Below are 45,567 nucleotides of genomic sequence, written 5' to 3'. Positions count from 1 at the left end.
TAGCTAAGAAAAATGCTAGTGCGATTGTACTTTTATCTCCTTCGCTAAGGCAGTATTTTGTATTAAGTGATGCATCAGGTTTAGAAGAAATCTCATGATTATCAAAGTATAGAGAGTAATCTACTTTAGCTACTACAGACCTTCCGGTGGGTGCTTGACGAGCTATTTTTTCGAGTGTATAAGGAGTTTTAAAGATTGATTTAAGGTACTCATTCACTGAAGTACCATACTGAACAATAAAGTCTTCTGCCTCTTTCTCTTGATCTACCATCAACTTTTTATAATCTTCCTCTAAATCAGTCAATTCCTTTTTCAAATTGAACAAATCTTGTAAACATTCAATAACGTCTGTATCATAACGACGCTTAATAAGTTTCAGTTTGAGCAAATTAGATTTGGCCTCTTGAGGAGACTTTAAAGACGCCTTAAATGATATGATCTTACTATTATACGTATCTACCTTGCTACTATAGATATCAATATCTCTATTAAATGTATTTAAATAATTAGTAAAATTATCTACACATTCTTTTGAAATAATATTAGCTGGTGAAGCAATTTTAGACTCTAGTGAAACTTTTATTGCGCTCACATAAGTAACACATAAATCACCATTGATATTAGGATAAATGATCTGTTCATTACTTTGTAAATAAGTTTCCCAGTATTTTAAATCTTCTTGAAATTTATCTTCTCTAACTTTTCGTTTTGTATACTCCAAGTCAATATTGATTTCATCAAATTCATGTAAAAAATTTTGCAGTTTTTTTACATGAATTTGATAATGAGAGTTGAATTTTTGCGTATATGCCGTTATTATATCTTGTTCATTACTTATAGGCTTTCTGCAAAAAGGACAATTTGTTTCCTTATGACTCTCCTTATGAGCTTCATGATAAAATACATATGAAAGTCCATTCTTTGCCCAGCTTTCAGCATTATCAATACCTGAATTTGTTAGCTCAGCAATATGCTCTTTAAACAATTCTTCTAAAGTAAGATTTTGAATCGAAGATAAAGAAACCTGTAATTCATCAACTAAACTATTAAAGTCTATATTTAAAGACCACTTTTCGTCCTTTAATAAATTACCTTTTTTAGTTATTTTTTCTCCTTCTAAAGATTGTGCTAAATCCTCAATAGCTTTGTTTATTTTATCGTCAATATGATCAAGTTCTGTCTCTTTTATTTTAGAAAACCATAATGAATTATAAGGAGTTTCGAATTGATGATTATCACAAAGTTCAATAATGGTGCTCTTTGCTCTTTCCTGATGTTGTCTCTTTTTAGATTTTTCGTCCTTATTTTTTATAATCAATTCACCTATCTTGACTCCCTCTGAGCCAAGTATAAACTTATATAGCCCTGTCTTGTGGTCGTTGTTAAAGTCAAATCCTGAGTATATATTTTCATCGATGAAGAAGCAATCGAAAATCTCTATACTGCTGAGTTGTGTATTCCAGCCTTTACGACCGAAAGCTGCTAGTTTCTTGACTGCATCGTGATCCCAGAACGTGAGTTCTACATTAGTTTCCTCTGTGCTGTTTGTCGATTTTCTACTGTGAATTAGATTACCGTCGCTGTTTGATAGCGATCTAAGTATGTTTGTTAAAGTAGTTTTTCCCCTGCCGTTCTCTGCATAGATAAGAGTTAAGTCTCTGAAAGTCAGATCACCTTTTTTATCGAATGCCCTAAACTTCCCTACTGATTTAATCTTGGTAAACTCGTGAATCATTGTGGTTAATGGAATAGAAACGTATTAAGCTGATTTAAGTAAATCAAATATACGCAAAGCACAATTTTACTAGGTGTTCGTACCGATGTATATTATCTCTCAAGGATAGGAAACTTTTACGCTAGTTGGGTACATATTGTTAGGGAAGTACAATATAAGTCACATTTATATAAACAAGCTAAGAATTGTACTTTTTTAAGATTAATCAATTAAATTACGTCATTTAATGTGAACATATCAATATCGATATTTGAGACTTTCCATAGATCATATTTAAAAAGTTTAATTGCTGTACGTTGCTTCGAAAAGAGAAAGCCTGTTGAATGATTCCGTTCAGCATTGATTGGACACGGGTTACCGCTTGTAAAAAACGCTCGAATGTGTAGCAATAAATGATCCATTACTTATAAATCAAACACCTTCAGGTCGCCCGGGTATGACTCCTGGCTATTGGAATTCTGATAAGCCATCCATTTCTACATCTAAGAATAATGGGTCGCTTTGCCGCTTTGTACGGAGAACAAATCCTTGATTGGATATTTGTAAGAGCTGGTGACTATTAGTTATAGCATAATAATGTAACATAATTATTCTGAGTATTATTTGTAATTTGGGGCTTCAACTATTCCTGATCCTCACTACAATGATTTATTCTAATTTACCTGATGATCCCACCTTTATAAACACATTTGGCATCTATCATCCTTGGCGCGACGGCCAAAATCCAAATTGGGATAGTTTCTGTGATAGAATTATGGACATCAAGAAACAAAGGCCAGCAGGGCCCGCCTATTTCGCCAACGAATTAAATCAGATATTTTCAAATAATGATTTCACCATTGTGACTGTTCCTTCTCACAACCCAGCAAATACAACATCTGGCATGAAAACTTTGGTCAAGATATTGTGTGATGGCACTAATCGTGTAGACGGAACGGAATGTTTGATTAGACACACTTTTGTGCCAAAAGCTGCAACTGGAGGTGCAAGAAGTATACCGATCCATTTAAATTCAATTCGGGTCGAGAATCTGAACTTGATTACTGGCAGAGAGGTTTTATTGCTAGATGACGTTACGACAACACATTCATCGCTGCTCGCCTGCCAGCAGCTTCTACAGCAGCATAACCCAAAGCTGGTTATTGCATACGCACTCGGACAAACAGCTCAAAACGAATAACTTATGAACCCAAGCGCAAGCATTATTCTGAAAGTGCTAACCTTGCCAGGCATAGGAAGAAAAACAGCGTTTAAGATTTTAACTAATCTTAAGCATAAAATAAGCACTGACGATGATTTAATTGACGCTCTAAGCGATCATCCGATAATTCTGCGAAATAACACCTCAAAGACTGGTTTTATAGCGGCTTTTGAGGCAGCTGAAAAAATTCTTGATCGGTCGGAAATGGGTGGCATTAAAGTAATTGGTTATTTCGATAAGGAATACCCAAAGCTATTAAGAGATGTTGAAGATGTCCCCCTGTTGATCCATGCCAAGGGTGACTATACAAGGCTAAATGAATTGCCATCGGTTGCGGTCATTGGCACCAGAGCGCCATCGGATCACGGCCAAAAAGTTGGTGTTCGACTTGGCGAAGTGTTTGGCGGAGCTGGCTTCAACGTTGTTAGCGGTTTGGCAATTGGTTGTGATACGGCTGGCCACACCGGTTGCTTGAACGCTGGTGGATATACTACAGCTGTTTTAGCGCATGGATTAGATACGATTTACCCAGCTGCGAACAAGCCTTTAGCTGCACGTATATTGGATAATGGTGGTGTATTGCTGTCTGAATACATGATTGGTCAAAAGGGTCAACCTAGCTTTTTCGTCGAGCGTGATCGCATCCAAGCCGGATTGTCTCAAGCTGTGATCGTCGTTGAAACCGATATTAAAGGCGGCACTATGCACACAGTTAAATTCGCTGGCAATGCGAAGAGAATTGTTGCAGCTTTCGATCATGATCCCAAATACTTGTATCACCCAAAAACACAGGGTAATCAGTATTTGATCAAGAATAAAACAGCTATTCCCCTATCAAATGGTGCCTGTATTGAGGATTTAAAAAACCAACTCATTGAGCAATCTGGATATGTGGTCGAAAAGCCGGTTTCGCCATTGATACAAGAGCCTAAAATTGAAACACCTGATCGAAAAATTGAGGTGAATGGAAATGTATTTACTGTTGTGAAAAATCCCGAAACAAAAGCGAAAAAGCCAACGAAACCCAGAGGCAAAAAAATAGAAGAAAAAGTCGATCAAGTACCTGTCGTAATTACGAACTCAAAAAAGTTGTCAACCGGAAGAAAGAAACCACAATTTACATCCGTGCAATCAACAACTAAAGAGAAATCATCTAAAGTGCATGGGGCTAAAAAAGGTCCATCCACACAGAAAGAAAAAAATAATCAGTTAGAAATGTTCTCCACCAACCCTTAACGAATGCCAAGCTTAATCCTAGACCTTGACCAAACCTTAATTGATACCAGTAGTGCACAAAACCATAGAAAGCCAGGCGGATGGCAAACTGCATATGGTCTAATACCCAGTTTTATTATCTATGACGGAATAGCTGAGATTTTCCAATACATTAAGGATAAGAAAATAAAAGTCTGTATTGTCACGACCAGTCCATCGATCTATTGCGGGAAGGTCCTCACACATTGGTCAATACCACATGACCACATGATCTGTTACCATGATGTGAAGCGGATAAAACCCGATCCAGAGGGATTTTTAAAAGCCATCCAACTGTTAGGAGACAATCCGGCAAATATTCTCTCATTGGGTGATCGAGCGATTGACATAAAGGCGTCGAAAGCCGCTAATGTTGAAACCATTGGTTGTTTATGGGGTTCAGCGGAAAGGCAGTTAGTGATCGATGCCAAACCAGAATATTTAGCTGAGACAGCACACGAAGCATTGGCTATTGTAAAATCAAAAATGTAAAGCCCCTTACTGGGGCCTTTTTATTATTCAGCAAGTTAAACAAATGCACTTGTAAGCGTTTTTTTCGATAATGCCGTTCTGATCGGTACTGATACACTTGCATCAAAATCATATGTAGAAGGCGATGCAGATTTGACTTATTCTTCAAATATTACAGGTTTATTCGGTTACGCTTTTGAGTAGATTTATTAATCAGACATTAGCCCTGCAAAAGACTGTTTTAATTTTTCGAATTAGTGCAATACGAAATCTATACTGATTAGATTGTATTAGTCGCAAGCTTTTAGAGTAGTCTTACACCGCTTCATAAAGCAAATGAACTTTGTTGCCATTGACTTTGAAACCGCCAACGATAAGCGAATGAGCGCTTGTTCGCTGGGTCTTGCCGTTGTTAGAAACGGTCAAATCACCGATACCAAGTATTGGATTATTCGCCCTGAACCATTTGAGGTGGGTCCTATCCAACAAGCTATTCACGGCTTTTCGCTCAAGGACCTAGCCGACAAACCTACCTTTAAAGAAATTTGGCCCGAAGTCAACCCCTACCTTCAAAATCAAATTGTTGTTGCTCACAATGCCAGTTTTGACTTAAGTGTATTAAAGCACATTCTCACACATTACGAAACAGGCCTTCCGGATCTACAGCTTCATTGCACCGTCCGGCTGGCCAAAGCGATTTGGAAAGAAGAACTCTTGTACAGTTTAAGCTGGCTGGCTCTCAAACATAACCTCATCCTAAAACATCACCATGCATTAGATGATGCCAAGGTATGTGCCCAGCTGTTGCTATTGATGCTGGCTCATGGCCAAGTAAATAGTGTTGAATCGCTCTGTGAACAACTGCAATTACCCCTAAGAACCTATGATCAATTTGGACGCCATGCCAAGGGTAATTGGCACAAAGTCAAAGCGTCATCACTCACGGCACAAACGACCGATATTGATCCTGAACATATCCTGTTCGAAAAGTATGTTGCTTTCACAGGAACACTAGAAAGCTATACCCGTCAGGCTGCTCAACAGTTAGTAACTAATATTGGCGGCATTCCTTTGGATGGCGTAACGGGCAAAACGAACTACCTGGTTATTGGCAATCAAGATTTCGAGAAGTTTGGGGCTGGCTTCAAATCCAGCAAACTTCAAAAAGCAGAAAAGATGATCAAAGCCGGGCAGGATCTAGAGATCATTAATGAACAGTATTTTATGTCTTTAATCAGGTAGAGATTTTGTCTGACAGACCCGCGTTCCTAATCAATCAGAAGTGGTAGTTTTTTTATCAAAAAAGAAATTCATTAACTAACACTCTAGTAAACAGGCATCGACTCTGGAAATTGTAAAACAGCGATTTCGGATTATGAGTCAGTTTTAATACATAAATTCAATTGATGGTCTTTAAAGTATCGCCAATCAAAAAAATTATATAAGATTCCACAGGGAAATAAAAGCATCCGCTTCTGACCGTATAAGAAGATTCAAGTTACTACGTCTTGAGTCTTTCCGGCACAACAAGCCTTTAGCTACATCTAGCACCCCAAATATTACATCATCTGGTAGATGGGGCGTCAACTCCTCCTCCATCAGGTTTACAATAGCACAGACTTTATCTTTGGTTAGCCGCTCATCTTTACGGAAGTGAAGTTTAATGACATGCGGCATTCGATCAATTAATAAATACAACTCAGGATTTAGTCTGACGGCCAATTCACGGTAATACCAGTTTTTACGAATTGGGTCTTGCCATTCTACTTGCTTCGTCCCCCAGAACTTTTTATATCCCTCAACCATCAGACTATACATTGCTGCCTTATTCTCGTTAGATGGCATTGATAACAGGTCTAGGCTCATCTTACTGTACCCACCTTGGTGAATATCTTGAATCCCCTTTCGTAAACCACGGTAAAAGTCACCCTGTGGTTCGTATTCCCCACGCGCTTTAATTTCTTTGACTTTAGTCAGACGTTTTCCTCCAGAACAAATAACGAAATCAACAAAATCGGTAAGAGAAACATTAATCAATGATGTGGTCGTTGGCTGCATGATAAATAGCTTATGTGACATAGCATGTTAAACAAGCAAAGTTATTGTGCAAGAGGAATTTACCAAATAATATTATGACTTAGCAAAAAGTATTATGTCACTAAGGTCTATTGCATAAACAGCCCGGAAAGGAAATTCTAAACTTCCTTTCCGGGCTGTTTATGGTAAATGCTGACTAGAATAAATTTTATTCTTAATCAAATAAGCCAAGTTGGGCTGGTTTGTCAGGAATCTTAGGAAGTGTAGGGTGAAACGTTCCAATAATAATAAAAGGGTTCTTTGAACGAAGATGGTGAGCTTTTGTGGTTCCTAAGAAAAAGTGAATGTCTTTTGTCATGGCCAAATCATCATAATATTTCTGCTTGACCTTTTGGCAAGCTTCAGCCTCATCTTCATATTTCCAGAATAATGCTCCGATCTCCCAATCTTCAATCATAAGTGTGCTTTCCCGGCCTTCATCATCTTCAAATACGTAGCTGAATTTATATGGTAATTTTCTCACATATTCTTTCCGAGACTTACGTTCAACAAACAGGTTAAGTTGCTGCATTTCCTCTAGCTTAGTCCGATCCCATTCCCTTCCTACAGCTTCTATTTTAAAATCTTTGACTCTGGTAGGCTTGAAGACAGCTAATGAGACGTACTTTTCTTTGTCTTTTGCGTCAGCAATTAGCTTACCTAAATTCGTATACACATTCTTTAAGGTGATTTCCTTCCTTTCGCGCCAGTTGTCTTTAGTATCTACATGTCCTACATTCGTTGCATTAACATCAATGTTGACAGGTCGGTAACTTTCTGGCCGAAAGTCAGAGGTATTTTTTATAAGGTCAATTTCTATCCAATCATACTTTTTGTATTGCTGGGAATAATCTAGACTCCGAAATTGAATAGGATAGATCCGTATCCAACTTCCATCTTCTAAGAATCCTGCTGTACAAACTAGCTCATCATACTTTGTTGAAATCGTGGGATAGGTTTTTACTGTGATTAGAACTTTGGTGAGGGCCATTTTCAAAATTTTAGATATGGATCAGCTCGTAATCCCAATCAGGTAACTTAGTAACAGCATTGGCAATGCGACCACGGTGACACTGGAGATACGAAGCTTCGAAGCAAGTTAATGCAACTCTTTCTCTTTTTTGTAATATATTTAGTATTTGCCCCAAATGTTCACCTTGGTGTATTAATTGATTTTTTTCATAGTCTTCGAACAGTAGGTTGTAGTCCTTCTGTGTTTCCAGATTTTGCCTTTTCTCACTAGCTATACCCAGTTGTGGAATATGAACATAAGTAATGCCGACAGCATCGCATATATATTTTAGCTCCGACTTAGAAAAGCCAACCTTCTGGCTTAATGGATTTCGTCTTACATCACATAAAACTTTTATATTATTAGTAATCAGCTTGTTAAAGTAAGTTTCTATAGATATTCCCTCATAGCCAATAGTGAATAAGCGAGTGCCAGATTTATTAGGAATGTATCTCTTTACTCGCTCAAGTTCGACTGAGCTGAGTACCGTTTCTGCAATCTCACTCCTAATTGCGTAATAAGGCTCTTGGATGTATGTAGCTTTTATCAGATCACTTGTGTTATATGAAGCATACTTCCTATACAAAAACTTAAGGTGATCTTGGTCATCCTTTTTTAAAAGAGGAGCATAAGCGTCCTTTTTAATGAGACTCCACTTTTTATCGTGCTCTTTTATGTATCCGTATGTCTTTAAAGCCCGCAAGTCAAAGCCTGCTTGGAAAGAGTAGCATCCATAGAGATGAGGTAAAAAGTCAAATGATGGCTTTGCTTGGTAGCGTGTATATATTAACAGGAGTTTTTGTAAATCAATTTTACCTAACTCACCACCGAATGCTTCAAAAATTGACAGCAGAACTTTTCTTCTATAATACATCATATAAAAAGTTCGATTGTTGAGAAATAGAGACAACTCAAACTCATCACAAAATTACAAACACAAATTCCCGATAAAGGTATAATATAATTAAAATATACATTTTATACTAGTTACAATCAACTAATAAATAAATTGCTGACAATCAATATTTTAGCTTTATAGTGACAATGGATAATTCTTTAATAGAGATAGAGCGAGTGTAATATGCGAAGATTTTCGTCGGTTTTGTTACTATACAAACCAACATTTGTCTGGTGACAAAGCGTGTTTGCAAAAGTAATCAACAGATTAGCTTGTTACGTATATTGCTGGCTATGAACCATTACTATACGGCTCTTTTCCAATACGTTGGTCAGATCTTAGACTTGCCACCAGCCGATAAAAGGCTGATCCAACAATTGTTCGAGCCCGTTTTTGTGCCTAAAAATACCATTCTTGAGGCTGCTGGTCAGGTCCCTCACTATCATAACTTCATTGTTTCTGGCTATATGAGAAATTACTACCTTGACCAAAACAACCAGGAGGTAACAACTGACCTGAATGATGGGCCCCGCTTCTTTACGTCCTATTTTCACTTCATGAACCAGACGATCTCTAATGAGAATTTACAATGCTTGACCGACTGTGAACTATTGCGCACCAGCCGCCGCAATGTAGAGATTGGGGGGCAAACCAGTACTACCCAGAAGGATTACACGATCCAAATTCTGCAACAACACCTTCAGCAGGACAAAAGACGAATTGATCAGCTCAGTAATCTTACCGCTGAAGAGCGCTATCAGAACTTTATTCAAGAAAAGCCAACCCTCCTTCAGCATGTGCCTTTACGGCATATTGCCTCCTATTTAGGGATTACCCAGCGGCATCTGAGTCGGCTCCGCCACCAGTTCGGATCCTGACACTTATATTGCTATTGGACCGCTGATCCCAATTGGACATTTGTCTAGCCTAGCCCGTCGAAAGCTCCATTAAGTTTGGCTCAAACTTAATCAACGCCAAGTATGACAAGGGCTATTCAACCACTTCAGCCAATAAAGTCCACCTTTTCCCACCGAATGCTGAGAATTGCCGCGAGCTGCTGGCTGATCGTGGCGAGCGTTGGTCAGTGGCTCTTTGGTTTTTACATTCTGCTGTTCTATGGCAAAACAACACTCACCAGTGACTTTGAGCGCTGGAATCGGGTCCTACCCCACGGCTATGTGGCCGGTGACTGGGTGGGGAACCTGATTGTGGGCATTCATGTGTTATTGGCCTCCATCCTGGTCATTGGTGGCCCGATCCAGCTTTTACCCTGGGTGCGCCATCAGGCCCCTGTTTTTCATCGCCGTTTAGGGCAACTGTACCTCGTTACGGCGATTGTCGTCAGTATAGCAGGCTTGGTGATGGTCTGGACTCGGGGAAGCGTTGGGGATACGATCCAGCACTACAGCATTAGCCTTCAGGCGGTTTATATTATGGGGTTTGCCTACCAATCCATCCGTTACGCCAAGGCCCGGCAATTCAATCAACATCGAATCTGGGCGTTGCGGCTGTTCATGGTGACTAATGGGGGTTGGTTTTTTCGAGTAGGTCTGATGAGTTGGCTGGTCATCAACGGGGGACCCGTCGGTTTTGATCCACAGAGCTTCACGGGACCTTTTCTGACTTTTTTGGCTGTATTCACCTATGCGATACCACTTTCTGTGGTCCTGCTCGAATTATACTTATACGCCTGCCAAACGTTAAACAAGACACTCAATTACCTTGTATCGGCGACCATTTTTCTGGTTACTCTGCTGACGACTATCGGTATTTTTGGGGCCACCTTAGGGTTATGGTTTCCGCAAATCAAGTAACTTATGCCGATTGGTATTCCTACACCGAGTCAATGACGGAGTAGTTTTCTATATTACTGCCACGAATCACGAACGAGCGTTCATGATTCGTGGCAGTTACAATTGAAGACAAAAACCACTGTCTGGGGAACAAACGATTCGTTAGAGAGTTCTAAAAGCTCAATCTAAAACAAGCCTCGTATGCCCGATACAGAACAAACCAAGTCGATCGATCAGGATTCGACTACTCAAGAAACCAAGACAACCGTAACCCAAACGAATGACACTCCGGACGGGGAGGAGAAAACCACCAAGACGGTTACCACGGAAGAAAAACCAACCGAGTGAGGCGTCCATTGGGTGGCTAAAAATTGATCAGCATGCTGCTCTTGCGAAAGGCCTAATGATTTCAGTTAGGCCTTTCTGCTTTCAAAAAGGAAGATTTTTCCTAAAAATAGATGGTCGCTTTTTGGGAGCTCAGTAACCGATCCGATGTTATCGAGTAATAGATAGAGAGGCAGCCTAATCTAGTTGGTCAACTTAGATCCTGCTTCTGCTATCGGGAGATAGCCTGATAGTATCCAAATGGAATTGGTCCTCCCCAAAGCGCGCTTGGCGGCCCAAGCATAGACGGGTTTGGCCATGCTTGAGTATCGTTACAAATGACAAACGTTCGTTCAAGGCCATCTAACAGAAGCTCCTACCGGAATTCATTATAGCTTGATCCAAGTCGACGCTGATTAAAGAACAGCTTATTATTTTGAGCTTACAAACGCTGAGCCAGCCATCCATTGGCTTTTACTAATTCAGATTTATGCCGAATGTCACGCCTAACCAGGGTTTATGTTGGTAGATCCACAGATTCCGGTTCCGGTCCGCTAGTTGTTCAAGACCCAGTGCCAAGCCGGCCGAGAAGTTGCCTATACTTAGGGTCGTGGCCACCCCGTAATTGAGACCCAACCCATAGTACTCGTCTTGTAGTCGGCCTAAGGTACTGAAGGGGTCCACTTTAGCCGGACCCACGCAGAAAAAACCGCCCAGTCCCAGGCTGAAGGTCGATATCTCAGAGCGATGGTTGCGGCGAAAATAGACGGTGCGATACCGCCCTAAATCGTAGCGTCCCCCGATGTGAATACCCACGTTTAGTTTATCCTCTAATTGACCGGGTTGATCGGCCGTTTTAAAGCGGTACTTGAAGGGCAGAGTGAATAGATCCACGTCGAGCCCTGTCGTTTGATACCGAAACCAAGGGCTTTTCTCTTCAATTTTCTTCAGGGTCGGGTTATAATGCAAAAAGAAAATGGCCAGTGAATCGGACTGATCAAGCGAGGTGGGATCCGCGTCGGTGGGTCGTAGTGTCTCGGCGAGAAACTCTACGTAAAGGGTGTCATGCTTTTGGTAGAGGGCCGCTTTCGCCGGATGCAGGAGCGTTTTGGTTTTGACCCCTCCTTTTTTCGCATAGGCATAGAGTTGCTGATGGCGGGGAATCTGAAAGACTTGATTGAGCTGGGTCGTATCATCTCGCTGGCGCAGACTAGCGCAAGAGGTGGTCAACAGCCAGACAGCCAGTAAGTAGCGCATCTTGTTCATACACATGGGGATGGGGGTAGCCGTTTAACCACTTGTTGGGGCTATTCGCTTAGTTTTCTCTAAAGCCGATTGGCTCGTAGACGCTTTTGACGATTCAACAAGAGCCAGGACTAAAGGGGTGGGGAGAGGGGGTGGCTGAGCTCGGAGGGCAAGCGCTCTAAATCCAGGCGCTTAATTGGGCTCAACACCAGGGGTACCGCCTCCGTCACGACGTTGCTCGTGTCTAAGCCGTACGATTCCTTGGTCGATAGGGCAATCCGCTTCAACAACAAATAGCCCCGCATGATTACCTGTTGATAGGTGCTCAACTCATTGTCATACGATAAGAAGCGTTTGAAAAGCACAAACCGGAAATCACCCGCAATCCGGTGAACATTCAAGGAGCGATACGGGGTGTCAATCGTCACTTCTTTATCGGCCACCATGTCCAGAACCACTTGCCGGAACAGAAAATTCAGGCGTGGCTCCACCCGGAAGCCTAAGTAAAACGTAACAAAATACACATCTTCGGCCGCTAGCGTATCTACCTTGTAGCGCATACCATAGGGCTCATCCTGTACACACAGATGAATGAACCAATAAATGTCGGCTCGCTTGGGCGCCCGGTTCAGAATCGAGAACAGGGTTTCGGCTTCAATCTGATGATAGTCATCAGCTGAAGTCAGGTAGACCAGGTGCGTGGCAAACTTAGGTTGACTCAAGTCATTGCTCAGGGTTTTGAGCACGGGTAGGTTACCCGGAAGGGAATCATAATGAATAAACTCATGCGTAATTGTTTCGCCTTGATACCAGAACACCATCATGCCCATCAGCAATAGTCCCAGGGTAATCGAAATCCAGCCTCCTTCTTCGACCTTGACCATATTGGCGATTAGGAAGGTGGTCTCCACGATCAGAAACAAGGCGGTTACCAGCGTGGTCAGCAGGGCATTGGTTTGTTTCATACGTAAATAGGCGTTGATCAGCACGGTGGACATGAGCATCGTCAGGGTGACGGCTAGCCCATAGGCGGCCTCCATGTTTTTGGATTCCTTAAAATGCAACACGATCAGAATGCAGCCGATCATCAACCCCCAGTTGACGAAGGGCACGTAGAGCTGTCCCCGCTCGTCGGAGGGATAGGCCACGCGCTGACGGGGCCAGAAATTGAGCCGCATAGCTTCGCCCACTAGGGTAAAGGCCCCACTGATAAGGGCTTGAGAAGCAATGATGGTGGCCAGGGTAGCCAGGATAATACTGAATATCGTCAGTGGAGCGGGCACGATGCTGTAAAACGGACTGGTCTCCCCCACCTGTTTACCTAGGTGATTCATCAGATAAGCGGTCTGCCCCGCGTAGGAGAGCAGCAGGGTTAGTTTGACATAGACCCAGCTCACCCGGATATTACCTCGGCCACAGTGGCCCATGTCTGAGTAGAGGGCTTCGGCCCCGGTGGTACATAGGAACACGCCGCCCAAAAGCCAGAATCCACCGGGATACTGCGTCAGGAGCCGAAATGCGTAGAGGGGATTGAAGGCCAAAAGCACAGAGGGGTGGGCCAGCAGGGCTAAAAAACCGATGCCGCCAATAAAGGTAAACCAGATAAGCATGACTGGTCCGAAGAGTCGTCCCAGGAATTGGGTACCGAACTGTTGGATGACAAATAGACCAATCAAAATACCAATGACAATGGGCTCGGTTGCCAGGGTAGGATCGAAGATCAGCAGGCCTTCAATAGCCGAGGAAACCGAGATAGGGGGCGTAATGAGGCCATCGGCCAGCAGAAAGGCTCCGCCTACAATGGCGGGAATGATCAGCCATCGGCCCGAGAATCGGTGGACCAGGGCGTAGAGGGAAAAGATGCCTCCTTCGCCTTTGTTATCGGCCTGGAGAGTGATCAGGACGTATTTGATGGTGGTCTGAATGGTCAGGGTCCAGATGATGCAAGAAAGTGTACCCAGGACGAGTGTTTCGGTGAGTTGGTGCCCGCGTGTTACGGCCGCCAGGACGTATAAGGGAGACGTGCCAATATCGCCGAAGACAATGCCAATGGCAATTAATAGGCCCTGGGGGCTCACTTTATTGATTGAAAGGGAAGACATAGTATCAGGCGAAGTGAGCAACAAACGAAGTAGGAAATCTGTGGACTATAACCTGAGCCAGTGGGCATTGTTTGGGCGGGCAACTAATCTATAGTATGCCCTTGAAACAAGTTACAGAAAGTGCTTTCTAAGGAGCTTCTGGAAGATAGACTGATCAATGAGAATTGCCCTAAACTAACTACCTTAACAAGTTCATGTGGTCTTTACAGATCTAGTATGAACATCCTAGATTTGTAAAACCACCCCACAATACTACCTTGCGCCATGCAAACCTTTGTCGCTTACTACCGAGTCTCGACCAAAAAGCAAGGACAGTCAGGTCTGGGCCTCGACGCCCAACGCCGTAGCGTACTCAGCTTCGTCAAAAATCAACCCCTGCTGGTGGCCGAATTCTGTGACATCGAATCAGGCAAAAACGATCAGCGACCTGAATTGTTGAAAGCGGTTCAGTACGCTAAAGAGCACAACGCTCGCTTGGTCATTGCCAAGCTCGATCGGCTCAGCCGGAATATGACCTTTGTCTCTTCCCTGATGGATTCCAAGGTCAGCTTCGTGTGTGCTGATATGCCCGATGCCAATGAATTCACCATTCACATCTTCGCGGCTCTAGCCCAACAGGAACGCAAGATGATCGGTGAGCGAACCAAGAAAGCCTTGGATGAAAAACTGCTTCGGGTGGGTCAATGGCGAAAAGGAGTCAACTCATTTCTCAAACCGGAGGTATCGGCCAAAGCCGCTGAATCGAATCGAGCACGCGCGGCCAACAATGAACATAATCGAAAGGCTTCGGAGTTGATTCGTGCCTTGCTGGAAGCAAACCTGAGCTATGTCGAGATGGCCAGACGGTTAAACCGAGCTGGCTTTAAGACCGCACGAGGGGGTAGTTTCCAGGCCACTCAGGTGAGGCGATTAGCCCAAAAACAAACGCTGAGCTGACTTAGTCGGGCCACTTTTCCAACCCTGAGGCAATGCGCAAAGCCCGCTGTACATCCTCCCAATAATAGCCGCTGTCATAACCTGTTGATAAGCGATCACAAATGGTTAAAAAATCGTTGGCGGCTTCAACCTGCTGTTGCTCAAGCGAGGGTTGATTGGGTTGCGGGGGTAGTTGATCCGATACATCTTCCATAATGGCAACGTTTACTGTAAAGGGCCATGAAAAAGCCCCATTGGTTGAACCAGTGGGGCTGAAGAAGCATGACAGACTAAAAACGTCGTTAGGCCTATTTTATTGTGCGTGCTGAAACAGGAAGAACACTATTTAGCACTTTTTTCGAACGATTTATCAAGAGGATATGGGCAGGCCTTTTATAAACGGATGTTTGTAAAAGGCCATAAGGCTTTATCAAACTGCGAACGTCTATCGAAGGACGTTCAATAAATGTAAAATCCGCCTACGGCATTATTTAAACGACCGTTTGTAAAACGCCATAGCCTCACATTCACTATCTAATGAGTGTCGCACAAACTCATACTTATCGTGAAAATTAGACGTTGATTCTTGAGATGACAATTTGAGAACGCGCCTGGCTAGAATTGGCGCAATCAGCGGAAGTTGGCGGCCGTGGCTTGAAATGGGCATTTGGAGAGACTATAGTCAATGGAACAGCTACCTACGTATCTGCGTTATTCCGGCGTAAATTACCCGAGCCGATATGTTCGAGACCCAAGGATTGCTTAGTGAGATCAAGCACCATGACCGCTTACCCATCACGATCAATCAAAACTGCGTCATACCACTTCCTGATACGATCTGGCCAAAGCTGCTACAACCCCACCAACTTGCCTACTACTATCTGGTCTTTGTCGATCAAGGGCAGGAAACATTCCAGCTAGATGGCCACGAACTGACTATTACTGATAGTCAAGCAATCTTCGGCAGGCCCAACCAAATTTTCGCCCATCTAGCTCCCAAAAAAAGCACTCAGCAGTATAAGATTGGCTTTGATGATCGGACCTTAGCGCTACTTCCTCAAACGTATCCATTCCTAATCAATCCCTTAAATACAAGCACCATTCGCTTCGATCCCGAGCCTAAAGTGCGGGTAAAGGCGTTGCTGTCGATGTTGTTTAGGCTCCTCCATTCGCCGGGTGAGTCAAGAAAAGTTGACATTATTTTAGCGCATCTAAATGGGTTGTTAACCGAATTAAACAGCGCTTATTTTGAGTCTCATCAACAGGTAACCGCCGTTAACCCCAGGTTGAGCAAGTATGTAGCCTTTACCTTGGCGGTCGAAGCGCATCTCACTGAGCAGCATGATGTGCACAGCATTGCCCGGCAACTGGCCATGACCCCGAGCAATCTGTATGAAGTAGTCAAAGCGGTTTCCGGGGTTTCGCCCAAAGAATGGATCACGAACCGGCTGATCCAGGAAGCTCAACGCAAACTCCGTTACTCAGCCTCTTCGGTCAAGGAACTGGCCTATCAACTGGGCTTCAACGATCCGGCTTATTTTTCCCGACTCTTCAAGAAAAAGACGGGCAAAAACGTCAGTGAGTTTTTAGCTGAAGAGCCTGGTTTGTCCAACAACTGAGGTGATTTGTCCAAGTGAGTAGGTTGGGAACAAGCGACTTTTGTGCGGTACTAGAACCAACTGCATAAGATGAAATCAGCCTTAGTCACCGGCGCCAACAAGGGCATCGGTTTTGAAGTCGCCAAGCAACTGGCTCAACAGGGTTTCTTTGTTTATCTGGGTAGCCGTAGCCTGGCCAACGGTTTATCCGCCGTCGAACAGCTTCATGGGGAAGGAGTCCGCACCGTTGAAGCTGTTCAATTGGATGTCACCGATAATGAATCGGTTCAGGCCGCCCGGGCCTTAATCGGCGAAAAAACGCCATTTCTGGATGTGCTGATCAATAACGCCGGTATCTCAGGGGGCTTGCCCCAATCGGCCTTGGACACGCCCGTTGATCGGTTTAAAGCGGTCTACGAGACTAATCTGTACGGGGTGGTGCGCGTTACTCAAGCCTTCATTGACTTGCTCAAGGTGTCCTCAGAACCCCGCATCGTCAACGTGACCACGGCGATGGCCTCGCTAAGCCTGGCGGCTGACGCTAGGGGCAGCAGTTATCACAACAAATTGGCGGTTTACCAGTCCAGTAAAGCCGCTCTGAACATGTATACGATCAATCTGGCTTACGAACTGCGTGACACCGCTTTTAAAGTGAACGCCGTTTGCCCCGGGTGGACGCAGACCGATTTTACGGGTCATCAAGGCACCAGTACGGCTCAGCAAGCTGGCCAACGAATCACTAAATATGCGTTGATCAAGCAAGATGGTCCTAGCGGCCACTATTTCAGTGAGGAGTACTTTCCCGCGCCGGCTACTTGTCCTTGGTAAGATCAAGCATAGGGGCGTCTATTGCCTGATGGCACCACTTTCTTCAGACCCTCATTTTGGCCACCCGGCACGAATGGGGGTTTTTCGTTTGTGACATCCTAACTAACGGTTTGCCTTGTCGCACGAAAACGCTCTGATGTGAGACAACTCAATCTTCATATATCTGCTTCATAAAATGGGGGGTATTGATGACCTCATCAAAATGTCCGATTTATCCAATTTGCAAGGATGTCCAAAGCCCAACTTTGTGCCTTCATTTACTGCCAAATCACATGAAACTCAATCATATCAACATCGTCGTAAAGGATATTCCTGCGGCAATCAACTTGTTTGAAAAGCAATTAGGGTTTAACTGCATCCAGAATCGAAAAGATGCTATTGCAGTCTTAACCAATACCGATGAATTTGCTTTGGTGCTTTGGTCCTCAAAGCTTAACAAGGAGCCTACCGTGCACTATCCTGAAAATTTTCATATTGGCTTTTATCAGCCCGATAAAGAAACGGTTATGGCTATTTATGAGAGGCTAAAGACCGAAAATGTCATTTTTGAAAGCGAGCCCAAAACTATACGAAAGACGTTTGGTTTTTATTTCCATTTCGACAGTTTACTCATCGAAATTAGTGTCATGCCTGCCTCATTTGAGTAGTCAACCCAATTAGTCCTCGATGTACTGGCCTACTTGAACAAATCGAACAGCTCGCTGCTGGTAGAGTTGTTTGGGCGTACTACCCGTATGCTTTTTGGTTTGTCGGATAAAATGGGACTGATCATAGTAATACGCCTGGGGATAAAACTCACCCTGACCGATTTGCGATAAGGACGAAAAAAACTGGAGTTGTTCTAAATATCTCTTTAATGGTAAGCCAACCGTAGCCCTGAAATACCGATTGATTTGACGAGTGGACCAACCGGTTTCAAGCGCTAAGACATGGACCGAAACGGCTCCTTTAGAATTATATACAAACTCTGAAAGCTTCCGTTTTCTTGGGTCTATGATTGACACCTTGAGCTGTTGCTCTAGCAGCTCACTCATTAAGTCGACAAACCTATCCAACGGCGTTTCAGCCTGCAACTCTACCCCCCCCAAATTCGTCGGCGGTTTTTGAATGGAATTGGTTGGTAAAGTAGTTTTTAGCAAGTATTCAACCGCCAAGAGTTTAAAGCGAACTCCGAATAAGACACCCCCCTTTGGGATGGTGATGTCAAGACTATGAGTGGATAGACCAAAGAGGTCCATTTGGTTAGGTGGCTCGGGCTGAAGTGAGATAATTAGTTCGATACCCGCATCGGGCAGTATTGTGTAATGGCAATCTGAGTCCGTGTTGTTGTTGGTCTTCCAAAAAGTAAAGACGAAATCGTTCAGGGGTTGACCGGGTAGTTGATCGGAATAATTGATGGTCATCGATGATGGTCATGAGGATTCAGGCGGATAGGCATAAAGAACGGAGTTAACACGACAAATATCAACGGTCGTTCCTAGTTTTTAATCTTCGTTTGGCCTCGTTTCTATAAACCCTCCCCAAAATGATATGAAGATGTTTTTAGGAAGCTACTTTTGGAATGAGACGTTAAAAAACGAGGGAAATTTATCTGTCAATAGAACCAAGGGTAAATAGCCCCTTCACTGGAATGAGCGTCTGAATTCCAACGGCGATAGCTTCGTTTTCGCTTTAAAGAACTTACTAAACGATTGAGAATGTTCGAAGCCCAACCCATACGACACTTCACTGACCGATAACGTGGTGGTCGACAGCTTTTCTTTGGCCAGCTCAATCAACTTCTCATGGATATACTGTTGGGTGCTTTGTCCGATCAATACGTTCAGTAGGTTGCTGAGATATTTTGGCGACACGTTTAACTGGTCGGCAATATAGTGAACGGTCGGCAAGCCTTTGGAAACTAAATCACCCGTAGTCAGGTAGCTAGTCAATAGGTTGTCCAACCGGGCTAAAAGTTGATGATTCGATGGTTCCCGGGTGATGAATTGACGATGGTAAAACCGCTTCGAGTAACTAAGCAGACTCTCAATTTGGGAGATAATAATCTGCTTGCTGAAGGCATCAATCGTGGTGTTATACTCCTGTTTAATATTGTCAATAATGCGGTTGATGGTTGCTTCTTCTTTAGTTGACAGCCATAAGGCTTCGTTCACCGAGTAAGCAAAAAAATCGTATTGTTTAATCGTCTTTGCCAGTGGTGTATGCCAAAAGAAATCGGGGTGAATCAGTACGATCCAGCCTGAACGATCGGCTGTTGAAAGGCTGTTGGGCTGGATGTTGAAGACTTGATTAGGAGCCGCGAAAAACATAACGCCATCCTCAAAATCGTAGGCCTGCTGGCCGTACTTGAGTGTAGCGTTCATGCCTCGTTTCACCGAAATCTGGTAGAAATCAACCATCAGATTCACCTCGCCAATATCAACTGGTCGTTTCACTAATGCATAATCCACCACGCTGAGGAGCGGATGCTCGGGTGGGGCTAGCCCTCTCAGCCGATGAAATTCGCTGATCGTTTTGAAGTGTTGTATGGGCCGTTGTTCCATAGAATAAATTCAAGACCTATCTTTTCGTGTTGTTCTCCGATTGACAGGTCATCTCGTCGGTACACTAGTTAAGCGTTCCCAATTGGCGAAAGAAAATTTATCCTTGTCTTCGGGGTTCAAGTTGGTTGCTTCGACAAAGGTACGGGCCTGCCGGCCTGGTCGGTATTGGTAGGGATAATCCGTCGAAAAAAGGATACGATCAGTTCCGATAATGTCAACTGATCGTTGCAAATAAGACTGGCTAAACATGCCGCTGGCCGTTACAGACAAATTCTGGCGAATGTAATCCATAAAGGGTTTGTCAAGCTTGGTGACTCGGCTCAAAGCCGCCAACCGTTCGGTGTAGAACAAAATCACTTCCCCCCAGTGGCCGAGGATGATTTGCAGATTGGGAAACCGGTCAAAGACCCCGGCTAATACCAACCGAACAAATTGGATACCCGCTTCGTAGTGCCAGCCAAGCCCAAACGTTGAAAAGGCTAGGTCAGTCAGCTCGTCAAATCCTGAGTAGTAAACATCCCTGACGGCTTTCTGGGGAATTTGGGGGTGGATGAACAAGGGAACGCCAAGCGTTTGAGCGCAGTCAAAGAGTTCCCAATAATCGGGATGATCCAGATTTTTCTCCCGAGTTCGTCCGCATACCATCGCTCCTTTTAAGCCAAGCTGGTTCACGGAACGGGTTAATTCGTTGGCAGCTTGGTTGGGCACCGCCATGGGCAAGGCTGCCAACCCTTGAAATCGTTCGGGTGTCTTTCTAACAATTTCCGCCACATAATCATTGGTTACTCTGGCGAGGGCTACACTTTCAGGGCCTAGATTGTGTAAACTCGGACTGGTGAGCGAAAGTACCTGCACATCAACGCCGGTTTCGTTCATCAATTGAAGCCGAGTGTCGCCGATTTCGTTTAATCGATTGCCGATCTCGCCGACATGTAATTTGTGGGTTGGGTCGTTGGGATCGGCGAAGTTTTTCCACTCATCCTCGACGGCTTTAATCAGAAAATGTTCTTCGATGGCGATTAGCTTCATATTACCTGGTCTTTTTGGGAACACAAAATTCACATCCATTTACAAAACAACTGTAGCCAAACGTCAGATTATTGTAGTCGAAAAGGAAATGTGTGCTCCGAATCGAGCCACAGTATTCGGTACAATACGACTTGCCGAGTTGTACCACTGCACAGCGAACAGACTAGTAGGCAGCCATCTTAAAAGGAAGATTCTCAAATAAGGCTCTTTTTCTTGAGGTGAAATAAGTTAGTAGTACAAACTAAAACCCTAGTTTGAAACCGATAATTTTCGCCCGTTTGTAAGAAATACCCCGAATCTGGCGAACTGGTTAAAGAGAAATAAGCTGCAACCGAGCCGGTCAAGAAAAGCTAGTTGATAGCTGGCCCGCCTTGATAGTTGCAACCTAAGCAGAGTTGCGCAACAGCCACGCTCTTTATGTGAGAAGCCTTCATCATGGCAAACGGTCCGTCGTGGCGGTCGGAAATTTGGCGAAGCGTCGGCCCGGCGGCCGTCCGCCTTTCTATTTTATTATGCCCACTAGTTAAGCTGGTGACGGTTTCTAAATCCAAATTGATCGGACGAACCTAAAGGCTTACGTTATAAGTAAAGCATTTGCAGTGTCCCGATTTAGCACACCATCTCGAAAGTTTACGGCTTTCTCAACCGATGATTAGCGGGTGGTGCCACGCTTATCGGAGGTTAATTTTAATAGTATCCTACCGTTTAAAAATTATTTTTAAAAATAATTTTAAATTTAGGTTGCGTTAAATTTTGACCCCTTAAGTTTGTAGCGCATTTGGTTGTGAGGCAAACGTACATAAATAAACTCGCTAACCGAACGTGACTGCTTTATACCGATTTCATGAAGAACGCACCCAACAAGGCGCTTGACAGCACAACTGAGGAAAAAATTAAGGACGTAGCCCGCAGCATGTTCACGCGGAAAGGCTTTGCGGCTACCCGTGTAAAGGATATTGCCGAAGAGTCGGGGATAAATATGGCCCTACTCAACTATTATTTCCGCAGCAAAGAGAACCTGTTTGACCTGATCATGGTGGAGAATATTCAACAGGTAGCCGGTTCGGTACACCTGATCATGACGGACGAAAGCACAAGCCTTCGCGAGAAAATAGAGAAAATTGTCACCTTTTATATTGACCTGTTCACGGCCCAGCCAGAATTACCCTTATTCATCTTTAGTGAGCTCAATGCCAATCCCAAAAAACTGGGGGAGATTATCGGGAAAAAGCAACTACTGAGATCCCATTTTGCCAGACAAGTGCAGGAAGAAATGGCTAAAAATCAGCTTCATATGCATCCCCTGCAGGTACTGATGAGTATAATGAGCCTGATCGTTTTCCCGTTTGTTGGACGCCCCGTGGTGCAGCTTATCGGTCGAATAGAATCGACGGAGTTCTACGCCTTAATGCAGGAACGTAAGCAATTGATTCCCAGATGGATTGATGGAATACTGAAAGGCGGATAAAAATTTTTACCCATCAGTTAAAAATATTTTTAAAAATTAATTTTAAATCAAAATGACTCGACTATGAAACGAGTAGTTATCCTGATCGGCGTATGGATCGGAGCGACCAGCACCTGGGCGCAGTCGGCCCGATCCTTAACTCTGGAAGAATGTTACGTGCTGGCTCAGGAAAATTATCCGCTCAGTAAACAGCGGGCATTGATCCAGAAAACCCGGGATTATTCCGTTGCGAATGCCGCCAAAGGCTACTTGCCTCAACTCGCGTTTTCGGGCCAGGCAACGTATCAGAGCCAGACAATAGACTTTTCTGAGTCGCCACTGGGTTCGTTGCCGCTAGGCGCTTCGTTGCCTAAAATCAGCAAAGATCAGTACAAAGTTACCGGACAGATCGACCAGGTAATTTATGACGGCGGGGTTATCCAATACACCCAGCAAACGCGTCAGAGCGATGCGGTTATTCAGGAGCAGAATCTGAACGTGAACCTATACGCCCTCCGGGACCGGGTCAATAATCTGTTTTTCGGCCTTGCCCTGATTGAAGAGCAACGTAAACTGGCCGATCTGCGCAAATCCGATATTCAGCAGGGTGTTGACCGCACGCAGGGTGCTCTGGCCAACGGTACGTCGTTCCGCAGTAACCTGAACGAACTGAAAGCGGAACTCATCCGGGTCGATCAAAACACGACCGAGTTGAACGCCATGCGCCGGGCTTACGTAACGATGTTGGGCGCGCTCATCAACCAAACGCTGGATGAGAACACGACGCTGATCAGACCGCAATCCGTTACGTTGTCAACCCAGATTAACCGACCTGAGTTGATATTGTTCGAAAGCCAGAAGCGAATTTACGACGTACAGGAAAATCAACTACGCGCGGCCAGTCGGCCAAAAGTCAGTGCCTTTTTTCAGGAAAACTACGGTCGGCCTACCTTCAACATCATCAACAATACGGTTGATTTCTTCTGGATGGGAGGCATTCGGATAAACTGGGCGTTGAGCAGCTTCTATACAACCCGACGGAACGATCGCCAGCTACTCAACGTGAACCGCCAGCAGGTGGATGTACAGCGCGAGACGTTTCTGTTCAATACCAATCTGTCGATGGTGCAGCAGCGTTCGGATGTGCAGAAGTATCAGGAGTTGATTGAGCAGGATAACCAGATTGTGGAACTCCGGTCCTCCGTCAAAACGTCAGCGAATGCCCAATTGCAAAACGGGGTCATTACCACCCACGATTACATTGCCCAGGTAAATGCCGAAAATGAAGCGCGCCAATCGCTGGCACTTCACCAGATACAATTGCTGCAAGTGCAGTACAACCATAAAACAACCTCCGGAAATTAATCCATTCACAACCGATGAAATCCCTGATTATACACCTAACCATTGCCGCTATTTTCGCCTTGGCGTCATGCCAGACAAACCAACTCGACTACGATGCATCGGGTAATTTTGAAGCGGACGAAATCATTGTTTCATCGCAGCAAAACGGCCAGATCCTGACGTTTTCACCGAAGGAGGGCGACCTACTGAAAGCCGGTGTGAATCTGGGCCAGATCGACGTAACGACGACCAAACTCCAGAAAGAACAGGTGCAGGCGTCGATGCAGGCGCTCCGGCAACGAACCTCCAATGTCGGCCCGCAAGTCGAACTCACCCGCCGACAGCTTGTCGTTCAGGAAGCTCAGATGAGCCAGTTGCTTCGGGAGCGAACCCGTACGGAGAACCTGATTAAGGCCGATGCCGCGACACAAAAGCAGTTAGATGACCTGAATGCCCAGCTTGACCAGATGACAAAGCAGCTGGACGTGACCCGTCAGCAGATTCGGTTGCAGGAGTCGAATACGGCCACCCAGAACCGGAGCGTATTGAGCGAAACGGGTTCGCTGGCCAAAGCCGTTGAGCAATACACGGTGCAGGTCCAGAAAGGCCAGATAATCAATCCGGTAACGGGTACGGTGCTGACTAAATATGCATTTGCGGGCGAGATGGCCACCATCGGTAAACCGTTGTATCGACTTGCGAACACGGACACGCTGACCTTACGGGCTTACATCACCGGTTCGCAACTGCCCCAGGTGGAAGTCGATCAGCCCGTAACGGTACGTATCGATAAGGGTGAAAAAGGGTTTAAACTGTATCCCGGTACGATTTCCTGGATTTCGTCCAAATCGGAGTTCACCCCCAAAACCATCCAGACAAAAGACGAACGGGCGAATCTGGTTTACGCGACCAAAATCCGGGTGAAGAACGACGGTTACCTCAAAATCGGCATGTACGGGGAAGTGATCCTGAATGCCGGAAAGGCAAAACAAACGAACTGATGGGTGCCGTAACGGTAACGAATATCACCAAAACCTACGGGGATGCGACGACCAACGAACAGGTCATTGCGCTGGATAACGTATCGTTTTCGGTGGAGCCGGGCGAGCTGTTCGGGCTGATTGGTCCCGACGGGGCCGGAAAAACCAGCATGTTCCGCATCCTAACGACGGTGCTGCTAGCCGACAAAGGGCAGGCCAGGGTCGATGGTTTCGACGTAGTGAACGACTTTCAGGCAATTCGGAATACTGTAGGTTACATGCCGGGCCGGTTTTCGCTTTACCAGGATCTGACGATCGAAGAAAATCTGAACTTCTTTGCTACGTTGTTCGGCACAACGATGCAGCAGAATTATGCGTTGATCAAAGACATCTACGAACAGATCGAGCCGTTCAAAAAGCGCCGGGCGGGCAAGCTCTCCGGAGGGATGAAACAAAAGCTGGCGCTGTGCTGCGCGCTGATTCATAAGCCAACGGTACTGTTTCTGGACGAACCAACAACGGGCGTCGATGTGGTGTCGCGCCGGGAGTTCTGGGAGATGCTGAAGCGCCTGAAACAGCAGGGCATTACGATTCTGGTGTCGACGCCCTACATGGACGAAGCCACTCTCTGCGAACGTATTGCCCTGATGCAGAACGGTAAAATTCTCTCGATTGATACCCCGGATAACATCATCAACACTTATCCGGGTAAACTGTTCGCGGTGAAAGCCGACTCCATTCCGCATCTACTAAGTGATATGCGGGCGTACGTACCCGTTCGAAGTAGCTATGCCTTTGGCGAATACATTCATGTTACCTTCAAGCAGGACACCGATACCAACGTAGCGGATTTAACGGATTATCTAGCGCAAAAAGGGCATGGCGGCATTGCCATAAAATCCATCACGCCTACCATCGAAGATCGGTTTATTAATCTTATGACGAACCAGGCTGACTAAGGAATAACGTATGGAATCAACAACCACTAAAGCCATTTCCTGTACTGAATTGTCGAAGCAATTCGGGGATTTTGTGGCCGTCGATAAGATCTCCTTTGACGTCGAGCGGGGTGAAATTTTTGGCTTCCTGGGAGCCAATGGGGCGGGTAAAACCACGGCCATGCGGATGCTCTGCGGCCTGTCGTACCCAACGTCCGGCAAGGCCCGTGTGGCTGGATTCGACGTCTACACGCAACAGGAATCCATCAAGAAAAATATTGGCTACATGAGTCAGAAGTTTTCGCTCTACGAAAATCTGAGCATTCTGGAGAATATTGAATTCTTCGGTGGAGTCTACGGACTGTCTGACAACGAGCTGAAATCCAGAAGCAACCAACTGGTCGATACGTTGGGTTTGCAGCAGGAAGCCAAAAAAATGGTGGGGAGTTTGCCGCTGGGCTGGAAACAGAAACTGGCTTTTTCGGTCGCCATTATCCACAACCCAACGATCGTATTTCTGGATGAACCGACCGGGGGCGTTGACCCCGTGACCCGGCGGCAGTTCTGGGATTTGATTTACACAGCCGCCGGTCGAGGCATTACCATTTTCGTAACAACTCACTACATGGACGAGGCTGAGTATTGCAACCGGGTCTCGATTATGGTCGACGGTCGAGTAGAAGCCCTGGATTCGCCGACGAATCTGAAAGCCAGGTTTTCGACTGATTCCATGGACGATGTATTTTACCAACTGGCTCGGGGTGCTAAACGCGCTGCTGACTAAGCTTAACCAGCTACCCAAATGAAACAACTTCTGGTATTCATACGAAAAGAATTTTACCACGTCTTCCGTGATCAGCGCACGCTGCTGATTCTGTTTGGCTTGCCCACGGCCCAGATTCTGCTGTTTGGGTTTACCTTGAGCAGTGAGGTGAAAAACGTCAATCTTGCCGTCGTCGATTTTGCCCGGGACGTAGTGTCGCAGCAGATTATTACCAAAATTCAGTCCAGCTCGTATTTCAACTTACAGCAGTCGGTGATGCGGTACGATGACATGCAGCGCGCCTTTCGGGAAGGCAAGATCAAAGCCGCCGTTATCTTTCCCACCAATTTTAACGACGATTTGCGCCATCTGGGTACCGCGCAGGTTCAACTCATTACCGATGCATCGGACCCTAATACGGCCAAAATTATAACGAATTACATCACCGCCATCCTTGGGGGTTATCAACAGCAACTCAATGCGGTCGCTGCGGTACCGCATCAAATTCAGACCGAAACCCGGATGCTCTACAATCCGGATATGAACGGATCGCTGAATTTTATTCCCGGCGTATTGGCCCTGATTCTGATGATTGTCTGCACGACGTTGACGTCGGTTTCGATTGTTCGCGAAAAAGAACTGGGTACCATGGAAGTTCTGCTGGTGTCACCCTTCAAACCAATTCTGGTGCTGATTGCCAAAGCGGTGCCGTATCTGGTTCTTTCCCTGCTGGACTTTATCCTGATTTTACTGCTGTCGGTATACGTATTGAATGTGCGCGTTCAGGGGAGCATTTTCCTGCTTTTTGGGGAGAGTGCGCTGTTCATTATCTGTTGTTTATCGCTGGGATTACTGATTTCCAATGTAACGGCTTCCCAGCAGGTGGCCATGCTGATTTCCATGATGGGCATGATGCTACCAACGATGCTGTTTACGGGCTTCATGTTTCCGATTGAGAATATGCCGGTGCCGTTGCAGGTGATTTCCAATCTGGTGCCCTCCCGGTGGTATTACCTGATTGTCAAAGCCATTATGTTGAAAGGGCTTGGCTTTGGCGCCGTTTGGAAGGAAACGGTCGTGCTGGTCAGCATGACGCTGGTGTTGCTGGGAATTAGCCTAAAAAACTTTAACATACGATTGGCATGAGAGTTTTAAGCTTCCTGTTACGGAAAGAGTTTCGGCAGATTTTTCGGGATAAAAGCATCCTGGCGCTGATTTTTATGCTCCCGACAATCCAACTCATTATCATGCCGTTGGCGGCCAATTTCGATGTCAAAAATGTGAATCTGGTGCTAGTCGATCACGATCACAGCCCCTATTCGCAACGGCTGATTTCCAAAATCGGGTCGTCGGGTTATTTCCGGATCATCGAAAATAGTCGTTCGTTTAACGAAGCACTACGTCTGGTGGAAGCCAATCAGGCTGATCTGGTCCTGGAAATTCCGGCTGGGTTTGAACGGGAGTTCGTGCGCGAAGGCGCCCAGAAATTGTCGCTGGCGGTGGATGCCATCAATGGAACGAAAGCCGCGCTGGGCGGAGCGTATCTGAGCCAGATCGTCACGGATTTCAACACTGATGTTCGGCTCGAATGGCTACAGCCGGGGCGCTTTTCTACAGCTTCAGTGATCGACGTAACAGCTTCCAACTGGTTTAATCCGTTAGGCAAGTACCAGTTTTTTATGGTGCCGGGTATTCTGGTGCTTCTCCTGACGATGGTGGGCGGCTTTTTATCGGCCCTGAACATAGTTCGGGAAAAAGAAATTGGCACCATCGAGCAAATCAACGTAACGCCGATCCAGAAGTGGCAGTTTATTTTGGGCAAAATGATTCCGTTCTGGGTGCTGGGCCTGATCGTCTTCACCATCGGCCTGCTCATCGCCCGCCTGATTTACGGCATAGTTCCGGTCGGAAGTCTGGCGACACTTTATCTGTTTGCGGGCGTATATCTAGTTGCGTTGCTGGGGTTTGGCCTATTGATTTCCACCTACAGCGATACCCAGGTGCAGGCCATGTTCGTCGCCTTCTTTTTCATCATGATTTTTATCCTGATGAGCGGCCTGTTCACCTCGATCGACAGCATGCCCGTTTGGGCCAGAACCATTGCGTACCTGACGCCCGTAACGCATTTTATCGAAGTTATGCGAATGATTGTGCTGAAAGGGAGCAGCCTGGCTAATGTTAAGTGGCAACTACTCTACGAAGTCATTTTTGCCATTATCCTGAATGGCTGGGCCATCTGGAATTATCGGAAAACAACCTAAGGCGTTTATTAATCAGGGCCTACTGTAGCACCCATACACGTTTCCAGTTTTTAGCCGTAACACACTTTCCCCCTGTTCACGAGTGGATGTAAACTGAACTCTTTCGTACAGTTACTTTACCCGTAATCTGGAATAAGTATCTAAAAATCTTTGTGTTGTCTTTGTGGTACTTGCTTTGTTTAGCAAATAACAATAAAATAGAGTTAGGCTAAGCAACGTAGCATAAGCAGAGCCTACCTGGGTGAATTTGAAGAACTCATCCTGCTAACCGTTGCCATTTTAAATGGCCGTGCGTATGGGGGTTCTCGTTGCACATGGGTGTTTTATTACCGTATAAATCTGTGCATTTAGCCAAAGACCCCCCTTTGAGTGGTCGATCCTGCTCGATAAGGTGCGTATGCGCCTAATTGAGTTGGTCAGATATTAAAAAATCAGTGTCTTGTAAAACCCTCCTTAAAATGAGACTGAGCATATACTTAACACAACTTATAGGGTGTGAAAAGTTGCCGATTTAGTAGGATATATTCAAGCAAGCCCCTAAAACGAACTAAATTGACTCCTAACCGACTAACTATAAAGGGGTAGATTAGGGGTATAGTCTGCTTCTAAATCAGACGTAAAATGGTTGTACCGGATACAGAACTTTCTAACCTGACGGCGGCGAAGCTACTCCGCTTAAGCTATGTCCTGCTATCAGCCGCAGTGGCCTACTTGGGGTTAACCTTAGCGGTCTACGCGGATCGCTTTTGGCCTGGCTGTTACGTCTATTGGATTCCGATTGTGTTTCTATCTGCCGTTAGTGGCGCACTAGCCACTATTTTCTGGCTGCTTCGGTTGATTTGGCTGTTGGTGGCTAATGACCCACAGCCAGCTCCCGTTTCTCAACCGGCGTTAAAAGTGATTTACGTCCGTTTAGCCATTTTGATCGGCTTCGAGGTATTTTCGTACTACATTAACTATGTTGTTCGTCGATAAGATTTAGAATTCTTCTTTGAGCACTTGGTTAACATATAAGCTATTATACAACAGCTTTTTGAAGTCGTATGCTAATAGAGAATGAAATCAAAACAAGATTCATTCAGCTGGTCGTGGTTGAATCAGAACTTCATTATTACCCGACTTTTAAGCTATCAATTCAACTCAAGACTGAAGAAATTACAGCTAAGTTTGACCGATCCATTTGGGTTTCGGAAGTGGACGTACAAAACTTTATTCAGCAGTTAGAAGCACTTGATAAGTCTAGAAATGGCAAGGCCAAACTCAGTGGCATGTCGCCCAATGATTTCGATTTGATTATTGAAAACTTAGACACTCTAGGCCATCTATCGGTCTGTCTCTCTTTAAAAAGAGAATCATCTCTTATCTTGGACTACAAAGATTCGCTCAAAGTCTGCTTTGAAATTGATCCTACCTCTATCCCTTCCATCAAGAAATCCTTTACCAAGGAGATGACAGTTTAGAGAAGCACGATTAACATAATGCCACTTATACAACAGCAATGAAGCGAGTTTCGCAATACTTTGTAGGATTGATAGTACTAGTAGGAGTAATAATCGTAATCGGCTTGCTACAGCCAACTACCTACAAGCACAGAGTCATAAAGCTTAAAGGTTGCCAAGACGCTTCAATAACAGAAATTGAATATAGTAATCCGTTTCATCGAGGCTTTGCGTATACCTATGGTGTTTACACTAAGCCGTCGCTTCCCAATACAAATTGCATTGTCAGCGAGCATATGGCTGGTATGGATGCGATCTTAGAGTTATGGATTACTTGTAATAACAATAAGGTTACTTTTTATCCAGCTACTGGTAGCTTTAATTTTCGCACAAAAGACAATCCTAATATCAACTTTGAAGAGGTTAAGCCTTGGGAGTTTAATGAGAAAGTGACAGGCAGAAAGGATGCTATCAAGGTTGTAGCTGAATAATGACTAACTAGATTTTTCCGGTATTAACCCCTGTGGTCAGAACGGTATTCTTCTTTCTTAAGTCGAATAACATAAAATTAGTTATACAACGAGTCTCCAGAAAATACAATGCCTGGCTACTGCGATCAGTAGCCAGGCATTGTATTTTTCTTCTGCCTATAGAGTCTGCGATGCGTTTAATACTTGTACGCAGTAAATCACGATTAATGAATAAATTAGCTAGATTTATTAATGATGTTTATCAAGGCTTATACTATTATGCGCTTAAGTATGAGTCAGCACATGAGGCTAAGAGTAATCTACGTTTGCGATTGGCCGTCACCTTGTTCCTTTATTACTTTAGCCTGCTACTCCTCCTGATTACTTTACTTATCAAGCTTTATGGGACTAAAAAATTTAGTTTTTTAGAAGGAGCCATGATCATATTTGGAATCTATTTTATTCTATACCGGTATCTGATCAAAGCCACTATTGTTGTTTCCTCTTTTGAGGATTCAGCTGATGAAATGAAGAGAAAGGTTAAATTATCTCTTTTGGTGTTTTGGGGAAGTATAGTCTTACTAGCTGTTACTGCTGGGCTAATTGGCTATTTAATGCCAAAGAAATAATTAGCCTAAAAACAGGGAAAAGTATAACGTCTGGTTACTGCGATAAGTAGCCAGACGTTGTACTTTCTGGAGACCCGTTGTATAACTACACTTATGTTATGTGAATTAAAATATACGGATCGAGTAAAATCAGAGAGGTGCATTGTTGAAAAAATTCTATTTACCCTTTTTTTTCAGCAGGGTAGGCGCAAATAATAAACCAGCCTGCCAAGCACGGTTTCTTAAGGTAGATCGTGCTCCTGCTATATCGACTGATTTGTAGTCGTTCAGAGCTTGGGAATGACCTACTTCCAAACCAATCCATTTGTAGCGATAAGATAGCCGACTACTAATACCTAATTCAATCGGTGTCGTATTAGGACCATAATTGGCCCCATCTACACTCTGCCCGAGATACACATTGGCCTCCGGACCTACAAAAAGACTAAGACCGTTTAGAGGGGTAATGCCGATTAGAGGAGTCAAACCAGCGTAATGGAGTTTTTGATGACCGACTACGTTACCATTTTGATTCTGCAACTCGATGCCCTTTTGCTGGTAGTTGAGTTCAACTCGATAGGCCAACCAAGGCGATACATTATGATGATAAAAGACTCCTCCGTAAAAGCTATTTAGTGGAGCTACTCCGCCCAACCTTATTTCATAAGGTAACTTTGTTAAGTTATTTACGTCGGTTGACGCTTTTAAATATCCCGCTCTGATGCCAAAGTAGCTCTCCTTGACTGGGTTCTGAGCGTACGATACGTTAATGATTGAGATTACTAATGCAAGAGTTTTACAATAGACAGTTTTCATGGCGCTGAGAATAGATTTTGCTGTTGTATAAGTGGCATTATGATAAGCTAAATCTGATTAGCTATCTACTTTTAGAAGAATATGTCTAGTTAAAACTTCGCCTGGCTTCTTGTCTAGTAGTTGGACAATATGGTATCCAAACCCCGTTTTGAACGGCTTTGACAATTGGTTTTTACTCATCTGACTAATCATTTGATTAAACTCAGGTACGAATTGATTTGGCTTTTGCCACCCTAATTTTCCCCCTACTGTGAAAGAGCCATAATCCTGAGAATATTCTTGAGCAAGTTTGTCGAAGTCGTATCCAGCCTTCAATTTTCGATATAGCCGACTGATTTCTTTGTTAGCGGCTTGATTAGTATAATGGGTTTTGTTATTCGTTTCTAGGAGTGTCTGTCCATACAAGGAACGAGAGGTTTCTAACACAAAAAGAATGAGTGACAAAAGATAGAGTTTCATAGCTAAGCCATTTATCGAGGAGACTCTAGAACAAGGTGATTGGTTGGAAAGGCTAAATCTGTTATATATTAAACTCAGCGGGGCCGTCACCAGCCCCGCTGGTCTTCAGAACCGTGCATGAAACTTTCACTTCACACGGCTCCTCAATGAAGCGGTAGTTGTCACCTATACCTTGCCCGACAGCTCTGGTCGATCAGCGGCTGTCTTTCTATCGTGACAATGGCGATGAAGAAGTTGTAGATTGGTAATCACATCTTTCCCTCCCTGTAAACGGGGGACAATATGATCGACCTCTAGTACATCTTCATCGCGAAAGAACAGATTGCAATGTCGACATTTTCCCTTTTGCATTTTGAGTAGTAAGGAAAATCGATTACTTACTTGGGGTGAGCGCCCCAACCGAGTACTCCAATAGATCCAATCACCATCGTAGGGACTCCGATTGCGCTGCACCTTAATGTGCCGGATGATAGGCGTTTCACTATGGTGAAGAAGTCGGATAACCGAGCCTTTAAGCCGAATCCTAAACAGCCATTTCTTCCCTTTTTCCATCTGCCAATATTTAGCATAGATCCAGTGGGTCGATTTGGTAGGATGCCGGCGTTTGGCCCATGTCTTTAATTTCCGAACGATCAGGTGATCCAGTTTCGTAAAGTGCTCTTTACTGACGACTCGTGAATAATAGGTAGACCAGCCACGGATGACCGGATTTAATTCATTGATCAGCGCCACTTGACTGTTACTCTTATGGCGATCAATGAGTTGGTCTATGCGTTTATAGTGTCGTTTAGCACTCTCTTGGGCTGGTTTGATGAGCGTTGTGAACCGCAGCTTTCCCGTTCCCTGATCAGTCTGTTTCGAGAATTGACGAATCGTAAAACCAAGGAAGTCGAACCCAATACTGCCTTCATAAGCCTGAAGGGTATGGGTAACTCTTGTCTTGCTGGGTTTGAGGGCTAAGCCCATACTCATTAACCAAGTAGCAATACGTTCCCGGCACAATTGAACGGTTTCCAAGTCCTCATGGACCAGCACGAAATCATCGGCATATCGAATAAAGTGAACGGGATTCCCCGTCCCCCTTTTATCGTTGCCGATCCTTCGTTTAGGCCTGACTTCCTGTTTCAGCCATTGTTCCATACCATGAAGGGCAATATTGGCCAATAAGGGGGAAATAACTCCGCCTTGTGGGGTGCCTTCCAGGGTTGGGTACAAGGTATCACCATCCATTACACCCGCCTTGAGCCAGCCGCTAATCTGTCGTCTCAGGCTTGGGAATGTGGCTAATTTGGTCGATAGCGCCTGATGGTCAATGCAGTCAAAGCATTTAGCAATATCGGCATCCAAAACATACTTGGGTTTATGACAGATACTACTAAAGATGGCCGCAATGGCATCATGGGCCGAACGCCCTGGTCGAAAACCGTAGCTGTTTGGCTCAAACTTAGCCTCCCATTCAGGTTCTAGTACTTGTTTGACGAGTGCTTGCTGAGCACGGTCATGCAGCGTAGGAATACCCAAAGGGCGTTTTTCTGTTGAGCCCGGTTTGGATATCCAAACCCGTCGGGTTGGCTTGGGTTTGTGTACGGGTGTCAACTGGTTAACCAGGTCTAGCCGCTGTTTAGGGGGAAGTGATTTGACGCCATCTACCCCAGCAGTATGTTTCCCCTGATTGTCTTGAGTCACCCGCCGAACGGCCAGACATTGGGCTGACCAAGATCTCATCAATGTTTTTTGGACAGGGCCGCCTGGCGGTTGTCGAACTGTTCTTCTATCGTCACGGTGCGAGGCTTTGAATATGCGCGTTTGCAGCTTAAAAACGTTCCGTTCCAGCTTGCGCCAGGGGATCGCCTTCCAGTCCATCATCGGGTTTTGACTCCGTGCTTTAGCCATGTTGACTGCTACTAGTACCTATTCAATCCACCTCATCGTGCCTACGTCAGCTTATCCTACTCGTTACAGTGGGCCTTTGCTTCTTAGGCAATCTTGCCTCGTATCGGCATCTGGTTAGCACCTACTCTATCCTGTAGAGAGCTGATACAAGGTTACTTCGTTCCTAGTAGTCGTTGGTTGAGACCTTAGGATGATGCTATCTGCCGGGTTTCTCGGGGATGCAACTGGTCGTATGATTACCGCCAGCCCCTTATCCGTGCCATTTTGGCCACAGCCCATAAACCTACGTTGGCTGTTCCATAATAACGACAGTTCAAATACATCTTCGCTTTCGCTATCCATAGTCTCTTGCTCGTCGGAGTTTGGTGTTAGGTTCACCATTACCGTCTTTTCACCCCGCTTTACGGATTGAGGACTAGTCGCTACCGTAGGGGCGATGCTGTTACTCCTGCATCGGGAGAGAGGGGCTTACACCCTCACGGCTACCAAGTTGTCAAAGGGTTACCCCATTTACCACCCGTCCCTGATTTGTCAATCATTTAGGGTGAACGAGTCGCACAATCACTTTTATGATAACCAAAGTCCTTGTTTAGCTATCCCTTACCGAAAGAATTTAGTTTTTAATCGACGTCTCACTCTGATAGGAAACGATTTCGTGTCTTGATATGCGGTTAGGATTGCCTGTTCTCAACTTCGGCTAAAACAAATACGTCGGACTAAACCAATACTACTTGGAACTAAACATATTCCACCACTGGCGATGATAACAGGCAAAGCCTTTCCCTTTCTTTCGCCAGCTTTAATCGTTGTTGCCAATGTGGTAACTAGAAAGGCGGTGGTAGCTCCAATCAAGGTTAACGGCAGGCCGACACCCGTATAGCTATCACTTCCAATTCGCTTAACGGCAAATAAATGTTCAATAACTCGCAGGGTATCCCTAGCTGCGAATAATTGATCAATTTAGGTACAGGTTGGTCTTGAAGAACTGGTCCTTGGGCCAACAAGATGGTCAGTAAAATTAATCCCATAGTAGCTATAAGATAAAAGTACTTCACAGTTCAAATTGATTATATGATAATTTTATAATACTATTAACATCTCATAAATACTTAGTTCGCTATATTTACTCTATCAAAGGGGGTTTAATAATTCCCAATGGTGTGGATAGAAGCGGAAAGCAGGCTGACAATGTTGGTCTGCTTTTTTTATGATTACTCCTAGTATTATGTGAATTATCACATAACCTCACAAAATGACAAAACGGGTAAATTACATACCTTCTATTTATTTGTCGTTATTAGTATGCTTTAAAATCAGCTTATCCGACCTGTAATGAATGAGGACTGATTATTAAGTTTGTCACCCAATCGCGTAATGCTTCAAATCTGATTAAACCTCATGAGCATGCGGCTTACTTGGCTGCCGCAGCTCGTTTAGAGCTGAATTAATCGCACAAATTTCAGCACTAAAATCAGCATATTATTACTGCTGAAAATAATACTATTCTAGTGCTTGTTTTCATGCTGAATAAAGCAGTAATTGCGGCACCCAAACCAATACTAAAATGATTTTCGTTCTAAGTGGTATTAAAGGTGGTTCAGGCCGCAGCACCATTAGTGAACACCTGACCGTATGGTTAGCCAGACAGGGGGCCGATGTGCTTTTGGTTGATGCTGATGAGCAAGGCACAGCCAGCGACTTCACCGCATGGCGAGAACATACACTAGATGGTAATGTCGGCTATACGCTTGTTCAGCTCATTGGTGCAAACTTGCGTAAACAGGTTGAGACAATGAAACCAAAATACGACCATATCGTAATTGATACTGGTGGGAGGGATACCACCAGCCAGCGCGCTGCTCTAATTATTTCTGACGTTGCTCTAATTCCGATACAACCTCGTAGTCACGACGTTTGGACATTATCCAAACTGACTGAAATGCTTAGTGAGATACAGGCTACTCGAATAGAGCCGCTGATCGTTCATTCATTTCTCAACCGTGCTGACATCACCTCCGCCGATAACCGAGAAACATCAGAAGCCTTGGCCAGTATGCCTGAACTAGGTTTTGTTCCCCATGCCATTAAAAATCGAAAAGCATACCCCAACGCTGGAGCGAAGGGACTTTCTGTGTCTGAGATGGAAGTCCCGGATAAAAAAGCCGTGGCTGAAATAGACGAACTCTTTAACCATATAACAGCCTATGGCCGTCAGCCTGTCACCACCGAAGCGTAAGGTACCCACTGAAGCTCAAATTGAGGCAACTATTAATAAGGGTGGAAAACCAACTATAGAGGTAGTAGACCTTGAGCAGGATAATGTCCCCAAGCATATTAATACCCGTCTTACAAAAGGCATACTTCGGCAGATTGATGAGCTCCGAGCGTCACGCCCACGCAAGCCAGGTAGCCCCAAACTAGGTATATCGACGCATGATTGGATTGTAGAAGCAGTCTTGGAGAAACTAGAGCGGGATTCAGCACTAAAATCAGCACGGAAATGAGCACTAAAAAAGACTTAACTCCTGTTGCCAAACGCCGTACTAAGCTAATTTACGAGGCTTATCAAGAAGAACCGGATGATAGAGAGATCCTGTTTCAATCTTCGGTAATGGCTCATTGCTATTTACCGCGCAGGGAACCCGATTTAGCGCCTAACGAGATATGGCAAGCGGAAAGTGGCAAGTTCAGCCTCTATGTGATGCCCATGCCTATCAGAAACCCAGTCACACACGAATTGCAGTACCTTGGCTTGCCATATGGGGTCAAAGCTCGGATTATCTTATCCACGCTCAATACAATCGCTTTAAAGTCGCAGAATCGTATTATTGAGATGCCGGCCAATAGCGTTACCGATTTTAACAGCTATATGGGTTTTAGTGAGGGTGGGAGCCAAGTTAATGCTGTTCGCGATCAAGTAAGTCGATTGGCATCCTGCGTTGTTCGTATGACCTATGACGGTGCAGAAGGACAGCAAAACATTAATATGCCACTTGTAAGTGGGTTCACGCTTTTTCCGGAAAAGAATCCTGAGCAGCTACTCTTGTGGCCTAGCCAAATCGAGTTGTCTGAAGCTTATTTTCACAACTTAATGGAACATGCTGTACCATTGGCCAAAAGCCATCTAACAGCCTTGTCAAACAATGCTACAGCCATTGATTGGTATACGTTCCTTGCGCACCGGCTACATCGCGTTCAACCCAATAAACCGCAATTTTTGGCATGGCAGACTGTCAAGGATCAATTCGGGGGTGATTATAACCGAATGGTTGATTTTCGAGCTAATTTTAAGAAAGTACATCGGCTAGTCAAAAGCCTATACACCGATGCACGTGTCGAGGAAAAAGGAACACGTGGATTAATGCTACATTTCAGTCAAACACCTATACCTAAAAAGCTATCTATCAGTGAATTATCACCTAAGCTGTGATAAAATCACAGTTACAACGTTTTTTAGCAAAATCTTCCTTTTAATTAATTGATAATCAATGTGTTAATTCAAAATATGTGACAAAATCTCAGCTACCTCACTATTTTATCCACAACAGTGGTTGTAACTGGCTGATTTTTAGTATTTATCCACTGTTATTTTATCACCATTATCTACTGCTAATTTATCGTATATGTCACTGCTAAATTGTCACACAAACCATTATGTTAAAACACCTTTAACTAAAAAAACACTTTTATTAAAAGCTAGCTACTGTGAATTACTGATGAAAAGCGAGTGGGCTGCTAAAATATATGAACATATGTTAGTTAATTCATCTATAAACCTTTCTTGGTTTAGTACTCGTCTGATTTTTTCCTAAACTTGGGCTATGGATATCAAAACGGCCAAGACAATCCCCATTAACCAGCTCTTGCAGCGCTTAGGCTGTGAGGTGGTTAAGACCAGCGGCGGCTGCCAATGGTACCGATCCCCCAGCCGCATCGAGAAAACTCCTTCGTTTAAACTCACGCGCGATGCCAACGGCTGGTATGATCATGGGACGGGGGAGGGGGGGAATATTCTGGATCTGGCCTATCGATTGCATTCAGGCTTACCCCTAGCGGGCAAATTAGACGGCCAACACGTCAAAGAAGCCTTGATGTTTATCGAAAACGTGATGGGAGTTAGGGGCAGTTTGACAACACCCCTTCAACAAAGCCAGCCTACTTCACCCGAACCACATGCCTTTACTTTAGTCAATCATGCGCCCTTCGCTGTTTATGGACGGGGCAGTTCGCTGACCAAATCGGCCCTTTATTTGGGTACCAGGGGTGTCAATGCCGAGCGCGTTGCCCCTTACTTGGAAGACGTCACCTTTGTCGGCAGCGATGGCAAGAAGCGCTACGGGTTTGGCCTACCCAATGTGTCAGGTGGTTATGAGATCCGACGATACGGCGACTGGGCGAAGCGTTCAGTAGGGACCAAGGATGTAACGATGTTTAAAGCCCAACGCGAGGTGGCTCCCTGGCACACCTTTTATAGCCTAATTGATTTTTGTACCTTCATCACGGTGGATAAACCGCCCATTGGGGCCTATAATTACTTAATCATCAACAGTGATAGCCTGGTTGATATAGCCATCGCCTATCTAGACGGCCTACCAGCGGGGTTTATGATCCACTATCCACATATGGACGAATCAGGCCAGCGAGCTTACCATAAATTAGTCGATTTTTTAACAACTCATGGCTGGATGGGGGGCGACAAAGCGGATTTATATCCAGGCTTCAAAGACTGGACGGAGGCCCGAGAGCAGCAACTTGGGCTAACTATTCCATCTGTTTGGTCATCTCGGCCATCCAGCTCCAAACTAGATCAATAGAAACTTAAGATATTCCTGGGTTGGTAGCAGGTGGAGAAAAAAAACGCGCGTTTGCTAAAAAAGGCACCAGGCCCGCAACTATATTTTTAGTTAGTAAGCCATACCCAATGAATCTTTGGTTAATCACCTAAGATCATAACCCTAGGTTATAGCCTGGTTAACCCAGATGAAAGGCCATTTAAGAGTGTAACGGCCAAAGCGGACGGTCGGCCGTTACTATCTAATTTATTGCACAACATAAATAGATTACGTTTTGACAGAGCTAGTATTGACCAGCTAATGGATATTCGGGTAAAGTGTAAAAGTGGTACAATACTTTCACTTAGGATTATAAATGCCTGTAATTAAGCTGTTTACAAGCAGAATTTTGGGGTTTTTATAGCTGAATTACATAAACCGTATACTTCCTTTCACGAAACTCAATAAATGTACAGGTTTCGTGAAATTTGATTACACGAACGGCAATATAAAACGTTTGTGAGGGTTAAAAATGCGAAATTGTTACGCTGCCTACCCTTTTCACTCAATCGACCGTTAAAATGAAATTATTTTTGTAACTGTTTGATGTTGAGATAATTGACGGGCTTTCACGAAAGTAATGTACCGGTTATACAGGAGACCCCGATATTAGGCCAATTCGACTGAATGCTTTACACGATACCAGCTCATTACAACCCCGTCAAGCCACGAACACGGAGGAAACATACTTCTGAACGTCTTAAGTCAATCGAACGCCTTAGCCGCCACTTCTAGCCATTGTTGGCGGGTACTTCAGGAAGTTTTGCCAAAACAATCCATCCGTTTTGGTAACTCAGCCAGTCAACACAAACAAAATACAAGGAAAATGAGAAAGTTAGTTTTGTTCGCCCATGTCTCCCTGGATGGCTTTGCCGCAGACCCTAACGGCAGTCTGGGTTTCTTGTCTTACAATCAAGAACTTCAGCAATTCGCCGACGAGTTGGTCAAAACGGTAGGCGCTCCGATCTACGGCAAGAATACCTACAAATTAATGGCAGGCTACTGGCCCACCGTTTTGGCCGACCCAACGGCCAGCCAACAAGAACTTGACCATGCGCGATGGGTGGAGCAGATTCCCAAAATCGTTTTCTCAACCACCTTACCTAATGCGGACTGGCATAACACGACGCTGATTAGAGACAATGTGGTTGATAAGATAAACCAACTTAAGCAGCAACCCGGCAAAGACCTGGTGATTTTCGGTAGCCCTGGTCTGGCCAAAAGTTTTATGAAGCTGGACCTGATCGATGAATACAAATTAACGCTGCATCCGGTCATACTGGGGGAAGGGATCAGGCTGTTCGGCAGTACTACACCAATGAATAAGTTGAGCTTACTAGAATCAAAAACGCTCGGGTCGGGGGTAGTTACGTTGCATTACGCGACGCGATAACGAGCTAGAAAAAAACGTGACCGAAAAAAAAACAGTGTAGATAGATCGTATTAACCTACTTTCATTTGGGTATTTTTAAGCCACTCAAATCAACTCATTATTTGCTCTAGAAAGAACTCATGAATCCAACTACTCTAACCAGCTTCAACTTTACGGGTCCGCCTGAACCCTTCGATGCTACGGGCTATTGTATCGTCTTCGCCGTGACAGTCTTTTGTTTCTGGAAATTTCAGGCCTGTGCCCGTCTGTATCGAAACTTCGTTCAGTGTACCACCAAACCCACCCAACGAGAACAGCGCACCGCTAAATTGTTAGAATACTTTTTTCTGTTCCTAACCTACCTATTTTTCGAGATGCTTTGCCGAGGTAGTGAAGGCTTTGTTTTCATCAGTCTAAACTTCATTATCTTCTGTGTATTCATCTATATTTATTTAGAAAACATGGGCTATCTGCCTACTTTTACCCAATCAGAAAACGACGAGATATGAAATTGAATTTTGACTTAGTACGTCGCTTTTTTACGAAAAAGTCACGACACGAAAAATTAGTTAGTTTATACGAGCGGAAGAAGCTTGAACTACCTTTTTATTTGAATGAATTAGCTCTTCATAAGTTTATCTTAGAACGTCAGCAAAATACATTGGCCGAAGAATATCGCTTCAACGAACGGCATACGGAATTATGCGGTATCTGTTCTAAGGCGATTCAAGATTTGGACAATCTGATTTGTGATTTAGAACTTGATCAGGTGGAGAATGTACAAGCCTATATGAAGGAACTGAACCGGAACATGCACGTAAGAATGAACCGCTCATCTGGCTTTCAATACCAACTCAACAGCAACTAAGATCATGGAAGCAACGGCAATTTATAGAATTGGTCTTACCCTCTCGCTTATCAGCCTGACGGGTGATTTCTCGCCTTCGCCTAGCGGCATCGGCGTAAAGTAAAAATCAAAGATTTTTAGCAAGAGGGAACGGGGCTACGCCACCGTTTTACCTCTTGCCCCTTCGGGGTTTGCTTTGATAATCAATTACTTATACTTTATTAATTGAAATATAAGTAGCTATTTTATAGTTGTTTATTATGTAAGAGACTGATTATCAATTTACAAAGTAACCATAAATATAACTACACGCTTATGCCTAAGTACAAAACTGTCAATGCCAGTGAGCATGACTTCGCCGAGTTTGAGAAGCTGGCTGCTTCGCACGGCTTGACTAACACAGCCCTGTTTTCGGCGATGGTCAACTACTTCAAAGTGACTAAAGCTGACCCCCGAGACCCAAAAGCGGACAACCCAACCGATGCTATCAAAGCATTAGATAAACGGCTGATTTCGTTTATTAAAGAACAGGAAAAAAAGACCCTGCATCCGATGAAAGAAGCCTTGTTTGAATTAGCTTCTTCTGAGGGTGCTACACGAAAACATGAGCTACGAATTGTGAATAATAATGTGAAGAAAATCATTGCTCACCTTCGAATTGATGGCTGATTATGCAGACTAAATTTACCAGTCCTGTGAAAGGAAATAATAAAGGAAGTTGCTTAAAATTAGCTACGTATTTAGAAAAGGAGAACGATAAAAAAATAGAAGTCGAGCGCAGCTATTTTTTCTCGGTAGATCGCGACCGTTGTAATAAATGGGAAGTCGTTCAGCAAATTGATAACAATGGGAAAGGACAGGGATTAGAACGCAAAGACGACCGGTTTTATTCGCTGGTGATTAGTCCGTCTCAATCTGAATTAGCGCACATTGGGACGGACTCGCAACTCCTGAAAGACTACACGCGCCAGATCATGGAGAACTACGCGGCTAATTTTGGAAAAGGGATTGAAAGTCGGGATCTGGTCTGGTACGCGAAGATCGAACACGAACGTAAACACGGCTTTGACAGCCCTGAAGTGAAGGCTGGGCTCGTCCAGGCGAACGAGCTGAAGATGGGCGATCAGCGCCACATTCATATCATTGTTTCCCGCTGTGCGGCCCGTGAAAACGGGCACGTATTACAAGCCGAGCGAGTGCTGACGAACAGCGACCGAACGATGAGTCTATCCCCGATGACGAACCAACGGGGTATGAACGGGGGAGCCGTCAAATCGGGATTTGACCGGGACGCGTTCTTTCGGGCTAATGAGCGCAGCTTTGACGAGCAGTTTGGCTACGGGCGGAGCCTGGCTGAAGGCTACGACTATTGCAACGCTCTGAAGAATGGTAGTCACCGGCAATATGAGCAGTCGCTAAGCCAGTCAAGAGGACTAGAATCAACCCAAGAACCTACGTTACAACGAACCATTGACCGTTCTGCTGAGCTGTCAGCGGGCTTTTAAAAACACCTAACTAACGATGAATATGCAACAGCCATATGAGGGGCGAGAATTTTGGAAAGTGATTGGCAAACTGGTTGTATTTACCCTAGTTGCGGCCTTAGGCGGCTTTCTGATTCACATGGTCTTGGAGGCCATGTTTCACACCATCGGCATGGGTCGATGGCCTACTGTGCAAAAGATTGAGAAGTGGGCAGGCTGGGGATTCGGACTCTATTTCTTTGTGCAGCTCGCGGCTCCGGGCACCAAGAAGCCCAGCCTGAGCAAAGCGAGCGTAACTACCCGCACCGGCTTACGCGTGAAAACCGGCGTGTACAATCTGGCCACCCAGGAAGGCGACATTCGTACTATCAAAATCACCAAGCCCACTCATCATACCTTGATTGCGGGTTCGCCGGGTAGTGGTAAGAGCTTCAGCTTACTCGAACCGATTTTGATGCAAGCCATGCAGCAAGGTAAGGCTGGTCTGGTCTATGATTATAAGTTTCCCTCCCTAGCTCCGCTGGTAGCGGCTACCGTACCCGAAGAGACCAAAGATTATTATATCAATTTTGATGATCTGCGCTATTCGCACCGGGTTAATCCGATTCATCCCCAAGTGATGACCGAAATGGCATACGCCAAACAGTTTGCCACTACCATTGTGAAAAACCTGGCGGGGAATGGGGGCGATAGTCACGCTTTTTTCACCAACTCGGCCATTGGCTATTTGAGTTTGATTCTATGGTATCTACGTACCGAACAGCCCCAGTACTGCACCTTGCCCCATGCCATTTTACTGGCTTTCCAAGAGACGGAGAAAGTCGTTGAGCTTTTGGAGCGGAGTCGGGATAGTGTCATACGGACAGCGGTCAAGCCCATTCGCACGGCGCTCAAATCCAGCAACCAGCTCGCAGCCATTGAAGGCACCTTGCAGCAGGGACTACAAACGCTGATTTCGGCCAAGCTATTTTGGGTGCTGTCCGGAAATGACTTCCGCTTAGACTTAAATAATCCCAAGGACCCGAAAGTGTTAGTGCTGGGCAATACAGCTAAGCTGGATGAAGTGTATGGGCCTATCTTAGCTCTACTCGCTACGGTCGCTTTAAAAGAAATGAATCAACCGGGTCGGGCCGAGAGTATTTTCATGGTCGATGAGTTTCCCACCATTTACATTCCCCGCTTTGAGACCTACCCCGCTACGTGCCGCAGCAATGGCGTCGAAGTGATTATTGGCATTCAGGATTTCGCCCAGATGGAGGACCGCTACGGCAAGACGATGAAGAATGCTATTCTAGGTACGCTTTCGAATCAGTTCTTTGGGATGCAGGCCAATCTGGAATCGGCCAAATACGTTTCAGAATTATGGGGGAAAGAGGAAGTGCAGACAATCTCAACGAGTCAGGGTGAATCAAATAACGGACATCGGCAGGGCAGCAACGTCGGCCAGTCGTTCAGTTTAACCCAGCGGCAACGCATTCAAGTGCAGGACGTATCCAATCTACGCCAGGGTGAATTTTATGGAAAGCTGTTTCAAAGTGACTACAGCACATTCAAAGCGCAAATCCGACCCGTTAATCGGCCAGCCTCCCCCCGGTGGAAACCGTTCCAGGAAGTAACGGAAGCGATGTTGGAAGCCAACTTTAGCCGGATTGAGCGGGAGATTGCGACGCTCATGCAAGGATTTCCACCTAAACCACTAGAACCGCTGCCACCCATTCCAGTCCCTAAGCCAACGCCACCACCCGCGCCTAAACCGAATCGACCAGAACCAGACTTAGCCGACGACTTTTAGGCAATTTACTTGCCTTCGGCTACCCCTTAGCGGGGAGCAGGCAGTATAAAAATGGTGAGTTTGGAAACCGTTAACGGTTTCCAAACTCACCATTTTTATACTGCTGTTAATATACCACCTATCATAAAACATGATCAATCAAATTTATTGTATCTTCAACATATCCTTTAAGTTCTTCTAGGGTAATGTTTTCAGGTGAATTACTCCAATTCATATCGATATCACATGCTTGACCATGATGCACAGGCCAAGAAACGCTGTCCAAATCTCTCAGCGTATCAATCACTTTTGATTTGTCATTTTGACCACGGAATAATATGGCAGTATTTTCTTCCAAAGTCTTGATCAAATCCGTAAATGTTTTATTATGATTTTCGATAAGAGTAAAGTTTTTCTTTTTTATTGAAGATTCTAAAGCGATTCTAATATTTTCTAAGCAGTCGTTCTTATTAGAAAGATTTGGCGAAGCTAAAAAATTCTTCAACGATTTGTAACTTTTATTTAAATGGTCTTTACCTTTTACGTGATCTTCTATATCAAAAGGTAGTAAAACAGATGATTGTTCTATCTGTCCAATATAATAGCTGATCCTTGATTTTTTGACTTCTCTCGCACAATATAATTCATGTACTAAAGCGTCATTATGACTTAATACTATAACTTGTTTTGCTTTTGATACCAATTTAATTATTTCTCGTACAGTTCGTCTTCTTCTATTATAATCTAGACTCGACAGAGGGTCGTCAAAAATGATTATTTTATCTTTCAAGATTCCTTTCTGTTCATATGAATTCATTT

General features: G+C 44.7%; 44 protein-coding genes. 30 read left to right on the top strand and 14 right to left on the bottom strand.

Translation table 11 applies throughout. From position 1 onward, the window contains the following. Positions 1-1,735, bottom strand: a 1,735-nt coding sequence (locus GK091_RS28860) for an AAA family ATPase (protein WP_164044224.1), incomplete at its 3' end; no start/stop codon positions are given. Positions 1,736-2,378: 643 nt separating this feature from the next. On the opposite strand from GK091_RS28860, the gene GK091_RS28855 reads away from it, so the two are divergent. The 4 genes from GK091_RS28855 (at position 2,379) to GK091_RS28840 (ending at position 5,903) form a co-directional block, all read left to right on the top strand. After that, entirely contained in the window at positions 2,379-2,915 is a 537-nt protein-coding gene (locus GK091_RS28855; RefSeq protein WP_164044223.1) for a phosphoribosyltransferase family protein, read from the top strand. Between the two features lie 3 nt (positions 2,916-2,918). Then, positions 2,919-4,172 carry a DNA-processing protein DprA gene (locus tag GK091_RS28850; RefSeq protein ID WP_164044222.1) on the top strand — a complete coding sequence of 418 codons (1,254 nt, stop codon included), beginning with the start codon at positions 2,919-2,921 and terminating at the stop codon, positions 4,170-4,172. 3 nt (positions 4,173-4,175) lie between these two features. Then, positions 4,176-4,682 carry an HAD family hydrolase gene (locus tag GK091_RS28845; RefSeq protein ID WP_164044221.1) on the top strand — a complete coding sequence of 169 codons (507 nt, stop codon included), beginning with the start codon at positions 4,176-4,178 and terminating at the stop codon, positions 4,680-4,682. 315 nt (positions 4,683-4,997) lie between these two features. Beyond that, positions 4,998-5,903, top strand: a complete 906-nt coding sequence (locus tag GK091_RS28840; protein ID WP_164044220.1) for an exonuclease domain-containing protein — start codon at positions 4,998-5,000, stop codon at positions 5,901-5,903. 195 nt (positions 5,904-6,098) lie between these two features. Here GK091_RS28840 and GK091_RS28835 read toward each other — a convergent pair whose 3' ends face one another. From GK091_RS28835 to GK091_RS28825, 3 genes are all read right to left on the bottom strand, one after another. After that, complete coding sequence (locus tag GK091_RS28835; RefSeq protein WP_164044219.1) at positions 6,099-6,719, bottom strand: hypothetical protein; 621 nt, start codon at positions 6,717-6,719, stop codon at positions 6,099-6,101. Between the two features lie 193 nt (positions 6,720-6,912). Then, positions 6,913-7,728 carry a hypothetical protein gene (locus tag GK091_RS28830; RefSeq protein ID WP_164044218.1) on the bottom strand — a complete coding sequence of 272 codons (816 nt, stop codon included), beginning with the start codon at positions 7,726-7,728 and terminating at the stop codon, positions 6,913-6,915. Between the two features lie 10 nt (positions 7,729-7,738). Beyond that, on the bottom strand, positions 7,739-8,626 hold the full coding sequence (locus GK091_RS28825; protein ID WP_164044217.1) for a DUF488 domain-containing protein: 888 nt from the start codon (positions 8,624-8,626) through the stop codon (positions 7,739-7,741). 314 nt (positions 8,627-8,940) lie between these two features. On the opposite strand from GK091_RS28825, the gene GK091_RS28820 reads away from it, so the two are divergent. The 3 genes from GK091_RS28820 (at position 8,941) to GK091_RS28810 (ending at position 10,788) form a co-directional block, all read left to right on the top strand. Beyond that, the gene (locus GK091_RS28820) at positions 8,941-9,525 is read left to right on the top strand and encodes a Crp/Fnr family transcriptional regulator (RefSeq protein ID WP_164044216.1); all 585 of its coding nucleotides are present in this window, start codon (positions 8,941-8,943) and stop codon (positions 9,523-9,525) included. A 156-nt stretch (positions 9,526-9,681) separates the two neighbouring features. Further along, positions 9,682-10,461, top strand: a complete 780-nt coding sequence (locus GK091_RS28815; RefSeq protein WP_246202468.1) for a DUF2306 domain-containing protein — start codon at positions 9,682-9,684, stop codon at positions 10,459-10,461. Positions 10,462-10,641: 180 nt separating this feature from the next. Next, the gene (locus GK091_RS28810; protein ID WP_164044214.1) at positions 10,642-10,788 is read left to right on the top strand and encodes a hypothetical protein; all 147 of its coding nucleotides are present in this window, start codon (positions 10,642-10,644) and stop codon (positions 10,786-10,788) included. Positions 10,789-11,241: 453 nt separating this feature from the next. Here GK091_RS28810 and GK091_RS28805 read toward each other — a convergent pair whose 3' ends face one another. Together GK091_RS28805 and GK091_RS28800 are read right to left on the bottom strand one after the other, a co-directional pair. Next, positions 11,242-12,030 (bottom strand): hypothetical protein, encoded by a 789-nt coding sequence (locus GK091_RS28805; protein WP_164044213.1) that lies wholly within the window; start codon positions 12,028-12,030, stop codon positions 11,242-11,244. Between the two features lie 110 nt (positions 12,031-12,140). Continuing rightward, positions 12,141-14,111: a KUP/HAK/KT family potassium transporter gene (locus tag GK091_RS28800; RefSeq protein ID WP_164044212.1), complete on the bottom strand. Its 1,971-nt coding sequence runs from the start codon at positions 14,109-14,111 to the stop codon at positions 12,141-12,143. A gap of 264 nt (positions 14,112-14,375) precedes the next feature. Between GK091_RS28800 and GK091_RS28795 the strand changes: the two genes are divergently transcribed. Then, the gene (locus tag GK091_RS28795) at positions 14,376-15,047 is read left to right on the top strand and encodes a recombinase family protein (protein WP_164044211.1); all 672 of its coding nucleotides are present in this window, start codon (positions 14,376-14,378) and stop codon (positions 15,045-15,047) included. 1 nt (position 15,048) lies between these two features. On the opposite strand, the gene GK091_RS28790 is transcribed toward GK091_RS28795, so the two are convergent. Then, positions 15,049-15,240, bottom strand: a complete 192-nt coding sequence (locus GK091_RS28790; RefSeq protein ID WP_164044210.1) for a hypothetical protein — start codon at positions 15,238-15,240, stop codon at positions 15,049-15,051. A gap of 526 nt (positions 15,241-15,766) precedes the next feature. On the opposite strand from GK091_RS28790, the gene GK091_RS28785 reads away from it, so the two are divergent. From GK091_RS28785 to GK091_RS28775, 3 genes are all read left to right on the top strand, one after another. Continuing rightward, positions 15,767-16,645, top strand: a complete 879-nt coding sequence (locus GK091_RS28785) for an AraC family transcriptional regulator (RefSeq protein ID WP_164044209.1) — start codon at positions 15,767-15,769, stop codon at positions 16,643-16,645. Between the two features lie 69 nt (positions 16,646-16,714). Beyond that, entirely contained in the window at positions 16,715-17,452 is a 738-nt protein-coding gene (locus tag GK091_RS28780) for an SDR family oxidoreductase (protein WP_164044208.1), read from the top strand. A gap of 272 nt (positions 17,453-17,724) precedes the next feature. Next, complete coding sequence (locus tag GK091_RS28775; protein ID WP_164044207.1) at positions 17,725-18,099, top strand: VOC family protein; 375 nt, start codon at positions 17,725-17,727, stop codon at positions 18,097-18,099. A gap of 9 nt (positions 18,100-18,108) precedes the next feature. Here GK091_RS28775 and GK091_RS28770 read toward each other — a convergent pair whose 3' ends face one another. From GK091_RS28770 to GK091_RS28760, 3 genes are all read right to left on the bottom strand, one after another. After that, complete coding sequence (locus tag GK091_RS28770) at positions 18,109-18,855, bottom strand: helix-turn-helix domain-containing protein (protein WP_164044206.1); 747 nt, start codon at positions 18,853-18,855, stop codon at positions 18,109-18,111. A gap of 219 nt (positions 18,856-19,074) precedes the next feature. After that, positions 19,075-19,995, bottom strand: a complete 921-nt coding sequence (locus tag GK091_RS28765; RefSeq protein ID WP_164044205.1) for a helix-turn-helix domain-containing protein — start codon at positions 19,993-19,995, stop codon at positions 19,075-19,077. 48 nt (positions 19,996-20,043) lie between these two features. After that, complete coding sequence (locus GK091_RS28760) at positions 20,044-21,024, bottom strand: amidohydrolase family protein (protein WP_164044204.1); 981 nt, start codon at positions 21,022-21,024, stop codon at positions 20,044-20,046. Between the two features lie 844 nt (positions 21,025-21,868). On the opposite strand from GK091_RS28760, the gene GK091_RS28755 reads away from it, so the two are divergent. The 10 genes from GK091_RS28755 to GK091_RS28710 all read left to right on the top strand — a co-directional run bounded on the left by GK091_RS28755 (position 21,869) and on the right by GK091_RS28710 (position 31,295). Further along, complete coding sequence (locus tag GK091_RS28755; protein ID WP_164044203.1) at positions 21,869-22,492, top strand: TetR/AcrR family transcriptional regulator; 624 nt, start codon at positions 21,869-21,871, stop codon at positions 22,490-22,492. A gap of 63 nt (positions 22,493-22,555) precedes the next feature. Further along, on the top strand, positions 22,556-23,836 hold the full coding sequence (locus GK091_RS28750; protein ID WP_164044202.1) for a TolC family protein: 1,281 nt from the start codon (positions 22,556-22,558) through the stop codon (positions 23,834-23,836). Between the two features lie 14 nt (positions 23,837-23,850). Continuing rightward, positions 23,851-24,816: an HlyD family secretion protein gene (locus tag GK091_RS28745; RefSeq protein WP_164044201.1), complete on the top strand. Its 966-nt coding sequence runs from the start codon at positions 23,851-23,853 to the stop codon at positions 24,814-24,816. After that, complete coding sequence (locus GK091_RS28740) at positions 24,816-25,754, top strand: ABC transporter ATP-binding protein (RefSeq protein ID WP_164044200.1); 939 nt, start codon at positions 24,816-24,818, stop codon at positions 25,752-25,754. Before GK091_RS28745 ends, GK091_RS28740 begins: the two co-directional genes overlap by 1 nt. Before the next feature lie 10 nt (positions 25,755-25,764). Further along, positions 25,765-26,517, top strand: coding sequence for an ABC transporter ATP-binding protein (locus GK091_RS28735; RefSeq protein WP_164044199.1), 753 nt, complete (start codon positions 25,765-25,767; stop codon positions 26,515-26,517). 18 nt (positions 26,518-26,535) lie between these two features. After that, on the top strand, positions 26,536-27,642 hold the full coding sequence (locus GK091_RS28730; RefSeq protein WP_164044198.1) for an ABC transporter permease: 1,107 nt from the start codon (positions 26,536-26,538) through the stop codon (positions 27,640-27,642). Further along, positions 27,639-28,757, top strand: a complete 1,119-nt coding sequence (locus GK091_RS28725) for an ABC transporter permease (RefSeq protein WP_164044197.1) — start codon at positions 27,639-27,641, stop codon at positions 28,755-28,757. Before GK091_RS28730 ends, GK091_RS28725 begins: the two co-directional genes overlap by 4 nt. Positions 28,758-29,800: 1,043 nt before the next feature. Beyond that, the gene (locus tag GK091_RS28720; protein ID WP_164044196.1) at positions 29,801-30,217 is read left to right on the top strand and encodes a WapI family immunity protein; all 417 of its coding nucleotides are present in this window, start codon (positions 29,801-29,803) and stop codon (positions 30,215-30,217) included. Positions 30,218-30,255: 38 nt separating this feature from the next. After that, on the top strand, positions 30,256-30,687 hold the full coding sequence (locus tag GK091_RS28715) for a hypothetical protein (RefSeq protein ID WP_164044195.1): 432 nt from the start codon (positions 30,256-30,258) through the stop codon (positions 30,685-30,687). 206 nt (positions 30,688-30,893) lie between these two features. After that, positions 30,894-31,295, top strand: a complete 402-nt coding sequence (locus GK091_RS28710) for a hypothetical protein (RefSeq protein ID WP_164044194.1) — start codon at positions 30,894-30,896, stop codon at positions 31,293-31,295. A 156-nt stretch (positions 31,296-31,451) separates the two neighbouring features. On the opposite strand, the gene GK091_RS28705 is transcribed toward GK091_RS28710, so the two are convergent. From GK091_RS28705 to ltrA, 3 genes are all read right to left on the bottom strand, one after another. Continuing rightward, positions 31,452-32,090, bottom strand: coding sequence for an outer membrane beta-barrel protein (locus tag GK091_RS28705; RefSeq protein WP_164044193.1), 639 nt, complete (start codon positions 32,088-32,090; stop codon positions 31,452-31,454). 57 nt (positions 32,091-32,147) lie between these two features. Continuing rightward, positions 32,148-32,549, bottom strand: a complete 402-nt coding sequence (locus GK091_RS28700; RefSeq protein WP_164044192.1) for a peptidylprolyl isomerase — start codon at positions 32,547-32,549, stop codon at positions 32,148-32,150. 165 nt (positions 32,550-32,714) lie between these two features. Continuing rightward, complete coding sequence (gene ltrA, locus GK091_RS28695) at positions 32,715-34,415, bottom strand: group II intron reverse transcriptase/maturase (protein WP_212593027.1); 1,701 nt, start codon at positions 34,413-34,415, stop codon at positions 32,715-32,717. Positions 34,416-36,006: 1,591 nt separating this feature from the next. Between ltrA and GK091_RS28690 the strand changes: the two genes are divergently transcribed. The 9 genes from GK091_RS28690 (at position 36,007) to GK091_RS28650 (ending at position 44,769) form a co-directional block, all read left to right on the top strand. Continuing rightward, positions 36,007-36,678, top strand: a complete 672-nt coding sequence (locus GK091_RS28690) for an AAA family ATPase (RefSeq protein ID WP_164044190.1) — start codon at positions 36,007-36,009, stop codon at positions 36,676-36,678. A gap of 264 nt (positions 36,679-36,942) precedes the next feature. Continuing rightward, a complete protein-coding gene (locus tag GK091_RS28685; RefSeq protein ID WP_164044189.1) occupies positions 36,943-37,872 on the top strand; it encodes a replication protein RepA in 930 nt (309 codons plus the stop codon). 391 nt (positions 37,873-38,263) lie between these two features. Next, entirely contained in the window at positions 38,264-39,256 is a 993-nt protein-coding gene (locus tag GK091_RS28680; RefSeq protein WP_164044188.1) for a hypothetical protein, read from the top strand. A gap of 844 nt (positions 39,257-40,100) precedes the next feature. After that, positions 40,101-40,667 (top strand): dihydrofolate reductase family protein, encoded by a 567-nt coding sequence (locus GK091_RS28675; protein WP_164044187.1) that lies wholly within the window; start codon positions 40,101-40,103, stop codon positions 40,665-40,667. A gap of 119 nt (positions 40,668-40,786) precedes the next feature. After that, a complete protein-coding gene (locus GK091_RS28670) occupies positions 40,787-41,155 on the top strand; it encodes a hypothetical protein (RefSeq protein ID WP_164044186.1) in 369 nt (122 codons plus the stop codon). Further along, a complete protein-coding gene (locus tag GK091_RS28665) occupies positions 41,152-41,514 on the top strand; it encodes a hypothetical protein (protein ID WP_164044185.1) in 363 nt (120 codons plus the stop codon). Before GK091_RS28670 ends, GK091_RS28665 begins: the two co-directional genes overlap by 4 nt. A gap of 294 nt (positions 41,515-41,808) precedes the next feature. Further along, positions 41,809-42,162 carry a BfmA/BtgA family mobilization protein gene (locus tag GK091_RS28660; protein WP_212593026.1) on the top strand — a complete coding sequence of 118 codons (354 nt, stop codon included), beginning with the start codon at positions 41,809-41,811 and terminating at the stop codon, positions 42,160-42,162. Positions 42,163-42,188: 26 nt separating this feature from the next. Further along, positions 42,189-42,998 (top strand): DUF5712 family protein, encoded by an 810-nt coding sequence (locus GK091_RS28655; protein WP_164044184.1) that lies wholly within the window; start codon positions 42,189-42,191, stop codon positions 42,996-42,998. Positions 42,999-43,020: 22 nt separating this feature from the next. Next, complete coding sequence (locus GK091_RS28650) at positions 43,021-44,769, top strand: type IV secretory system conjugative DNA transfer family protein (protein WP_164044183.1); 1,749 nt, start codon at positions 43,021-43,023, stop codon at positions 44,767-44,769. 121 nt (positions 44,770-44,890) lie between these two features. On the opposite strand, the gene GK091_RS28645 is transcribed toward GK091_RS28650, so the two are convergent. Next, on the bottom strand, positions 44,891-45,567 hold a 677-nt coding region (locus tag GK091_RS28645; RefSeq protein WP_212593025.1), incomplete at its 5' end, for an AAA family ATPase.

The sequence above is a fragment of the Spirosoma agri genome, from assembly GCF_010747415.1.
Lineage (GTDB): Bacteria > Bacteroidota > Bacteroidia > Cytophagales > Spirosomataceae > Spirosoma > Spirosoma agri.
The sequence above is the reverse complement of the archived record's forward strand: the minus strand, read 5'-3'. Positions and strand labels throughout refer to the sequence as shown.

What these genes read in the sequence shown, in the direction of transcription:
- GK091_RS28840 (WP_164044220.1), top strand. Translation starts at nt 4,998, where the DNA reads ATGAACTTTGTTGCCATTGACTTTGAAACCGCCAACGATAAGCGAATG.
- GK091_RS28705 (WP_164044193.1), bottom strand. Translation starts at nt 32,090, where the DNA reads ATGAAAACTGTCTATTGTAAAACTCTTGCATTAGTAATCTCAATCATT.
- GK091_RS28710 (WP_164044194.1), top strand. Translation starts at nt 30,894, where the DNA reads ATGAATAAATTAGCTAGATTTATTAATGATGTTTATCAAGGCTTATAC.
- GK091_RS28665 (WP_164044185.1), top strand. Translation starts at nt 41,152, where the DNA reads ATGAAATTGAATTTTGACTTAGTACGTCGCTTTTTTACGAAAAAGTCA.
- GK091_RS28715 (WP_164044195.1), top strand. Translation starts at nt 30,256, where the DNA reads ATGAAGCGAGTTTCGCAATACTTTGTAGGATTGATAGTACTAGTAGGA.
- GK091_RS28690 (WP_164044190.1), top strand. Translation starts at nt 36,007, where the DNA reads ATGATTTTCGTTCTAAGTGGTATTAAAGGTGGTTCAGGCCGCAGCACC.
- ltrA (WP_212593027.1), bottom strand. Translation starts at nt 34,415, where the DNA reads ATGATGGACTGGAAGGCGATCCCCTGGCGCAAGCTGGAACGGAACGTT.
- GK091_RS28790 (WP_164044210.1), bottom strand. Translation starts at nt 15,240, where the DNA reads ATGGAAGATGTATCGGATCAACTACCCCCGCAACCCAATCAACCCTCG.
- GK091_RS28810 (WP_164044214.1), top strand. Translation starts at nt 10,642, where the DNA reads ATGCCCGATACAGAACAAACCAAGTCGATCGATCAGGATTCGACTACT.
- GK091_RS28700 (WP_164044192.1), bottom strand. Translation starts at nt 32,549, where the DNA reads ATGAAACTCTATCTTTTGTCACTCATTCTTTTTGTGTTAGAAACCTCT.
- GK091_RS28740 (WP_164044200.1), top strand. Translation starts at nt 24,816, where the DNA reads ATGGGTGCCGTAACGGTAACGAATATCACCAAAACCTACGGGGATGCG.
- GK091_RS28785 (WP_164044209.1), top strand. Translation starts at nt 15,767, where the DNA reads ATGTTCGAGACCCAAGGATTGCTTAGTGAGATCAAGCACCATGACCGC.
- GK091_RS28815 (WP_246202468.1), top strand. Translation starts at nt 9,682, where the DNA reads ATGCTGAGAATTGCCGCGAGCTGCTGGCTGATCGTGGCGAGCGTTGGT.
- GK091_RS28670 (WP_164044186.1), top strand. Translation starts at nt 40,787, where the DNA reads ATGAATCCAACTACTCTAACCAGCTTCAACTTTACGGGTCCGCCTGAA.
- GK091_RS28850 (WP_164044222.1), top strand. Translation starts at nt 2,919, where the DNA reads ATGAACCCAAGCGCAAGCATTATTCTGAAAGTGCTAACCTTGCCAGGC.
- GK091_RS28680 (WP_164044188.1), top strand. Translation starts at nt 38,264, where the DNA reads ATGGATATCAAAACGGCCAAGACAATCCCCATTAACCAGCTCTTGCAG.
- GK091_RS28820 (WP_164044216.1), top strand. Translation starts at nt 8,941, where the DNA reads ATGAACCATTACTATACGGCTCTTTTCCAATACGTTGGTCAGATCTTA.
- GK091_RS28685 (WP_164044189.1), top strand. Translation starts at nt 36,943, where the DNA reads ATGAGCACTAAAAAAGACTTAACTCCTGTTGCCAAACGCCGTACTAAG.
- GK091_RS28800 (WP_164044212.1), bottom strand. Translation starts at nt 14,111, where the DNA reads ATGTCTTCCCTTTCAATCAATAAAGTGAGCCCCCAGGGCCTATTAATT.
- GK091_RS28650 (WP_164044183.1), top strand. Translation starts at nt 43,021, where the DNA reads ATGCAACAGCCATATGAGGGGCGAGAATTTTGGAAAGTGATTGGCAAA.
- GK091_RS28805 (WP_164044213.1), bottom strand. Translation starts at nt 12,030, where the DNA reads ATGAACAAGATGCGCTACTTACTGGCTGTCTGGCTGTTGACCACCTCT.
- GK091_RS28755 (WP_164044203.1), top strand. Translation starts at nt 21,869, where the DNA reads ATGAAGAACGCACCCAACAAGGCGCTTGACAGCACAACTGAGGAAAAA.
- GK091_RS28830 (WP_164044218.1), bottom strand. Translation starts at nt 7,728, where the DNA reads ATGGCCCTCACCAAAGTTCTAATCACAGTAAAAACCTATCCCACGATT.
- GK091_RS28795 (WP_164044211.1), top strand. Translation starts at nt 14,376, where the DNA reads ATGCAAACCTTTGTCGCTTACTACCGAGTCTCGACCAAAAAGCAAGGA.
- GK091_RS28725 (WP_164044197.1), top strand. Translation starts at nt 27,639, where the DNA reads ATGAGAGTTTTAAGCTTCCTGTTACGGAAAGAGTTTCGGCAGATTTTT.
- GK091_RS28660 (WP_212593026.1), top strand. Translation starts at nt 41,809, where the DNA reads ATGCCTAAGTACAAAACTGTCAATGCCAGTGAGCATGACTTCGCCGAG.
- GK091_RS28855 (WP_164044223.1), top strand. Translation starts at nt 2,379, where the DNA reads ATGATTTATTCTAATTTACCTGATGATCCCACCTTTATAAACACATTT.
- GK091_RS28775 (WP_164044207.1), top strand. Translation starts at nt 17,725, where the DNA reads ATGAAACTCAATCATATCAACATCGTCGTAAAGGATATTCCTGCGGCA.
- GK091_RS28845 (WP_164044221.1), top strand. Translation starts at nt 4,176, where the DNA reads ATGCCAAGCTTAATCCTAGACCTTGACCAAACCTTAATTGATACCAGT.
- GK091_RS28825 (WP_164044217.1), bottom strand. Translation starts at nt 8,626, where the DNA reads ATGATGTATTATAGAAGAAAAGTTCTGCTGTCAATTTTTGAAGCATTC.
- GK091_RS28765 (WP_164044205.1), bottom strand. Translation starts at nt 19,995, where the DNA reads ATGGAACAACGGCCCATACAACACTTCAAAACGATCAGCGAATTTCAT.
- GK091_RS28730 (WP_164044198.1), top strand. Translation starts at nt 26,536, where the DNA reads ATGAAACAACTTCTGGTATTCATACGAAAAGAATTTTACCACGTCTTC.
- GK091_RS28750 (WP_164044202.1), top strand. Translation starts at nt 22,556, where the DNA reads ATGAAACGAGTAGTTATCCTGATCGGCGTATGGATCGGAGCGACCAGC.
- GK091_RS28780 (WP_164044208.1), top strand. Translation starts at nt 16,715, where the DNA reads ATGAAATCAGCCTTAGTCACCGGCGCCAACAAGGGCATCGGTTTTGAA.
- GK091_RS28745 (WP_164044201.1), top strand. Translation starts at nt 23,851, where the DNA reads ATGAAATCCCTGATTATACACCTAACCATTGCCGCTATTTTCGCCTTG.
- GK091_RS28675 (WP_164044187.1), top strand. Translation starts at nt 40,101, where the DNA reads ATGAGAAAGTTAGTTTTGTTCGCCCATGTCTCCCTGGATGGCTTTGCC.
- GK091_RS28835 (WP_164044219.1), bottom strand. Translation starts at nt 6,719, where the DNA reads ATGCAGCCAACGACCACATCATTGATTAATGTTTCTCTTACCGATTTT.
- GK091_RS28720 (WP_164044196.1), top strand. Translation starts at nt 29,801, where the DNA reads ATGCTAATAGAGAATGAAATCAAAACAAGATTCATTCAGCTGGTCGTG.
- GK091_RS28770 (WP_164044206.1), bottom strand. Translation starts at nt 18,855, where the DNA reads ATGACCATCAATTATTCCGATCAACTACCCGGTCAACCCCTGAACGAT.
- GK091_RS28760 (WP_164044204.1), bottom strand. Translation starts at nt 21,024, where the DNA reads ATGAAGCTAATCGCCATCGAAGAACATTTTCTGATTAAAGCCGTCGAG.
- GK091_RS28735 (WP_164044199.1), top strand. Translation starts at nt 25,765, where the DNA reads ATGGAATCAACAACCACTAAAGCCATTTCCTGTACTGAATTGTCGAAG.